We start from the raw sequence: 50,180 nt of genomic DNA, 5'->3' as shown, positions 1-50,180 counted from the left end.
CCCCCTGGGGCGGGGGGGGGGGGGGCTCGCCGGGGGTGGCCGGCCGCGTCGCGCCGTCGGTGGGCGCACGTGCCTCGGTGGCGTCGACCGTGACCGGCCGCGTCGAACGCGTGCTGGTCGCACCGGGCACCGCAGTGAAGCAGAACCAGGCCCTGGCCATCGTGGTCAGTGGCGAAGCGGCGGTGTTCCGTGCCAATGCGCTGGCCGCCTCGGCCGAAGCCGAGGCCGCGCGCCTGGCCTATGGCCGCGACAAGGCGCTGGTCGACCAGGGCGTGGTCGCGCGCCAGGAGATGGAAGCCTCGCGCGCACGTTCGCTGGCGGCACAGGCCCAGGCCGCTGCCGCGCAGGCCCAGGCCGCCGCCAACGGCGCGCCCGATGCCAATGGCCGCGTGCGCATCACCAGTCCGGTGGCCGGCATCGTCGGTAACGTGCAGGTCACTCCGGGCGGTGTGGTCGCCGCCGGCAGCGCCGTGGCCGACGTCGCCGATCCGGCGATGAACGAGCTGGTGTTCACCGCACCGCCGGCGCTGGCCGCGCAGGTCACGCCGGGCATGAAGCTGGAAGTGAGTGTGCCGGGTGGCAGCTTCACCGCCACCGTCACCGGCTCGGCCGCCGATGTGCGCCAGCAGGGCGGCGTCGCGGTGATCCGTGCCGCGCCGGTGAATGCCGCGTTGCCGCCGGCCGGTTCGCCGGTATCGGCAGTGGTGGTCACCGAAGGCCAGGACGGTTCGCTCAGCGTGCCCGCCGATGCGGTGCAGAACGTCGATGGCAGCAGCGCGGTGTTCATTGCCGTCGAAGGCGGCTTCAAGGCACAGCCGGTACTGGCCGGGCGTCGCGCCGGCGACCGCATCGAGATCCTCGGTGGCCTGACCGGCAACGAGCGCATCGTCGGTGCCAATGCCTTCCTGCTCAAGGCCGAACTGGCCAAGGGCGAAGCCGAGCACGGCCACTGAGGAGGCGACCATGTTCAAGCTGATCATTGAAACAGCGGTACGCCACCGCTGGCTGGTGGTGTTCATGGCCGCGTTGATCGCCGCCGTGGGCCTGTTCCAGCTGGGCAAGCTGCCAATCGACGCGGTGCCGGACATCACCAACCGCCAGGTGCAGATCAACACGGTGGCGCCAGCACTGACCCCGGAGCAGATCGAGCGGCAGGTGACCTATCCGCTGGAAACCGCGCTGGCCGGCATTCCCGGCCTGACCACCACCCGTTCGCTGTCGCGCAATGGCTTCTCGCAGGTCACCGCGATCTTCACCGATGCCACCGACATCTACTTCGCCCGCCAGCAGGTGGCCGAGCGCATGCGCGAAGCGTCGGAAGACCTGCCCGATGGTGCATCACCGATGCTATCGCCGGTCACCACCGGGCTCGGTGAAGTGCTGATGTGGACGGTGGACTTCACCACGTTCGATCCAGCCAAGCTGGCCAAGCCCGGTGAAGCCGGCTGGCAGGCCGGCGAGGTCTACCGCACGCCGGAAGGCAACCTGCTGCGTACACCCGAAGAGCGTGCGACCTACCTGCGCACCGTGCAGGACTGGATCATCGCGCCACAGATGCGTTCCAGCCCGGGGCTGGCCGGCGTCGATACGGTCGGCGGCTATGTGAAGGAATACGGCGTGCATCCGGACAGCGCGCGGCTGGCTGCGCATGGCCTCGGCCTGGCCGACCTGGTCACCGCGCTGCAGCGTTCCAACGTGCAGGCCGGCGCCGGTTTCGTGCAGCGCGCCGGCGAAGGCCTGGTGGTGCGTGCCGACGGCCTGGCGCTGACCACCGACGATCTTGCACAGGCACCGGTGGCCACCCGCAATGGCGTGGTGGTACGCGTGGCCGATGTGGCCGACGTCGACCTGAGCCGCGCGCCGCGCCTGGGTGCGGCCAGCCGCAACGGCCATGAAGCCGTGCTGGGCACCGCGCTGATGATTGCCGGTGGCAACAGCCGCACCGTGGCCCAGGCTGCTGCGGCGCGCCTGGAACAGGTGAACAAATCGCTGCCGGCCGACATCGTGGCGACGCCGGTGCTGGACCGCAGCGTGCTGGTCAATTCCACCATCAAGACCGTTGCCAAGAACCTCACCGAGGGCGCGCTACTGGTGGTGGTGGTGCTGTTCCTGCTGCTGGGCAACCTGCGAGCGGCGACGATCACCGCGCTGGTGATTCCGCTGTCGTTCCTGTTCGCAGTGATCGGCATGAACCGGTTCGGCATCAGCGGCAACCTGATGAGCCTGGGCGCGCTGGACTTCGGCATCCTGGTGGACGGTGCGGTGATCGTGGTCGAGTCGACGCTGCTGATGCTGGGCCAGCGCCGCGCCGAACTGGGCCGTGCGCTGACCGCGATGGAACGCCTGCGCGTGGCCGCCGATTCGGCCATGAAGATGGCGCGTCCGGCGGCGTTCGGACAGCTGATCATCCTGCTGGTGTTCGCGCCGATCCTCACCCTCGAAGGCGTGGAGGGCAAGACGTTCCACCCGATGGCGGCCACCTTCATGCTGGCCCTGGTCGGTGCTTTCATCTTCTCCTTCACCTTCGTGCCGGCGATGGCCGCGCTGCTGGTGCGCGAGCCCAAGGTGAAAGACGGTGATGCCCATGCGGACGATGGCGAGCACGAAACCAAGCTGATCCGCGTGCTGCGCGCGCGCATCGAGCCGGTGGTACGGAAGGCCGTGGCGCATCCGCGCACGGTGCTGGCCGGCGCGGTGATGATGGTGGTGGTGGGCATCGGTTCGTTCTCGCTGCTGGGCCGCGAATTCATGCCGACGCTGGACGAAGGCAACGTGGCGATGCAGGCGTTGCGCGTGCCCTCGACCTCGCTGGAGCAGTCGCTGGCGATGCAGTTGGCACTGGAAAAAGCGATCGCCAAGCAGCCGGAAGTAGAGACCGTGTTCTCGCGTACCGGTACTGCCGAGGCGGCGATCGACCCGATGCCGACCAACATCTCCGACAGCGTCATCGTGCTGAAGCCGCGCAAGGATTGGCCCGATCCGAAGCTGGCCAAGGACGAACTGGTGGCGCGCTTCGAAAAGCTGGCCGGGCAGCAGCTGGGCAACAGCTTCGAGTTCAGCCAGCCGATCGAACTGCGCTTCAACGAGCTGATTTCCGGCGTGCGTACCGACCTGGCGGTGATGATCTTCGGCGATGACTTCAGCCAGCTGCAGAAGGTGGCCGACCAGGTGGCGCTGAAGCTGCGTGCAGTGAACGGTGCAGCCGACGTGCGGGTGGAACAGATCTCCGGCCTGCCCACGCTCAACGTGGCGATCGACCACGTGGCAGCGGCGCAGTATGGGCTGACCGCTGCGGACGTAAGCGATGCGCTGTCCACCGGCATTGGTGGCACTGCCGCTGGCAAGATCTTCGAAGGTGATCGCCGCTTCAACGTGGTGGTGCGCCTGGACGATGCCTCGCGCAACGATCCGGACCAGCTCGCATCACTGCCGATCGCTACGCCGTCGGGGCTGGTGATTCCGCTGTCGTCGGTGGCCCGCATCACAGTCAGCGAAGGGCCGAACCAGATCAGCCGCAACAACGGCAGCCGCCGCGTGGTGGTGCAGGCCAATGTGCGTGGTCGTGACCTGGGTGGCTTCGTCGGCGAGGCGCAGGCCGCAGTAGCGGACGTAGCGCTGCCGCCAGGCGCCTACCTGACCTGGGGTGGCCAGTTCGAGAATCTGCAGCGCGCGGAGAAGCGGCTGGCAACGGTGGTGCCGGTAGTGTTCCTGCTGATCGGCAGCCTGCTGTTCATGGCCCTGCGCAGCGGCAAGGAAGCCATTCTGGTGTTCAGCTGCGTACCGCTGGCGCTGGTCGGCGGCATCCTCGCACTGCTGCTGCGTGGCATGCCGTTCTCGGTGTCGGCGGCGGTCGGCTTCATCGCCGTCTCCGGCGTGGCCACGTTGAATGGCCTGGTGCTGATGCAGGCGATCCGCGAGCGCCTGGATGCCGGTGACGTGCCGCTGCAGGCGGCGATCAACGGTGCCTCCAGCCGCATCCGCGCGGTGCTGACCACGGCGCTGGTAGCGATCGTCGGCTTCATTCCGATGGCGATTGCCAGCGGTTCCGGCGCGGAGGTGCAGAAGCCGCTGGCGACGGTGGTGATCGGTGGCCTGATCACCGCCACCGTGCTGACCCTGCTGGTGCTGCCGACGTTTGCCGCGCGCGTGGCCAAGCCGCGGGCGGTCGGCTGAGGTTGGGGGTCGGAGCCCTTTCCACAGGAAAGGGATCCGACCCCGTGACAGGGTCGGATCCCCGCCCTTCGGGCGGGGCTCTGACCCGATCACACGACGGTCAGGCCTTCTTGCGTTCGGCGATGTAGGCCTGGATCTGCTGTTCCAGCACCGGCAGCGGTACCGAGCCCTGCTTGAGCAGGGTGTCGTGGAAGCCCTTGATGTCGAACTTGTCGCCCAGTTCTTTCTCGGCCTGCGCACGCAGGCGCACGATGGCGATCTCGCCCAGCTTGTAGCTCAGCGCCTGGCCCGGCCAGGAAATGTAGCGGTCCACTTCGGTGGTCACTTCATGCTCGCTCAGCGCGGTGTGGTCACGCAGGTAGGCCAGCGCCTGCTCGCGGGTCCAACCCTTGCTGTGCACGCCGGTGTCGATCACCAGGCGCGTGGCGCGCCACATCTCGTAGGTCAGGCGGCCGAAGTCCTCGTACGGGGTTTCATAGATGCCCATTTCCACGCCCAGCTTCTCGCAGTACAGCGCCCAGCCTTCGCCATAGGCGGAGATGTAGGCGTTGCGGCGGAACTCGGGCAGGTTCTTCTGCTCGGCGGCGATGGCGCCCTGCAGCGCGTGGCCCGGATCGGATTCATGCAGGGTCAACGCCGGCAGGTTGTACAGCGGGCGCGACGGCAGGTTGTAGGTGTTGAGCCAGTAGGTGCCCATGCCACCGCGGCCGGCGGTCCAGAACGGGGCGATGTCCGGCGGCACCGGCACGATGGTGAAGCGCGCGCGCGGCAACGTCATGTACTTGCCAAGCTGGCCGTCTGCGCGCTTGGAGATCCACGCGGCACGCGACAGCAGCTCTTCCGGCGTCTTCGCATAGAACTGCGGGTCGGTGCGCAGGAAGGTCAGGAACTCGGCGAAGCTGCCCTTGAACTTCACCTGCTTGATGATGTCGTTCATTTCCTTCTGGATGCGTGCCACTTCATCCAGGCCGATGCGGTGGATCTCGTCCGGCGACAGGTCCAGCGTGGTGTATTCGTGGATCTGCTGCTTGTAGTACGCCTTGCCGTCCGGCATCGCTTCGGCGGCCAGGGTGGTACGCGCCTGAGGCACGTATTCGTTGACGAAGAAGGTGCGCAGCTGCTGGAACGCGGGCACCACCTTGCCACTGATCGCTTCACGCGCCTGCGCCTGCAGCCTGGCCTGTTCTGCCGCCGGAACGGTGTTGGGCAGCTTCTTGAACGGCGCGTACAGCGGCGATTCGGTCGGGTCCTTCAACTCGGCGACGGTGGCGATGGACACTTCGCGGCCATCGAGCACCGCGCGCGGCACGCTGAAGCCGCGCTTCAGGCCGGCGCGCATGTTTTCGGTCTGCTGGCCGAAGTAACGCGGCACATCGTTCAGCCGTGCGATGTAGTTCTGGTAGTCCTGCACGGTCTTCATCTCGCGCCGCGCCATGAAGGACAGGTTGGACCAGAACGAGGAGTCGGCATTGAACGGCATCTCGTAGCCGCGCAGGCGCGTCTCTTCGGCCAGGTTGAATACCTGATCGCGGTAGATCGCGTAGTTGACCTGGTTGTCGGGCGACAGGGTCTTCGGATCGATCTTCTTCAGCGCGGCGAGGGTCTCGTCCCACACCTTCAGGCGCGCCTGCTGCGCGGCCGGGCCGACGTCGGGCATGCGGGTGGCATTGGCCGGGGCGTCTTCGTCCTCGCTGGCCTCGCCGCCGCCATCCTGGCGCCACTTCCATTCCTTCTCGTACAGCGCGCGGAAGGCGGCATCGGCGGGCGATTCGGTGGCCACGCTGGCCGGTGCGACGGTGGCGGGCGGCGCGGCCAGGGCCACAGCAGGGGCGGACAGGACGATCAGCAGGGCAACGGCAAGACGGGTTTTCACGAGCACAGGTTCCCGGGAAGGCAGACCCCGATGATGGCACCGCCCACGGCCCATGGCATGGGACGAAGGTCCTGCCTGCGCATTGGCTCCCCAGACCCAGCGCCGACCAAGGTCGGCATCTACTGGAGACCTAGTGGCTGGCCCTGTCCCGCTTCCAGCCCCGGTGCTTGATGTCCAGCTGCAGGCTGTACAGCGCGGTGAACGCCGGGAACAGGTTCTGCAGCACGCCCACCGAGTCCTGCTTGGCCGAGAACAGGAAGTAGCTCAGTGTCATCAGGCTGCCGACCACGCTCATGTACCAGAACAGCCGCGGGATCACCGGCTTGCCCGCACGCTTGGACGCGATGAACTGGACCAGCCAGCGGCCACCGAACATCAGCGCGCCGGTATAGCCGATCAGCTTCCAGCCGGTCACATGGAGGCCGGTCCAGTACAGCCAGGTCAGCGGGTGGTCGAGCCAGTGCAGTTCCAGGCCCATCACCGCTCTTCCACCGCGGTGCGCTTGCTGCGGGTGATCAGCCAGGCCACGCCGCGCAGGTCGCGGATGCCGACCAGCGCGCGACCGAGGTTGTTGTACTTGGAGACGCCGGCGGTGCGGTGGCGGTGGTTGACCGGCACGCTGGTGGTCTTCCAGCCGGCGCGCTGCATCAGCGCCGGCAGGTAGCGGTGCATGTGGTCGAAGTACGGCAGGTCGAGGAACGCGCTGCGCTCGAACAGCTTGATGCCGCAGCCGGTATCGGGCGTATCGTCGCGCAGCATGCGTGCACGGATGGCGTTGGCCCACTTGCTGGCCCAGCGCTTGCTGCCGCTGTCCTGGCGGTTGACCCGCCAGCCGGCGAACAGCTTCACCTGTGCCTCAGCTGCATCGCGCGCGGCCAGCAGCTTGGGAATGTCGGCCGGATCATTCTGCCCGTCGCCATCCAGGGTCGCGATCCACGGCGCACGTGCGTGCTTGACGCCGGTGCGCACGGCGGTGCTCTGCCCGCTCTGGTCCACGTGGTGCAGCACCCGCAGTTCCGGCGTAGTCGCCTTCAGGCCCTGCAGCACCGCCAGGGTGTCATCGCGCGAGTGGTCGTCGATGTAGACGATCTCGAACGGCAGCCGCCCACGCAGTGCAGCGGTGATTTCGGCAACCAGCGGGGCGACATTGTCGCGTTCGTTGAACACCGGGACGACAACGGAAAGCTCGGGTTGGCTCATAAGGCACTCGGCCAAAGGGGGACAAAGACCGCGCATTCTCCGAAGCCGAGGTTATCCGAAGATGAATCCGGCCGTGTGAGGATCCCTCCTCAGGCGCGATCGCCAAAATACTCGCGGCACCACTGCACGACGGGGGGCAACCCTTCTTCGATCGGAGTCACCGCATCGAAGCCGAATGCGTCATGGGCGCGCCGGGTATCGGCCATCGTGCGCACCATGTCGCCCGGCTGCATCGGCTTGTAGACCTTCTGCGCGGGGCGACCGGCGGCCTGCTCGATCACGCTGATGAAGCGCTCCAGCTCGACCGGCGTATGGTTGCCGAGGTTGAACACCCGGTGCGGTACCGGACCTTCGGCCGGATGCGCGAGCGCGCCGAGAATACCCGATACGATGTCGGAAACATGTGTGAAATCGCGCTGCATGCGGCCTTCGTTGAACACGTCGATCGGACGCCCGGCCAGCACCGCGCGCGAGAACAGCAGCGGCGCCATGTCCGGCCGGCCCCACGGGCCATACACGGTGAAGAAGCGCAGGCCGGTGGCATGCAGGCCGTACAGCTGCGCATAGGTGTAGGCCATCAGCTCGTTGGCCGCCTTGGTCGCCGCGTACAGCGAACGCGGCTGGTCCACGCGCTGGTCCTCGGAGAACGGCGGTGTGGCCGAGTCTCCGTAGACCGAGCTGCTGGACGCGTACACCAGGTGCTGCACGCCGCGGTGGCGGCACAGCTCGAGCATGTTGACGAAGCCGACCAGGTTGCTGTCGACGTAGGCGTGCGGGTTTTCCAGCGAATAGCGCACGCCGGCCTGCGCGGCCAGATGGATCACCGCGGTCGGCTTCACTTCGTCGAACAGTGCCGCCAAGCCCTGCTGGTCGGTCAGGTCCAGGGTGCGCAGGTCCAGCGCCGGGCACAGCGCTGCCACGCGATCGCGCTTGATCTGCGGGTCGTAGTAGTCGTTGAAGTTATCCAGGCCGACCACCGGCTGGCCGGCCTCCAGCAGCGCGCGGGCGGTGTAGGCACCGATGAAGCCGGCAGCGCCGGTGAGCAGGATGGTCATGGCAGTTGCCTGGGAATCAATGAATACAGGTGCAGAGGATACGCCGCAGACTCAGAACAGCCCGAAACGCTTCCTGGCCACGTTGGTGCGGCCGGGTTCGATCACATCCTGGATCTTCTTCGCATCGAAGCGGTCGAGCAGCGCCTCGGCGCCCTTCTTCAGCTTCAGGTCCATCTCTTCCGGATACAGCGGGACCAGGGTCATGAAGCTGATGGTCTTGCCGTCGTCCAGTTCCAGCGTGGCGAAGTCCTCCGGGGTCGTCACCGGCGGCAGCACGATGGCACCGTCGAAGCCCACGCCCGGCGCGTAGGGCTCGCTGGGATGGCCGTTGGGAATGGTGTGGCCGAAGCCCAGCCAGGTGTCGTACTCGTGCGGCAGCCGTGCCATGCCCTTCAGCAGTCGCACCGGCCAGTAGTTGCGCTCGTCCTCGAAGGCGTCCTGCGAGATCGGCCAGTCCGCCGGCAGGGTCACCATCAGTTCCATGTAACGCGGCACGTCTGCATCCACCTCGGCCGGTACGGTCATCGGCAGGTCGCTCATGCCGGAGGTGACCAGGCGCAGGTACGGACACTGGTCAGTGGCCGGTACCACGTGCACGTCGATGTGCACCAGGTCGGAGATGATCTCGTGGAAGACACCGGACACCGGACCCAGATGGCGCTCGATGTGGGCGCTGATCGCCTCGATGTGTGCTTCGCCCTGCGCGGGGCTGAAGTCTTTCTGGCGGCTGTGCACCATGATCGGGCTGCCGCCCGGGCTGACGTCGTCGAATGTGTTGCTCATGTCCTGCTCCCTGGATGAGTCCACGGACCGGAGAGCAGTGCATCCCCCGGCGCGCACGGCGGTGCGTTCCCTGTCACCTACAGGACGCGGCAGGAACAGGCCGCATCCCCTGGCGCTGCGCCGGGCTCAGCCCTGGCGCGTACGCAGTTTTTCCAGCACGCCGTCCAGGGTATCCAGGTCGGTGTAGTGGATGATCAGCTTGCCCTTGCCGCCCCGGCCGTGGCTGATCGCCACTTTGGCACCCAGCGCTTCGGACAGTTCGGTTTCCAGCGAGGCGATGTCGGCCTGCTGCACCTTCGGCGTGGCGACCGGGCGGTTGCTCGGCACCTTGCCGGCGGCGAAGGCCTGCGCACGGCGCTCGACCTCGCGCACCGACCAGCCTTCATCGGCCGCTTCCTGTGCCAGCTTGCCGGCCAGCTCGGGGGCCAGGGTCAGCAGCGCGCGGGCATGGCCCATTTCCAGGCGGCGGGTTTCCAGCAGCAGGCGGATCGCCACCGGCAGCTCCAGCAGGCGCAGCAGGTTGGACACCGCCGCGCGCGAGCGGCCGACGGCCTCGGCGGCCTCGGCATGGGTCAGGGTGAATTCGCTGATCAGGCGCTGCAGCGCCTCGGCTTCTTCCAGCGGGTTGAGGTCTTCGCGCTGGATGTTCTCGATCAGCGCCATCGCGATGACGGTGCGGTCTTCCAGCTCGCGCACCACCACCGGCACTTCGTCCAGCCCGGCCAGCTGCGAGGCGCGCCAGCGGCGCTCACCGGCAACGATTTCGTAGTTGCCCGCCGGCAGCTGGCGCACCAGGATCGGCTGGATCACGCCCTGCGACTTGATCGAGTCGGCCAGCTCGGACAGCTTGCCCTCGTCCATTTCGCGGCGCGGCTGGTACTTGCCCGGCTGCAGCTGGCCCACGGCCAGCTTGCGCAGCACTTCACCCGGCAGCGGCTCGATCACCGCGGTGGTGGCCTGCACCTGGCTTACCGCCCCCTTCGGGCCCAGCAGCGCATCCAGGCCACGGCCGAGGCCTCGCTTCTTGGCTGCCGGCTTGCTGCTGGTCATCAGACGGTCTCCACGGCCTTGGCGGCCTTGTTGCGTTCGTTGTTGCGGCGGATGATCTCGCCGGCCAGGCCCAGGTAGGCCACGCCACCGCGCGAGGCGCGGTCGTAGCCGACGATGCTCTGGCCATGGCTCGGCGCCTCGGCCAGGCGCACGTTGCGCGGCACGATGGTGCGGAACACGCGGTCGCCGAAGTGCTCGGTGAGCTCGGCCGAGACCGCGTTGGCCAGGTTGTTGCGCACATCGAACATGGTGCGCAGCACGCCTTCGATCTCCAGCGCCGGATTGAGGTTGGCGCGTAGCGCTTCGATGGTTTCCACCAGCGCGCTCAGGCCTTCCAGCGCGTAGTACTCGCACTGCATCGGCACGATCACCGAATCGGCGGCGGCCAGCGCATTGAGCGTCAGCAGCGACAGCGCCGGCGGGCAGTCGATCAGGATGTAGTCGTACTCGTCGCGGATCGGTGCCAGCGCGCGCTTCAGCCGCTGCTCGCGCTCGCTCTGCGCCATCAGCTGGATCTCGGCGGCGGTCAGGTCGATGTTGCCGGGCAGCAGGTCGTAGCCTTCGGCGGTCTGCACGCGCACTTCGGCGGCGCTGGACTCGCCCAGCAGCAGATCGTAGGTGGAAGCGGCCAGCTCACGCTTGTCCACGCCACTGCCCATGGTCGCGTTGCCCTGCGAATCCAGGTCGACCAACAGCACGCGCTTGGGTGCGTTGGCCAGGGAAGCGGCCAGGTTGACGGCGGTCGTGGTCTTGCCGACGCCACCCTTCTGGTTGGCGATGGCGATGATGCGGGCCATGCGGGTGTGCCTCGTCGACGTGTGCTGGGACCGGTCATTATGCGTACAACCGGCCCCTTGCGGAAATCGTGAATCGCCAACCCGTTGTTCCACAAAGGGCTGGCGGCGGGAATCAGGGGCCTGTAACGGTGACCAGATGGCGTTCGCCGGCCAGGCCGGGCACGCTCAGCGGGGTCACCTCACGCACCTGCCAGCCAGCCGGCAGGTCCGCGATCTCCTCATGCGGGTAGACGCCCTTCATGGCCAGCAGCACGCCGCCGGGGCGCAGCAGGTGGCCACCGACGCGGACGATGCCGGCCAGGGTGTCCATCGCGCGCGCGGTCAGCTGGTCGTAGCGGCCGGCCTCGTCCAGCGCCTCGGCGCGCGATTCGGCCACGCGGGCATTGTCCAGGCCGAGCTGGCGCACGGCCTCGCGCATGAAGCGCGCCTTCTTGCCGTTGCTTTCCACCAGGGTGACCTGCAGGCCCGGGCAGGCGATCGCCAGCGGGATGCCGGGCAGCCCGGGGCCGGTACCGAGGTCGGCCAGGCTGCCATCGGCCACGAACGGCTGCATCGCCAGCGAGTCGAGCAGGTGGCGGGTGACCATCTCCTGCGGGTCGCGGATGGCGGTGAGGTTGTAGGTGCCGTTCCAGCGGTGCAGCAGGGCCAGGTAGCGCAGCAGCGGCGGCGCCAGCGCGGCGTCCAGGCCCATGCTGGCCAGGCCCTGTTCCAGCGTGGCAGCCACGCTGGCGGGAAGTGGGTGTTCGCTCATGCAGGCATTATCGCCGGTTTTGCGTGCTGATTCCCCGCTTCAGTGCGGATACCAGGCCAATGCCGCACGGAACTGGCCGGTGGCCTGCCATTCGTGCAGGTGCCAGCGCGCGGCCTCGCCCAGTTCCGGGTCGCACCAGCGCAGGTGCAGGGCGCCATCGGCCCCCGGCGCCAGCTGCAGGCGGTGCAGGCCGAACGAGATGCCCTGTCCATGCGCCTTCAGGATGGCCTCCTTGATGCACCACACGCGGAAGAACCAGTGCTTGCGCCCGGCCTCGTCCAGGCTTTCCAGCCAGGCTACCTCCTCGGGGTGGAAGAAGCGCTGCACGATCTCCAGCAGGCGGGCCCGCGGCCGCAGCAGCTCCAGGTCCACGCCCAGCCGCACACCTTCGCCCAGCGCCACCAGCAGCACCTCGCCGCTGTGGCTCCAGCCGGTGCCGTAGTGGGCCAGTGCGCCGCTCAGTTCCGGCCGGCCCTTGTCATCGCGGACCAGCGGCAGCCTCTCCGGGTCGGCACCCAATGCCTGCGCCAGCACCTGCCGCGCCTGCGGTTCACCGCGGTGGCCCGGCACGTGCGGGCGGCGCCAGACCGTCACCGGGCCGAAGCGCCACGGGCCATCGAGGGTGGCTGGCAGGCTCATCCGCACGCGCCCATCACGCAATTCCACGACGGGTTCACAGCCCTGCGCGTCAACTGGTCACAGTTCCCCACCGGAGGTTCGATCATGGGCATCATCATCTGGCTGATCGTCGGCGGCATCGTAGGCTGGCTGGCCAGCATCATCATGAAGCGCGATGCCCAGCAGGGCATCATCCTCAACATCGTGGTCGGCATTGTCGGCGCGCTGATTTCCGGCTGGCTGTTCGGCGGCGGCATCAACGAAGCGATCACCATCCGCACCTTCCTGTTCTCGCTGATCGGTGCGGTGATCCTGCTGGCGATCGTCAACCTGTTCACCCGCAAGAGCATACGGTGATCTGAGGGTAGTGTCGGCCACCGGCCGGCAGACCTTCCAGAACGGGCCCGGCAATCGTCGGGCCCCGTTCGTTCAACCCAACTGCACCCACGCCGGCGCATGGTCGCTCGGGCGTTCCCAGGTACGCGGTTCGCGGTCGATGCCCGAGGCCACCGCACTGCCCTTCAGCGCGTCGGAGACCAGGGTCAGGTCGATGCGCAGGCCCAGGTTGCGGCGGAAACCGGCGGCGCGGTAATCCCACCAGCTGAAGGTGCCCGCCTCGTCATTGTGCAGGCGGAAGCCATCGTGCAGGCCCAGCTGCAGCAGCTTGTTCAATGCGCCGCGCTCGGCGGTGGAGGTCAGGATGTGGTTTTCGTTCCACACCTCCGGGTCGTGCACATCGCGCGCGTCCGGGGCGATGTTGAAGTCGCCCATCACGATCAGCTTCGGGTGCCGCTGCAGTTCTTCTGCGATCCAGGCATGCACCGCGTCCAGCCAGCGCAGCTTGTAGTCGTACTTGTCGGTGCCGATGTCCTGGCCGTTGACCACGTACAGGTTGATCACCCGCAGGTCGCCGAAGGTGCCGGCGATGACGCGCTTCTGCTCGTCCTCGAAGCCGGGAATGCCGATCTGCACGTCCTGCGCCGGCTCACGCGACAGCAGCGCCACGCCGTTGTAGGTCTTCTGGCCGGCGAACACGCTGCGGTAACCCGCGGCGATCAGCGCCGAATCGGGGAACTTGTGGTCCTCCAGCTTGGTTTCCTGGATACCGACGATGTCCGGGCCGAAATCCTTGAGCCACTGCTCCAGGTGCGGCAGGCGGACATTGAGCGAATTGACGTTCCACGAGGCGATCTTCATGGGCGCATTCTACCCGGGTGGGCGGGATGGGGGTCGGCCCGGATTCCCGTGTAGAGCCGAGCCCACGCTCGGCTGCTTCTGCCTGGACCAGCCAAGAGCAGCCGAGCATGGGCTCGGCTCTACGGGAATGCGTCACCGGAATGGCTTCACCGCAACAGCAACCTCAACAACCCGGCAATCTTCGAATACGGTGGCCGCAGCCTATCACTGGCCGACCAGCGCGACTGCCACAACACCGGCAGCAGCTTGCTCATGGCATCGAACCCGGCCTGCCCGTGGTACGCGCCCATGCCGCTGGCCCCCACCCCGCCAAACGGCAGGCCATCGGCGGCGAAGTGCAGCAGCGTGTCATTCACTGTCACCCCGCCGGCCACCACCTGACCGAGGATGCGCTCCACCGTCGCCGTGTCGTGGCTGAAGGGATACAGCGCCAGGGGCCGGTCACGCGACAGCACGTCGGCCAGCGCAGCATCCAGATCCGGGTAGGCCCGCACCGGCAGGATCGGCCCGAAGATCTCCTCGCGCATCAGATCCAGGTCGTCCGGCGGGTCCAGCACCACGGTCGGCACCAGCAGGCGCTCGCGGTCGGCGCGTGCCTCATCCACCTGCGCCAACGGAATCACTGGCACACCGCGTTCGCGCGCCTGCGCCAGATAGCCCTGCAGGCGCCGGTACTGGCCTTCGTTGATGATGCGCGTGTAGTCGTCGGCGTGGTTGAAATCACCATAACGTTCGCGCACCTGCTGCTGCAGCGCCTGTACGAACTCGCGCTGGCGAACGGTATCGATCAGCACATAATCCGGCGCGATGCAGGTCTGGCCCGCGTTGAACCACTTGCCGGTGGCCAGCCGCGCGGCGGCTTTGTCCAGCGGGAAATCGCGGCAGACGATGGCCGGCGACTTGCCGCCCAGTTCCAGCGTGACCGGCACCAGATGCTCGGCGGCGGCGGCCATCACCTTGCGGCCCACGGCCGTCGAGCCGGTGAACAGCAGATGGTCCAGCGGCAGCGACGACACCGCTGCGGCCACGTCCGCGCCACCCTGCACCACCGCCACCCGATCGGGCGGGAACACGCTGGCCAGCAGGTCGGCCAGGAACGCGCTGGTGCGCGGCGTGTGTTCGGAGGGCTTCAGCAGCACGTGGTTGCCCGCCGCGATGGCCGTGGCCAGCGGCACCAGTGCCAGCGTCACCGGGTAGTTCCACGGCGAGATCACCCCGACCACGCCCAGCGGCGTCGGCCGCAGCTGTGCGCGGGCCGGCCACAGTCGCCAGCCCGCACCCACCCGCTGCGGTTTCGACCAGCGCCGCAGGTTGCGGCGCAGGTGGTCGATGGCCGACAGCACGCTCATACCATCGGCCAGCTTCGATTCGACGTGGGCGCGATGGCCGAAGTCCTCGGCGATGGCCTGGGCCATCTCGTCCAGACGCGGCTTCAGCGCCTCGCGCAGGCGGCGCAGGTCGGCTTCGCGCTGGTCCAGCGACGGGCGCTGCGACTGCCAGGCGCTGCGCAGGGTGTGCAGGATGGCGGGGAGCCCGGCCGGCGGAATGGTGGTCATGCCGCGACTATACGGCGTGCGGCACGTCTCGATGGGGTCAGAACCATTTCGCGTGCGAAAGGGTTCTGACCCCGGGCGCGAGATGGCGTGTGGCTTCGGATGCTTGTCAACCGCGATGACGGCATTGAACGCTTTCTGTTCGCGTCTGCGGAATTTTGTGCCGCGCGTTACGCGGTCGCCGAGCATGGCTCGGCGCTACGGGGAAACGAAAAGGCCGTGGTCTGCACCACGGCCCCTGAAACCCGGTGGGGGGCGCCCCCGGGGGGGGGCCCCGGGGAATTTGTGGGTGTTAACAACAATGGCGGTGTCCCGCACCCCGCCCCCTGACCCCGGGGGGTGCCCGAGGGTGGGACGCCACGCCGGTTATTTGGTGATGTCCACGTCCTTGGTCTCGCGCAGGAACAGGCCACCAATCACCACCGACATCAGCGCGATGATGATCGGGTACCACAGGCCGTAGTACAGGTTGCCGGTACCGGCCACCAGCGCGAAGGAGATCGCCGGCAGGAAGCCACCGAACCAGCCGTTGCCGATGTGGTAGGGCAGCGACATCGAGGTGTAGCGGATGCGGGTCGGGAACAGCTCGACCAGGTAGGCGGCGATCGGGCCGTAGACCATGGTCACGTACAGCACCAGCAGCCACAGCATGAAGATGGTGCCGGCGATGTTGATGCGGGCGCCATCGGCCTTGGCCGGGTAGCCGGCGGTGGTCAGGGCGGTCTTCAGTTCCGCACCGAACGCATCGGCCTTGGCCTTGCCGTCTTCCTTGGTCAGGCCGGCGGCCTCATACGAGGTGACGCTGGCGCTGCCCACGTTCACCATCGCCAGCGAACCGGCGGCGGCGGGCTGCACGTCGTACGGCACACCTGCCTTGGTCAGCGCGGCGGTGGCCACGTCGCAGGAGCTGGTGAACTTGCGCAGGCCGACCGGATCGAACTGGAACGAGCAGGTGTTCGGATCGGCCACGACCAGGGCCGGCGAGCTGCTGCGGGCTTCTTCGATGGCCGGGTTGGCGAAGTGGGTCAGGCCCTTGAAGATCGGGATGTAGGTAACAGCCGCCAGCAGGCAGCCGGCCAGGATGATCTTCTTGCGGCCGATGCGGTCGGACAGCCAGCCGAAGAAGATGAAGAACGGCACACCAAGCGCCAGCGCGGCCGCGATCAGCAGGTAGGAGGTGGTGGCATCGACCTTCAGCATGCTGCTGAGGAAGAACAGCGCGTAGAACTGGCCGCCATACCAGACCACCGCCTGGCCCGCCGCCGCACCGAGCAGGACCAGCAGCATCAGCTTCAGGTTGCCGCCCTTCAGGCTGTCACGGAACGGGGTCTTGGAACCCTTGCCCTCGGACTTCATCTGCTGGAACAGCGGCGATTCGCTCAGCTGCAGGCGGATCCACACGGACACGCCCAGCAGCAGGATCGAGACCAGGAACGGAATGCGCCAGCCCCAGGCTTCGAAGGCTTCGTTGCCCAAGAAGTAGCGGCAGGCCAGGATGATCAGCAGCGACATGAACAGGCCGAGCGTGGCGGTGCACTGGATGAAGCTGGTGTACAGGCCGCGCTTGTCGTCCGGCGCGTGCTCGGCCACGTAGGTGGCGGCACCGCCGTACTCGCCGCCCATCGCCAGGCCTTGGGCCAGGCGCAGGATGATCAGGATCACCGGCGCGGCGAAACCGATCGAAGCGTAGTTGGGCAGCACGCCGACCAGGAAGGTCGAGATGCCCATGATCAGGATGGTGACCAGGAAGGTGTACTTGCGGCCGATGCGGTCGCCGAGGCTGCCGAAGAAGGCCGCGCCGAACGGACGCACGAAGAAGCCGGCGGCAAACGCCAGCAGGGCGAAGATCATGCCCGTGGTTTCATTGACGCCACTGAAGAACTGCTTGGCGATGATGGCTGCGAGCGAGCCGTACAGGAAGAAGTCATACCACTCGAAGACCGTACCGAGGCTCGAGGCGAAGATGACCTTCTTGTGGCCCTGGGTCAGGGTGCCCGCTTTGTGTGCGGTGCTGGGTGTGCTGGACATGGGACGCTTTCCCTCTGTGGATGCCGACCTGGGTCGGTGGGTGCCGACCGTTGGTCGGCACTCAATTCGGTAGGTGCCGGCCGTTGGCCGGCACGCTCTTAGAAGCTGTACTTCGTGGTGAACTGCAACCGGGTGATGTCACCCTTGTTGCCGTTCTCCACCTCGCGACGGCCGTACATCAACTCCGCGCCGATATCGACCTTGGGCAGCGGCGAATAGAAGATGTTGCCGCGGATGCTCTGCACGCTCTTGGTCACCAGCGGGCCGAGGATGCTGTCGTTGTCGTAGTCGCTGCGCGCGTAGATCAGGTTGGTGCGCAACTTCGGCGAGAACGCATGCCGCCAGCCCACGTAGCCGGCAAGCACGCCGGTCGGGTTGAGCTCGTCGCGGGCCACGTCATAGGCACTGTCGGCGGTGATGCCCAGGCCGATGTAGCGGGCGATGCCTTCGCCGCCGGTCAGCTGGTAGTGCAGCGAATCACTGTCACCCATCACCCACTTGCCGCCCAGGGTCAGGCCACCGGCCACCTTGTCGGCCTTGGCGCCGGTGGCCTGGTTGTCGACCTTCAGCTGACGGACGATGCCGCCGACACCGAAGGTGCCCCAATCACCCTTCCAGCCATAGCGCAGGGTCAGATCGGGCAGGCTGCCACGGTCGGAGTTGGCGCTGGCGTTGGTCCATGCCCCGGTGACCGGGTTGCGGGTACCGGTGAGGGTGGTGGTTTCCGGGTTTTCCAGCGCGACGCTGAAGCCGCCTTGGGTGTAGCGCACCTGGGCCTGGCGCACGAAGATCACGCCGTCGGTGGGGCCGACGAAGTCGACCGCTTCCGGCAGTGCGGCCGCGTCCATGAAGTTGGACCAGGTCTGGCCGGCCATCCAGTTGTTCCAGTACATGTAGGCGTGACGCAGGGTCACACCGTAGGTATTGGTGGCGGTCTGGTTGCCCAGTGAATTGCCGAAGAAGTCCATCTCGAAGAACGCACCGGCCTTGTTGCCCGATTCGCTCACGTTGTCGATGCCCAGGTTGAAGCGCGAGAACTTGGCGTGGGCATTGAAGTCGGTGCCCGAACGCTTGCCGCTGCCGCCAGCGCCTTCCACCGGGGTCTGGCCCGGCAGGTACAGCGAGCGGCCGGTGGCGTCGTCGGCCAGCTGGCCATCGCTGGTCTGGGTGGCCAGGAAGTCGGCCTTGATGAAGCCGCCGATCTTGACCGTGGTGCCCGGCGCCGCGCCCGGGGTGATGGTGGTGACCTGGATCGGCTGCTTGCCGGCCGGCACCTGTGCGACCGGCTTCTGCTCGGCCTGCACCGTGCGGACTTCGGTTACGGCCTGCTGGGTCTGGCTGATCTGGGTCTGTTGTTGTTGCTGCGAAGACAGCAGCAGCTGGACCTGGCGTTCCAGTTCGGCAACGCGTGCTTCCAGCGCCTTCTCTTTGGCGGTCTCTGCGAACGCCATGCCCGGTGCGACCAGGGCGACCAACAGGCAGGCCGCCAAAGGTGTGCGCACGGCTTTCAACGTACGGTGGCTCATGTTGCCCTCTCTCCCAAGTGGCAAGGTGATGCCGCGCGTGGGGCACGGTCGAGCCGAGACTGCGGGGCGATTATGTATAGCGGCTATTCGCCATTGGTCGAACCCGGCCCTGCTGGGCGCTCACTTTCGACCATGGTCTAACCAGAGTGGTGACGCGACCGGGGGTGGATGGGGCAAACTGAGGGGGATCGGTCGCTGCGATGCTGCGACCGCACACACAAAGTCAACGTGCAAGTGAGGGTGCCATGGCTGATATCTACCCCGTCGATCCGCAGTTCGCCGCCAAGGCACGCATCGACAAGACGTCGTACCAACAGCAGTACCAGGCTTCGGTGACCGACCCGGATGGTTTCTGGGGCAAGGCGGCAGAGCGCCTGCAGTGGATGCGCAAGCCGACGAAGATCAGGAACGTCAGCTACGACCTGTCCGACTTCCACATCAAGTGGTTCGAAGATGGCGAACTCAATGCCAGCGTGAACTGCCTGGATCGCCAGCTGGAAACGCGCGGCGACAAGACCGCCCTGCTGTTCGAGCCGGACGGCCCGGATGCATCGGCCCAGCACGTGACCTATCGCGAGCTGTACGAGCGCACCTGCCGCCTCGGCAACGCGCTGCGCAACCTGGGCGTCAAGAAGGGCGACCGGGTCACCATCTACCTGCCGATGATCGTCGACGCCGCGGTGGCCATGCTGGCCTGCGCGCGCATCGGTGCGATCCACTCGGTGGTGTTCGGTGGCTTCGCGCCGAACTCGATTGCCGACCGCGTCAGCGACTGCCAGAGCAAGCTGATCATCACCGCCGACGAGGGCCTGCGCGGTGGCCGCAGGATTCCGCTGAAGGCCAACGTCGATGCCGCGCTGAAGCTGCCCGGCACCAATACCGTGGAAACAGTGCTGGTGGTGCGCCACACCGGCGGCGCGGTGGACATGCAGGCGCCGCGCGACCGCTGGTTCCACGATGTGGTGGACAGCCAGCCGGCCAGCTGCGAGCCGGAACGCATGAACGCCGAAGACCCGCTGTTCATCCTCTACACCTCCGGTTCCACCGGCAAGCCGAAGGGCGTGCTGCACACCACCGGCGGTTACCTGCTGTACGCGGCCTACACCCATGAAGCGGTGTTCGACCTGCGCGAGGACGACATCTACTGGTGCACCGCCGACGTCGGCTGGGTCACCGGCCACAGCTACATCGTGTACGGTCCGCTGGCCAACGGCGCGACCTCGCTGATGTTCGAAGGCGTGCCCAACTACCCGGATACCTCGCGCTTCTGGAACGTCATCGACAAGCACAAGGTGAGCATCTTCTACACCGCCCCGACCGCCATCCGTGCGCTGATGCGCGAGGGCGAGGAGCCGGTGAAGAAGACCTCCCGCGCGTCGCTGCGCCTGCTCGGTAGCGTGGGCGAACCCATCAATCCGGAAGCCTGGCGCTGGTACTACGAGGTGGTCGGCGACAGCCGCTGCCCGATCGTCGATACCTGGTGGCAGACCGAAACCGGCGGCATCCTGATCTCGCCGCTGGCCGGTGCGATGGACCTCAAGCCGGGTTCGGCCACCCTGCCCTTCTTCGGCGTGCAGCCGGCGCTGGTCAATGCCGATGGCGAGATCCAGGACGGCCCGACCGAGGGCAACCTGATCATCCGTGATTCCTGGCCAGGCCAGATGCGTACGGTGTACGGCGACCACCAGCGTTTCATCGATACGTATTTCCGCACCTACCCGGGCAGCTACTTCACCGGTGACGGTTGCCGCCGCGACGAAGACGGCTATTACTGGATCACCGGCCGCGTTGACGACGTGATCAATGTGTCCGGCCACCGCATCGGCACCGCCGAAGTGGAAAGCGCGCTGGTCTCGCATCCGAAGGTGGCCGAAGCCGCCGTGGTCGGCTTCCCGCACGACGTGAAGGGCCAGGGCATCTATGCCTACGTCACCCTGGTGGCCGAGGAAGCGCCCAGCGACGAGCTGCAGAAGGAACTGGTCGCCTGGGTGCGCAAGGAAATCGGCCCGATCGCTACGCCGGACCACCTGCAGTGGGCACCGGGCCTGCCGAAGACCCGCTCGGGCAAGATCATGCGCCGCATCCTGCGCAAGATCGCCGAGAACGCGCCGGACCAGCTCGGCGACACCTCGACCCTGGCCGATCCGTCGGTGGTGGCGTCGCTGGTGGACGAGCGCAAGGTGCGCTGATGGCGTGACTGCAGGCGCAGGACGCGCCAGGGACGTGGCCGGGAGGAGGGACCCGGCCGTGTCCGACCCGTCCTGCACCTGCCATCACGTCGCTCTTTTTCCTGATCGATAAGCTCGACCCATGACCACCCTCCTGATTGCCGATGACCACCCGCTGTTCCGCGAAGCCCTGCGTGGGGCGGTGCAGCGGGTCATCCCGGGCGTACAACTGTTCGAGGCCGACAGCGTGGAAGCACTGTACGCGCTGGCCGATCAGCACAACGACGCCGACCTGGTCCTGATGGACCTCAACATGCCGGGTGCGCAGGGCTTCAACGCACTCGTGCACATGCGCTCACTGCACCCCCAGCTGCCGGTGGTGGTGGTGTCCGCGCGCGAAGAGGCCACGGTGATGCGCCGCGCGCTCGACCACGGTGCGCTCGGCTTCATTCCCAAATCGGCCGACTCGGACACCATCGGCCATGCACTCGCCACCATCCTCGATGGCGAGACCTGGGCACCGCCGGAAGCGCACAACGTGCCGCCCACCGGCAGCGAAGAACGCGAAGTCGGCCAGCGCCTGCGCGAGCTGACCCCGCAGCAGTTCCGCGTCCTGCAGATGCTCGGCGCCGGTCGCTTGAACAAGCAGATCGCCTACGACCTCAACGTCTCCGAAGCAACGATCAAGGCCCACGTCACCGCCATCCTGCGCAAGCTCGGCGTGACCAACCGCACCCAGGCCGTGCTGATGGCCGGCAAGCTGGCCATCGACGACGACGCCATCGTGCTGCCGCCGGAAGAAGACTGATTGTGACCGACTATGGAGCCGAGCTTGGGCTCGGCTCTACAGACGTCATGATGCCCCTGTAGAGCCGAGCCCACGCTCGGCTGCTCTTTGCCTCAATACCAATCACTCCTCAAGCGGCCATCGGCTCCACGCATAGGGATACTCCCCGATGCACGAGGCCAGCCCAGCACGCACGGGATTGGCCGCGATGTACATCGCCTGCGTGCGCAGGCATTCATCGCTGCGCAGCGCGTGGTCGTAGTATCCCGGCTGCCAGATCGGCGCGTTGGCATCAATGCACTTGCCGATGGATCTTCCACTCCTGGACTTCAGGATCTGCATGCAGCCGGCCAGCGTGCCGGTACGTAGTTCGAACAGCCAATGCAGGTGGTCCGGCATGACCACCCAAGCGAGGGATAAGGTCCGACCGGTCCGCTCAACGGTGCGCAATGCCTCTATCAACAGCTCAACGTTGGCCTTGTCACTGAACCAGGGGCGACGCGCATGCGTCACCGTGGTAAGCGCATAGACATTGCCGGTATGCGACCAGCGACCATAACGGAGTGCGGGACTGGCCATACGGAAAGACTACGGCGTAGCAGAGGATCTCTACATCAGCAAAATGCCGCGCTGCATGTCGGCCATTGCCCCAACGTAGAGCCGAGCCCATGCTCGGCTGCTTCAGGCACAAGCCGAGCATGGGCTCGGCTCTACAGGTACACCTGCTTACCCCACGCCGTGCAGGTGTTCGTACAGGATCGTCGCGCCGATGATCACCAGGATCACGCCACCGATGATCTCGGCGCGCTTGCCGACCATGCTGCCCAGCACGCGGCCGAGCATGATGCCGACGGTAACCATGGTCAGCGTGCACAGGCCGATGACCGCAGCCATCACGCCGATATGCACGTCCATGAAGGCCAGGCCGATACCCACCGCCATCGCGTCGATGCTGGTGGCGAAACCGGTCAACGCCAGCTTCCAGAAGCCGTGATGCTGCGAAGGATCTTCGTATTCCTCGGCGCTGTCCGGACGCAGGCCGTTGTAGATCATGTGGATGCCCAGCGCACCGAGCAGGCCGAAGGCGATCCAGTGGTCGAACGCTTCCACGTACTGCAGGGCGGCACGGCCGAGCAACCAGCCGATGATCGGTGTAATCGCCTCGATGACGCCGAAGATGATGCCGGCGCGCAGCGCATCGCGGAACACCGGCTTGCGCATGGCCGCACCCTTGCCGATCGCCGCGGCGAAGGCATCGGTGGACATGGCAAAGCCGATCAGGAGGATCGAAATGGGGGACATTGGCGGCTGCTGAGGTCGGGCAAGGACGGACGCACGGCTCGCGCTCGCGCCCAACCTGACGTTGCGCGCGCGGGCCGCTGGTCTCGCCAACCATCATGGTTGTCCACGCCACGGCGCACTGGCCGAGTATGTTGACGTGGACGATTCCTGCGAAGGAATCCGGCTACTCCCCAAGGGGACGCGCAGCTTAGCACCGCGATTCGCGCATGGCGCATTTGCAGCGAAACGCGCAGGCAGGGCTGGTTTGTATAGCGATGGCTATATCAGCCCCGCACTGCGTGCGGGAGCCGAGCGTGGGCTCGGCTCTACAGTTGCCCGTCAGGCGTCGCTGTTGCCGGCATCGCGCAGCGCGCCCAGGAAGGCGCGCAGCGAGGCCGGCTTGATCGGCTTGGTCAGCACGCGGTAGCCGCGTTCGCGCGCCATCCGCTTCAACTCGTCGCGACCATCGGCGGTCAGCAGCGCTCCGGGCAACGGGTAGCCCGCAGCCTCGCGAAGTGCCACCAGCGCATCCAGGCCATCCATGCGGTCGTGCAGGTGGTAGTCCACCAGCATCACCTGCGGGCGCTCGGCAATCTTCTCCAGCGCCTGGTCGACGGTGGCAGCGGTGATCACCTGCACCTGCCAACGGCCAAGCAATGCGCGCATGCCGTCCAGGATCTCTTCGTCGTTGTCCACGCACAGTACGCGCAGGCCGGCCAGCGAATCGCTGCGCACCGGTGCGGCCACCGCCTGTACCGGCGTGGCCAGCTCGGTGTAACCCGGCAACGGCGCCACACGCGGCAGGATGATCGAGAACATCGAGCCGCTGCCGACGCGGCTGCGCGCATTGAGGCGATGGTCAAGCAGGCGCGAGATGCGCTGGCAGATCGACAAGCCCAGCCCCAGACCCTGCTCGCCCCAGTCGAACGGCTGCTGGTAGCGGTGGAACTCGTCGAAGATCTGCCGCATATGGTGCTCGGGAATGCCGGGTCCGGTATCCCATACCTGCAGCTCCACCTCATCGCCACGATGGCGCACCGCCAGCACGATGCGCCCCTGACGGGTGTAGCGCAACGCGTTGGCCAGGAAATTCTGCAGCACGCGGCGCAGCAGGCGGCGGTCACTGCGTACCCACGCCGGGCGCGCGAACAGGTCCAGGCGCAGGCCACGACCTGCAGCCACCGGCGTGTACTGCGCCGCCAGTTCGCGCATCAACGCACTCACGTCGAACTCGCCGATGACCGGGTGCAGGCCACCGGCATCCAGCCGCGACACGTCCAGCAGGCCATCCAGCAGTTCTTCGGCCGCGCGCAGCGACGCATCCACGCGTTCGGCCAGGTGCTTCTGTTCGTCGCTCACGTGGTCGCTGTCGCGCAGCGCCGAAGCGAACAGGCGCGCGGCGTTCAACGGCTGCAGCACGTCGTGGCTGATCGCCGCCAGGAACCGCGTCTTCGACTGCTGCGCGACCTCGGCCTCGTGCGAGCGCTCGGCCACGCGCTGTTCCAGCGTCTCGTTGGCTTCCAGCAGTGCTTTTTCCGCGTGCTTGTAGTCGGTGATGTCGTTGTAGCTGGTCACGTAACCGCCGCCGGGCAGCGCCTGCCCACGCATCTCGATCACCTTGCCGTCGCTGCGGGTGCGCTCGAACACGTGCGGTGAACCGGCACGCATGTAGCCGATGCGGCGATTGATCTGCACCTCGATATCGCCCTCGCCCAATTCGCCGCGCTCGGCGTTGTAGCGGATCAGGTCGGCCACCGGGCGGCCCACATAGAGCATGCCGTCGGGGTAGCCGAACATGTCCTGGTAGCGACGGTTCCATGCGGTCAGGCGCATGTCTGGATCGACCACGCTGACACCGGCGCTGATGTTCTCCAGCGTGGTCGACAGGATCTCGCGGTTGAAGCGCAGCTCCTGCCCCGCTTCGTCCAGCACTGCCACCACTTCACCCAGGTCCATGCCCGAGCCACGCAGCAGGCTGGTCAGCAGCAGGCGCGCCGATGCCGCGCCAATCGACGCGGCCAGCAGGCGTTCGGTGAACTGCACCCACGGCCGGTCGGCGGGCGCCGAGGATTGCAGTTCACGGCCCAGTGACTGCGCCTGCTCGAAGAACGAGCGCCGCGCATGGCGCTCGCCGACCACGCGCGAGGCCAGCGCCAGCAGATCGCCCACATGCACGTGACCCGGCCAACCGCCGGCCACCGACGGGCGTTCGGCATACGGGTCGAGGAACGGTGCGGCGCGCAGGCGCTCGTCGACACCGGGTCGCCAGCGTGCGGACACCAGCATCATCGTCGCCGCGTTGACCAGCAGCGACCAGAACGTGCCATGGGTCAACGGGTCCCAGCCGGTCATGCCGAACAGCTGTTGCGGGCGCAGCCACTCGATGCCGAACGGGCCGTGCTGCACCCAGCCAGCATCAACCCAGCCGGCCATGGTCATCGCCGGCAGCAGCAGGGTGTACAGCCAGGTGGCGAAGCCCAGCAGCATGCCTACCTCGACGCCGCGACGGCTGGCACCGCGCCAGTACAGGCCGCCGATCAGGCCCGGTGCGAACTGCGCCACTGCAGCGAACGCCATCAGGCCGTACGACGCCAGCGTGCTGTCGTTGCTGCTGGTGCGGTAGTAGCTGTAGGCCATCAGCGCCAGCAGCAGGATCGCCAGGCGACGGATCCACAGCACGCGCGAGGCGACATCGGCCGCTTCCTGGTGGTCGCCACTGCGGCGCAGCAGCACCGGCATCACCAGGTCGTTGCTGACCATGGTCGCCAGTGCGATGGAGGACACGATGACCATGCCGGTGGCGGCCGAGAAGCCGCCCACATAGGCGATCAGCGCCAGCGCGTTGCGGCCTTCGGCCAGCGGCAGCGCCAGCACCATCGAATCGTCGGCAACGCTGCCGCCGGTGCCGAACAGGGTGACGCCGGCGGTGGCGATCGGCAGCACCATGCCCGAGATCAGCACCAGATAGCCACCGAACATCCAGCGCGCGCGGCGCACATCGCGCACGTCACCGCACTCGACCACCGCCACATGGAACTGGCGCGGCAAGCAGATGATGGCCAGGAAACTCAGCAGGGTCTGCGAAATGAATCCCACCGGCGGCAGGCCGGTGAACAGCGTATGCACCGACTCGACCACCGCGTCGGTGCGGTTGCTCAGCCACAGGTAGGCGAACAAGCCCACTGCCACCATCGCCAGCAGCTTGATCACCGATTCGAAGGCGATCGCCAGCATCATGCCGTGGTGGTGCTCGGTGGCATCGACCTGGCGGGTGCCGAACAGGGTGGCGAACAGCGCCATCAGCAGCGCCACGTACAGCGCCGGATCGGTGAAGAAGCCGGTCGGGCCGGTGTTGCCGGTCAGCACCTGCAGGCTCATCGCCACGGCTTTGTACTGCAGCGCCAGGTACGGAATGATGCCGATCAGCGCGATGATCGCTACCAGCGCCGCCAGCCGCCGCGAGCGGCCAAAGCGCGAGGAGATGAAATCGGCGATGGAGACCACGTTCTGGCTGCGCGCGATCAGCGCCAGGCGCTCGATGATGCGCCAGCCGAACAGCAGCAGCAGCAACGGGCCGATGTAGATCGGCAGGTAGCCGATGCCGTTGCGCACGGCGGTGCCGACCGCGCCGTAGAAGGTCCACGACGAGCAGTACACCGCCAACGCCAGGCTGTAGACCACCGGCCGCAGCCACGGCCGGTCGGGATACATCGGCCGGCGGTCACCCCACCACGCCACGCCGAACAGCAGTGCGGCATAGGCAACCGAGACCAGCAGCAGGATCCAGCTGGAGACCACGCGTGCGTTTCCCTCAGGGCAGGGGCCAGTAGATCACGACCGTTGGTCGTGAGGGTAGGTCATGGCGGTGGGGCACGACCGTTGGTCGTGACGGAGGCATCCATGCCCACCAACGGTGGGCACCCACCAGGAAGCGGTGGGCACCTGCCAGGCACCGGCGTTATTGGGCCGGTACGCCCATTTCCTTCAGCAGCTCGGGGGCCGGGTAGACCTTGGCCAGCAGCCAGCGCAGGTAGCGCATGTCCACGTGCACGGCGCGCTTGTAGCGCGGGTCGAACCACCAGCTGGCGCTGACCGATTCCCAGTTGCTGTCGAAGTTCAGGCCGATCAGTTCGCCCTTGGCGTTGAGCACCGGCGAGCCGGAGTTGCCGCCGGTGGTGTCCAGGTTGGTCAGGAAGTTGACCGTCTGGGTCTTCAGCGCCGGGTCGGCGGTGCTACCGAAATCACCCTTGGCGATCGCCGCCAGCAGCGGCTTGGGTGCATCGAACGGGTAGGCGTTGGTGTTCTTCTCGACGATGCCGGCCACGGTGGTCACCGGCGAATAGGTCACGCCATCACGCGGGTGCAGCGCCTCGACCTTGCCATAGCTGATGCGCAGCGTGCGGTTGGCATCCGGGTACACCGCGCGGCCCTGCTTGGCACGCCAGGCGAACAGCGCCTGCATGTAGGCCGGGCGCAGGCGCAGCTGCTCGCCTTCACGGGTCTTGCTCTCGTTCTCGATGCGCAGCTGCGCGGCCACCAGCGGGCCGGCCACGGCGATCAGCGGATCGGCGGCAAGTGCCTTGCCTTCGCGGGCGGCGGCGAAACGGGACAGGCGCTGCGCCTCGTCACCCAGCTGGGTGCCGGCGTAGAGGGTGTCCAGCGCCTTGGACAGCTGGGCCGGGGTACGGCCGAAGGCGGCGTCGAACTCGGCCACGCGCTGCGCGTCCGGCAGCTGCTGGTAACGGGTCAGCAGGGTGGTCAGCAGCGCCTTCTCGACCTCCGGCGCGTAACGGCGCTGGACCTGCTTGAGCACGCCTTCGATCATCGCCTGGTCGCGCTGCTGGAAACCGCTCTCGCGCTGCGCGTCCGGCTTGGCCGATTCAATGCGCAGGCGCTCAAGCAGCAGTGCCGAGCGCAGCAGCTGGCTCTGCGCGGCCATCTGGTCCAGCAGCAGGTCACGCTCGCCCACCGCCGCACCCTGCGACAGGTTGGTCAGCAGCGCCTTGATGTCGCCCTGGTACTTGCGGTCGGTGGCAGCCAGCATCGCCGTCTCATCGGCGGCACGCTGGGCCTTGGCATCGCTGCGCAGCAGGCCTTCCAGCTCGCCGGCGGCGCGCTTGCGGTTGTTCTTCAGCGACTGCAGCTGCGAGGCGTAGCGGGTGCGCGCCTGCGCGTCCTTGGCACTGGCGGCCTCGATGGTGTCGATCATCTGCTGGAACACCGACACGCGGCGCGGCAGCACGGTATCGATCTGGCCGGCGAATTCAGCGGCGGTGCGATGGCGGTAGGTGATGCCCGGGTAACCGGCCAGCATCGCGTAGTCGCCTTCCTTCGGGCCTTCCACCGACATCTGCAGGTGTGCCGGTGCCTGGTAGGGCACGTTGTCCTTGCTGTAGGCGGCCGGCTTGCCGTCCTTGCCCACGTAGGCGCGCAGCAGGGTGAAGTCGCCGGTGTGGCGCGGCCACATGAAGTTGTCGATCTCATCGCCGTAGTTGCCGATCGCACGCGGCGGCGCATACACCAGGCGCACGTCGCTCAGTTCCAGCTGGGCGATGCGGTAGAAGTCGGTGCCGTAGTACATGTTGGCCACCGAGCAGCGCACGCTGCCGTCCTTCTCGCACTCGGCCACGATCTGCTTGCTGGCCGCATCGACGGCATCGAAGTAGGCGCGACCAGTCTTGCCACGGGCCTGCGCCAGTACCTGGTCGGTCACCTTGTCGAAGCCGACGGTGACCAGCACGCGGAAGTCCGGGTTGGCCGGGCGCTCGTCGGCACGGTCCTTGGCGATGAAGCCACCGTTGATCAGGTCGTGCTGGGGCGAGCTGTTGTACTGGATCACGCCCATCGCCACGTGGTGGTTGGTCAGCAGCAGGCCGTCGGCGGACACGAACGAACCGGTGCCGCCACCGGCACGCACCACCGCGCTCAGCGGCGGCGCAGTGACGTTGGCCAGATCGGCCGGATTGCCCTTGAAGCCTGCGGCCTGCAGCGGCTTGGCCAGTTCCGGCAGCTGGGTCGGCATCCACATGCCTTCGTCGGCGTGGGCACCGGCGGCGAGGGTCAGGCCCAGGGCCAGGGCGGTGGGAAGGGCTTTGCGTGGTGACATGAGGCAATCCGGTACGACAGAACAGCCCGGGACCATAGCCGCTGGGGCCGGATGGGGCAACGGCCGATGGTTGGGGGCCTGTCAGGTAGAGCCGAGCCAATGCTCGGCTGCTCTTCCGTCAGTCCGCGCTGCGCGCGTGAGCCGAGCATGGCTCGGCTCTACAGAAATCCCGCGTGGCTCTACTTCTCCCGCCGCCAGTTGATCGACCCACGGTTTTCCACCGTGCTCGATTCCACTTCCACGTCGAACCCGCGACGCAGCAGGTACTTCAGCGTGATCACCGAACCGGCACCGACCAGCGACACGCCGTAGCCGACGTACAGCTTGGGCGAGATGTACTTGCCGACACCGATCACCGAGCCGCCCAGCGCGCGCGACTGGCTCACACCGGCGTCGTCCAGGCCCAGCTTGGCGCCCAGCTGCGAAGCCAGCAGGCCGCTGCCGGCCGAGAGCGCCGCGGAAGCCGCGTTGACCTGCTGGGTCTGGTCGCTGCTGGCACCGGTCAGGCTGCGGCCCAGCACCAGGTAGGCCAGTGCTTCGGACTGCGACATCGCCGGATCGGACCACACGTCCGCACGCGGTTGCTGCGCACGCCCGGTCACGTCGATGCCGGCGGTGACATCACCGATCCGGCGCTCGGCACGGATGTTGATGCGCGGGTCGGACACCGCGTTGTAGTTCCAGGTGAGGTTGCCACGGGTGATGGTCAGGTCCTGACCGTACGCCTTGTAGCGGCCACTGACTTCCAGCCCGCCATTGGCGGTCATTTCGCGGCCAGGCTTGGCCCAGACCTGCATCTTGCCGGTCAGCGCACCCTTCAGGCCGAAGCCGGTCATCTTCACCTTGTCGCCAAGGCTGACGGTCAGGTCCATGTCCAGCGGCGAGGTGCGCGACTCCTCCGGGTCGGCCGGGTCCAGCACCACCACGTCTTCGGACACCGAGGTGCCACGGTCCAGGCGTTCGAGATCGATGTCGGCCTCGGGCACGTGCACGGTGCCACGCAGCTCCATCGCCGCCTTGGCCAGGGTGAAGTCGAGGTTGGGATTGGCGACGATGCGCAGCTCGCTGGTGTTGGACAGCAGCACGTTTTCGCCGTGGATCTTCAACTGCAGCGGCTGTGCATCGCCAAACCAGGACAGGCCACCATCCACGTACAGCGTGCCCTGACCAGAGTTGGCCTGCGCGGTGATCTTGGCCGAACCGTCGGGCTGCGCCACGAAGCTGCCCTTGCCCTGGTCGAAGGTCAGGCCCAACGCGGGGAATTCACCCTTGAAGTTGCTCAGCTGCGCGTCGCCACCCAGCGACGGCTGGCCACGCGTACCACGCAGGCTGACGTGGCCCTCGATCAGGCCGGTCGGTCGCACGATGTCCGGCGAGAACAGCTCCAGCCAGTACAGCCGCGACATGTTGAGATAGAGCTCGCCGTTCAACGGCGCGCTGGCTTCCCATCCGGTCTGCATCTTCGCATCGACGAAGCCGTTGCCCTGGAAGCCCATGCCCAGGTAGCCCTTGATGCTGGCCGGGGTCATGTCCAGCTTCAGCGAGAACTGGTCATAGCGCACCAGCTCGCCACGGGTGGTATCGCCCACGGTGTTGCGGTTCTCGCCCAGGCGCACGCCGCCTTCCTTCGAGCGTACTTCGACGTGGCCTTCCCAGGCCGTGCCGCGCGGGCGGATCTGCGCGTCCAGGCTGACATCGCCACGCAGGTAGATGCGACGGCCGGACTGCGGTGGCAACCACGGCTGCACCAGCGCCAGCGGCAGCGCGTCACTGCGCACCACCAGGCCCTCGCGCGGCCAGTTGGCCTGTGCGCACAGTGTGCCGCTGCTGGTCGCGCCCAGGCAGGCCTCGCCCAAGGTGTAGGTGCTGCCGTTGATCGCGAACGCCGCCGGTGCACGCAGCGACCAGGCATCGCCCTTCACCGGTGCGATGCGCAGCGCGGCCAGCTCGCCACGCCACTGCGCGCCCTGCTGGCGGACGCTGCCCTGCAGCTCGATCGCGCCCATCTCGTTGCGGGTCTGCGCCGCCAGGCGCAGGTTGGAGACACTGCCCTGCGCATCCACGTTCAAGCGTTCCAGCAGCATGCCGACATTGACCTGCTGGCCCTGGATCGCCAGCGTGCCGCTGTCGCCGCGCCAAGGCAGATGGCCCTTGATGCTCACGCTCTCGGCACCGTAGCCGTCCCAGTTGAGGTTGTTGCCGACCAGATCGGCGGTGATGTCCGGCGCATCGCGCTGGCCCTTCACCTGTACCTGGCCACGCAGGCCGCCGTCGGCGCCCGGCAGCAGATCGCTCAGCTGCAGTGGCTCGAAGCGTGCATCGATGTCGAGGCGATCACCGACCTTGCCCGACGCGGTCACCCGGCTGCTGCCCAGCGACAGCTTCAGGTCACCCTGGCCCTGCGCGCCCTGCAGCGCGAACTTGCCCTGCGCGTCGAGGTTGCGCTGGCGCAGCACGCCCTTCAACGACGGCAGATCGACCGTGGCTTCCAGCGTGCCGGCGGTACCCGGCGGTGCGTTTGCCGGCGGCGGCAGCTGGCGGCCCTTGGAGGCCAGGTTGCCGGACAGGCGGCCATTCCAGCCCGGCACGAAATAGCCGGGGTCGAAATCCTTCAGCGTGGCCTTGGCATCCCAGTCCAGCTGCGGTGCCCACGCCACCTGGCCTTCCACCTGCAGCTGGCCACCCGGGGTCTGTGCCTGCAGTTGATGGATCGACGCGGCCTGATCGTTGCCGCGCACATCGAAGTGCAGCTGCGCCTTCTGCGCATCGCGCTCGACCTCGGCGCGGCCGATCGCGGCCCAGGCCTTCAGGGTTCCGGCCAGGCCGAAGCGTGCTTCCTTCAAGGTGACCGGCACCGGTGCGCTGCCGGCGGTGTTCGGGTCCGCCGCTGGCACGTAGGTCAGATCATGGGCGACCACCGAGAAGTTGAGCTTCTGCTGGTCTTCCTGGCTGAAATCGGCGGTACCTTCCAGTCGCACCTCACCGCCAAGCCCCTTCACCAGCAGTGGTGAAACCTTCAGCACCTGGTCCTGCAGCGACACCACCGACGGTGCCAGCTCCAGTTCCTGATCGCCCTGCTTCACCTTGCCATGCAGGTTGGCGTTGCCGCCCTTGCCGGCCGCGGTGAAATCCAGTGCCAGCGGTGCGATCGCCGAGCTGGCCAGTGCCGGCGACAGCAGCGCCAGATCCAGCTCGTCGCTGCGGATGCTGGCGCTCCAGCTCGGATCGGTGCGGCCATCGAACACCAGCATCGCGTGCAGCGGCTTCGGCGCGCGCCCGGCTACGGCCACTTCCATGTGCGACAGGTCGCCACGGGCGACCAGGCCGACGGTGGCGGCCGTGCGGCCACGCGGCGCCGGCAGCACGGCAGTGACGGTCACGTCGGTGTCGTAGTCCTTGGCCGGGATATAGCGGCCCTGGGCAGTGAAGTTGCCCATGTCGCTGTCCACCACCAGTTTGTGCGCCTGGAACTCGCCGTTGGCGATCTCGATGCCGCCACGCACGCGGCTGATGTCGATCACCGGCTCGTTGGCCTGGCTGATGCGGAAGTCATCGATGGCGATGGCATCGGCCTGGATCGCCAACGGCATCTCGATCTGCGGCAGCGAATCCGGCCACGACGGCAGCTTGAACGGCTCGTCACTCTTGGCCAGGTTCAGCGTCGCGTTGGTCAGCTCCAGCTTGTCCAGCAGCAGCTTGCGGCCCAGCAGCGGGCGCAGGTCCGGCTCCAGGTGCGCGCGCTCGGCGTGGAAATGGATGTCGTCGTAGCGGAAGTCGACGTTGTACAGGGTCAGCGGGCCGGCCACCGGGCCGTCCACCTTGTCCCAGGTGAAGCTGGCGCCCACCGGCAGCCGCGCCACCACCTGTGCCAGCAGCACGTCACGGCCGGCCACGGTCTGCAGCAGCCAGTAGACCGCCAGCAGGGCCAGCAGCACCAGGCCCAGCACGCCCACACCCGACCAGGCCCAGAAGCGGCGGCGGCGGTAGAAGCGCACGCGCGGCGGCGTGGTCGGGTTCGGAGTGGGTGCGGGCGTACTCACAGGTCCGCTCCGATGTTGAGGTACAGCTGGAACTGCGAATCGGGGTTGTTCAGGCCATGCGCCACGTCGATGCGCACCGGGCCCACCGGCGATTTCCAGCGCACGCCGAAGCCGACGCCGGTGTGCAGATCAATGGTGTTGTCGAAGGCGCTGCCGGTATCGACGAACACCGCCGCACCCCAGGGACCACCATTGAAGTAGTGCTCGTACTCGGCCGAGCCGATCACCAGGTTCTTGGCACCCAGCGCGTATTTGTCCGGTGCAGGGGTCCGCGGGCCCACCTCGCGGTAGGCATAGCCGCGGATGCTGCGGTCACCACCGGCGAAGTAGCGCAGGCTCGGCGGCATCGCCACCAGATCGCTGGTCCAGGTGGTGCCACCCTCGCCGCGCAGGATCAGGCGGTTGCTTTCGCCCACCGGGATGTACCAGCGCAGCACGGCGTTGGCCTGCACGAAGCTGGTGTCCGAGCCGGCACCTTCAACGCCGGCACGCATGGTCGCGGTACCGCTGATGCCCTTGCGCGGGAACAGTTCGTCATCGACGTTGACGTAGTCAGCGACCAGCTGCGGGTAGACCAACGTCGAGGTGTTGTAGACCGCGTCGGTGAATTCGGTGCCGGAGGCATAGCGCCAGCGCTCGCGCAGCGCGTTGATCGAGGCGATCGCGGTCCAGTGTTCGTTGATCTCGCCGCTGCGGCTGGCAATCAGCTTGAAGTTGCGCAGGTCGATGTAGTCGGTCTGCTCGTCATAAGCACTGGCAGCGAAGGTGTACCAGCCATCAAGCCAGTTGAAGGCCGGAATGCGGTAGCTGGTGACCAGGCTCTTGCGCTTCTGCGCATAGTCCAGCTGCGTGTTCATCTTGTGGCCGCGGTTGTTCAGGAACCGCCGCTCGATGCCGCCGCGCACACCCGGACCACTCTCGCTGCCGTAGCTCAGACCCGCGGTATAGATGGTGCGCTTGGCACGGGTCAGCTTCACATCCACCGGCACTTCGCCGTTCGCATCGGCCTGGTCGGGCCGCGGCTGGATGTCGATCACGCTGAAATAATCCAGCTTGGTCAGCGACTCGCGCAGCCGGTCCAGCTTGCCCTCGTGGAAGTAGCTGCCCTGTTCCCAGTACACCAGCGGGTCGAACAGCTTGTCGACGAAGTAGTCCTGCTCGAAACGCACCGGGCCCATGTTGTAGCGCCGGCCGCTGTCCCAGGTCAGGTCGATGTCGGCGGCGTTGTCGGCACGGGTGATCTGCACCTGGCGCTGGGTGTAGTCGGCATCGAAATAACCACGCTCGGCCAGGCGACGGGTGATGGTGATCTTGCTGGCTTCGTACTGCGTGTGCTCGAAACGCTGGCCCTTGCGCGGCTTGAACGCGGCCAGGTCGTCCTGCAGGTACTGGTCGTACATCGCCGGTCCGGTGATGTCGATGTGCTCGCGGCGGACGGTCACCGGGGTGCCCTTGTCGACATGGATCAGCACGCGCACGTGCTCGTCCTCGCGCGGCGCCTCGACCTTGATCACCGGGTTGTAGTACCCGAACGGTTCCAGTGCCTGGCGGGTCTGCCGCTCGGCCTGCGACAGCAGGTACTCCAGGCGCGATTCGCCCTGTTCCTTGCCGATCGTGTCGTACAGCGACAGCGATTCCTGGATGTTCTCGATGATTGCGGCGTCGTCGCCCTTGTCCAATCCCTTGATGTCCACCTTGTCGATGGTGCCGCGCGCGTGGACCACAGAGGTGGCGGCCAGCGACAGGACCATCAGCGGCAGGGCGTATTTCTTTGGCTGCATGCGGCACAGCATACCGACCGAAGGTGACGATGCGAAATGCATCACGTCATTGGGGATCGGTTGTTAAGTGGCGGTCAAAATACGCGCCTTTGTGGCGATCGTCGTGATCGCAGCCGAGGATGCCGGCATCGTGCGCGATGCCGGCAATGACCCCGATGGACATCCACCGGCACTACCGGTGGGTGCCAAGCTTGCTTGGCACCGCATCTCAGCTCGACAGATGCTCGATCGCTGCCACCTTGCCCAGGCGCTCGCCCAGCATCGTCAGCAGCGCCAGGCGGTTGCCACGCAGCGCCGGATCCTCGGCATTGACCATCACGCCATCGAAGAAGGCATCGACCTGCGGGCGCAGGCGCGCCAAGCGCGCCAGCACGGCCACGTAATCCTTCTGGTGCAGGCTGGCGCCGGTGTCATCAATGGCCGCAGTGACCGCTTCAGCCAGTGCGCGCTCGGCGTCTTCCTGCAGCAGCGCCGGGTCGATCTGGGCCGGGATGTCGCCCTCGGCCTTGCGCAGGATGTTGCGGATGCGCTTGTTGGCCGCAGCCAGCGCCTCGGCTTCCGGCAACGCGGCGAAGGTGCCGATCGCATCCAGGCGGCGGTCAAAGTCATACAGCGAGGCGGGCTTCAGCTCGGCCACGGCGTTGAAGTGCGTGGCCGGCACGCCCTTATCAGTGTAGTAGCCCTTCAGGCGGTCGAGGATGAAGTCGTACAGCTCCCGTCCAACGCCTTCTACATCAACGTTCAGAAACTCAACTTTGGCAGATTTCGTATCGATTCCCGATGCATCCAGCCGCTTCATCTTCTGGACCGTGCTTTCAACAGCGCGCGCCTCGCCCTGACGATGGACGGATTCGAGAGCTTCTGCAAGCAGGGCCTTGAGGTCCAGCTCGAAGCCGCTTTCGATGATCGTGCGGGCCAGGCCCAGCGCGTTGCGGCGCAGGGCGAACGGGTCCTTGTTACCGGTCGGCTTCAGGCCTGCGGCGAAACCACCGGCCAGGGTGTCCACGCGTTCAGCAATCGCCAGCACCTTGCCCAGCGGCGACAGCGCGATGTCGTCACCGCCGAAGCGCGGCTGGTAGGCCTCGTCGATGGCCAGCGCCACCTCGGCCGATTCACCGCCGGCCACGGCGTAGTGGCGGCCGGCGATGCCCTGCAGTTCCGGGAATTCGTTGACCATGCGCGACTGCAGGTCGTTCTTGGCCAGCTGCGCGGCGCGCTTGGCCTGCGCGGCGTCGGCACCGACCTGCGGCGCGATCACTTCGGCCAGAGCGGCCACGCGCGCCACCTTGTCGGCCACGCTGCCCAGCTTGGCCTGGTAGGTCACCGTCTTCAGGCCGTCGCCCATCGATACCAGGCCCTGCTTCAGGTCCTCGTCGAAGAAGAACTTGGCATCGGCGAAACGCGGACGGATCACGCGCTCGTAGCCCTTGGCCACTTCGGCCACGTCCTTCGATTCGATGTTGGCGATGCCGATGAACTTCTCGGTCAGCGTGCCGCTGTCATCCAGCACCGGGAAGAACTTCTGGTTGATCTCCATCGTCTCGATCAGCGCTTCCTGCGGCACCGCCAGGAACGCGCGCTCGAAGCTGCACAGCACCGCCGACGGCCACTCGACCAGGTTCACCACCTGCTCCAGGTTGTCGTCGGTGATGCGGGCGCTGCCACCGGCCTTGGCCGCAGCGGCCTCGCCCTCGGCGACGATGCGCGCACGGCGCTCGCTCGGATCGACCAGCACGAACGCAGCGCGCAGGGCTTCAACGTAGTCCTGCGGCTGCGCCAGCGACACGGTCTGGTCGTGGTGGAAGCGGTGGCCACGGCTGACGCGGCCGGCCTGCAGGCCGAACAGTTCGGCCTCGACCACGTTGGCGCCGTGCAGCAGTACCAGCCAGTGCGCCGGGCGCGCGAAGCCCCAGGCGTGGTCGCCCCAGCGCATCGGCTTGGGAATCGGCATTGCCGCGATTGCCTCGCGCAGAATCTCCGGCAGCAGGCTGGCAGTGCTCGCGCCCGGGGTCACAGCGCGGTGCACGAAGCGCTCACCCTTGTTGTCGGTGGTCTTCTCCAGCGCGGTCCAGTCGATCCCGGCCTTGGCGGCGAAGCCCTGCAGGGCCTTGGTCGGCTGGCCTTCGGCGTCCAGCGCGATGTTCAGGTATGGGCCCAGCACTTCGCTGTGCTGCTCCGGCTGTTCCAGGCCGACGCCCGGCAGCAGCACGGCCAGTCGGCGCGGGGTCGACAGCGGGCGTGCATCGCCCAGTTCCAGCGCGACGCCGCGCTTGCGCAGGCCTTCGACAACACCGTCGAAGAACGCCTGGGCCAGGCCCGGCAGCGCCTTGACCGGCAACTCCTCGGTGCCCAGTTCGATCAGCAGGGGGGACAATTGGCTCATCGGTTCGATCCTGTGGTGGGGGCGCAGCGCGCAACGCGTCCGGCGCCCCGGAAGTTGAGAGAGGGAGGGAGCGGCCGTCAGGCCTTCTTCGCGCCCGGGAAGCCCAGCTTCTCGCGCTGCTCGTAGTACGCCTTGGCCACCGCCTGGGCCAGCGCGCGCACGCGCAGGATGTAGCGCTGGCGCTCGGTCACGCTGATCGCACGGCGTGCATCGAGCAGGTTGAAGGTATGGCTGGCCTTCATCACCTGCTCATAGGCCGGCAGCGGCAGGTTCACTTCCACCAGCTTCTGCGCTTCGCGCTCGCAGGCGTCGAAGCGGTGGAACAGTTCTTCCACGTCGGCGTATTCGAAGTTGTAGGTGCTCTGCTCCACCTCGTTCTGGTGGTAGACGTCGCCGTAGGTCACCGGCTGGCCGTCCGGGCCGTAGGTCCAGACCAGGTCGTAGACGTTGTCGCAGTTCTGCAGGTACATGCACAGGCGCTCGAGACCGTAGGTGATCTCGCCCAGCACCGGGCGGCACTCCAGGCCACCGGCCTGCTGGAAGTAGGTGAACTGGGTCACCTCCATGCCGTTGAGCCAGACTTCCCAGCCCAAGCCCCAGGCACCCAGCGTCGGCGATTCCCAGTTGTCCTCGACGAAGCGCAGGTCGTGCACCAGCGGATCGATGCCCAGTGCCTTCAGCGAATCCAGGTACAGCTGCTGGATGTTGTCCGGCGCCGGCTTCATCGCCACCTGGTACTGGTAGTAGCGCTGCAGGCGGTTCGGGTTCTCGCCGTAGCGGCCATCGGTCGGGCGGCGCGACGGCTGCACGTAAGCCGCGTTCCAGCTTTCCGGCCCGATCGCACGCAGGAAGGTGGCCGGGTGGAAGGTACCGGCACCCACCTCCAGGTCGAGCGGCTGGATGAGCACGCAGCCCTGCTGGGCCCAGAACTGGTTCAGGGTCTGGATCAGGCCCTGGAAGGTGATCGGAACGGTCGGGGTCGCGGACATGCGTACGAGTCTTGGCCGGCAAGGGGGTGCGCTAGTATAACGGCCGACCTGCGGGGCATTCCGTACCCGGGAGGAGCAGGCAGATGGAACATCGGCTGCCGGCAGGCACGCCCGGCGAGGCGGGCGGCGTCACGCTGCCCTGGGGGCGGCTGCATTTCGAGCAGATTGCCGCAGCCCTAATTGCCGATGACCTGGTGGCCGAGCAGGACCGCGAGCGCATGCGGTTTTCCGCACAGGGCGCGCGCAACGCCAGCGAAGTGCACCCGCTGGTACTGCTGTCCAACCTCAAGCTGGCCGCCACCGGCGGCGGCGAACTGACCCTGGAACGCCTCACCGAGTGGCTGGCGCAGCGCACCGGCAGCCGCTACCTGCGCATCGATCCAACCCGGGTCGACGTCGCTGCGGTGACCGCGCTGGTGTCGCACGCCTACGCGCGCCGCCACCGTTTCCTGCCGTTGGCGGTGGATGCCGAGCGCGTGCTGGTGGCCACCAGCGAGCCGCTGGTGCAGGAATGGCGCCGCGACCTGCAGCACCTGACCCGCCGCCGCATCGAACTGGCGGTGGTCAATCCGCTGGACCTGCACCGCTACACCATGGAGTTCTACGGGGTGACCCGCTCGGTGCGCGGCGCCCGTGGCGACGTGCGCGGCGAGGCCAACACCACCCTGCCCAGCTTCGAGCAGCTGGTGGAGCTGGGCCGCACCGGCGACGTCAATGCCGACGACCAGCACATCGTGCACATCGTCGACTGGCTGCTGCAGTACGCCTACGAACAGCGCGCCTCGGACATCCACCTGGAGCCACGCCGCGAGATGGGGCGCATGCGCTTCCGCATCGACGGCGTGCTGCACAAGGTGTTCGAGGTACCGCCGGCAGTGATGACCGCCGTGGTCAGCCGCATCAAGGTGCTCGGCCGCATGGACCTGGCCGAGCGCCGGCGCCCGCAGGACGGCCGCATCAAGACCCGCTCGCCGGGCGGCCGCGAGGTCGAGATGCGCCTGTCGACCATGCCCACCGCCTTCGGCGAGAAGTGCGTGATGCGCATCTTCGACCCCGATGCCGCCTTCAAGAGCATCGACCAGCTCGGTTTCAGCCCGCAGGAGGCCGCCGGCTGGAATGCGCTGGTCGAGCGCCCGCACGGCATCGTGCTGGTGACCGGCCCGACCGGCTCGGGCAAGACCACCACCCTGTATTCCACGCTGAAGCGGCTGGCGACGCCGGACGTGAACGTCTGCACAGTAGAGGACCCGATCGAGATGATCGCGCCCGAATTCAACCAGATGCAGGTGCAGACCAACATCGATCTGGACTTCGCCAGCGGCGTGCGCACCCTCCTGCGGCAGGACCCGGACATCATCATGATCGGCGAGATCCGCGACCTGGAAACGGCGCAGATGGCGGTGCAGGCCTCGCTGACCGGCCATCTGGTGCTGTCCACCCTGCATACCAACGACGCGCCCTCGGCGGTCACCCGCCTGCTCGACCTGGGCGTGCCGCACTACCTGCTGGCCAGCACCCTCAACGGCATCCTCGCCCAGCGCCTGGTGCGCACGCTGTGCCCGCACTGCAAGCAGCCGCACAGCCTCGGCGCCGCCGACTGGGCGGTGCTGGCTGATAGCCATGCTGCATATCCAGATGCCGCCACGCCCTGTCGGCCGGTCGGTTGCCTGGAGTGCCGGCGCACCGGATTCCTTGGCCGCATCGGGCTGTATGAGTTGCTGCCATTGGGCTCGCGGCTGCGCGGGCAGATCCGTGCCGACATGGATCTGGCCGGTTTCAGCCGTGCCGCACGCGCTGAAGGGCTGCGAACCCTGCGCCAGGCCGGGCTTGAAAAGGTGGCGCAGGGGCTGACTACAATCGAGGAAGTCCTGTCAGTCCTGCCGCCCCCGGATGAACCCAGCCCCGTTCCTGATCCTTGAAACCGGCCGCCCGGTACCGTCGCTGCGCCGCTACGGGCGCTTTCCGCACTGGATCCGGGTCGCCGCCGGGCTGGAAGAACACGAAACGGTGGTGGTCGATGTCGAACACGGTGGCGCCCTGCCCGACCCACATGCGTTCGCCGGCGTGCTGGTGACCGGCTCGGCCGCCTTCGTCACCGACCACGCCGAATGGAGTGAGCGCAGCGCCGCATGGCTGCGCCAGACCGCCCACGACGACCTGCCGGTGTTCGGCATCTGCTACGGCCACCAGTTGCTGGCGCACGCGCTGGGTGGCGAGGTCGCCTACAACCCGGCTGGCCGTGAGTCCGGCACGATCGAGCTGGAGCTGCAGCCGCAGGCCGCGCAGGACCCGCTGTTCCAGGGCCTGCCGCAGCATTTCGCCGCTCATGCCACCCACCTGCAGACCGTGCTGCGCGCGCCCGACGGCGCCGAAGTGCTGGCAGTTTCACCGCTGGACGGCTGCCATGCCTTCCGCTGGGGCCGCCAGGCCTGGGGCGTGCAGTTCCATCCGGAATTCGCCACCCACCACATGCGCGGCTACGTGCGCGCCCGCGCCGACTGCATCGGTCGCCACGGCGGCTGCGCCCGCAGCATCGAACGTGCGGTCAGCGCCGCGCCGCTGGCGCGCCAGCTGTTGCGCCGCTTCGTCCGCCAGGCGCGGCTGTCTTCAGCCCAGCCGGCGGCAAAACAGGGATAATCGGCGGCACGGGCAGCCGCCCGGCCCCCTCCTGTCCTTCCCGGATGTCCATGAAAGAGATTCGCAAGCTGCCGGCTTCGGCGGGCGCCCAGTGGTTGCTGGATACGTTCTCGCTGTACCGGCGCGCGCCGCTGCAGCTGGCCCGGATCGGCCTGACCTGGCTGCTGGTGAGCTGGGTGGTGACCTTGCTGTCGACGCTGATTCCCGGCGCCGCCGGCATGGCCGTACAGCTGATGACCCTGGCCATCTCGCCGATCATGTTCGGCGGCATGCTGTATGCCGTGGGCGAGATCGACGAAGGCCGCCCGGGCCTGGCCTCGCACCTGCTGCAGCCGATCCGCGACCACCGCGTCAGCCACCTGCTGGTGCCGCTGGCGATCCAGGTGCTGGCGGTACTGCTGCTGGGCGCGCTGCTGTTCCTGATGATCGGTCGCGAGGGCTTCACCGCCTTCAGCGAGGTCATGACCAAGATGGAAGAGATCAGCCGCAGTGGCCAGCAGATCAAGCCGGACGATGCAGCGGCGCTGGTCGCCAACCTGCCGGCCAAGCGCATCGCGCTGTGGATGCTGCTGGTGTTCCTGAGCGCGGTGGCGCTGTCGCTGGCGATGTTCACCCAGCCGGCGCTGGTGGTGTTTGACAAGCAGAGCGGCATGCATGCGCTGCGCCTGAGCCTGCAGGGCTGCATCGAGAACATCGGCGCGATGTTCGTGTTCGCCGCACTCGGCCTGATCGCCGCGTTCTGTATGTACATCCTGTTCGTGATCGTGATCCAGATCGCGATGCTGATCGGTGGCCCGCTGGCCGCGGCCTTCATCGCCCAGCTGGTGCTGACCACGGTGCTGATGCCGCTGTATGTCGGCGCGGTCTACGCCGCGTGGAAGCAGATGTTCGTGCACCGCGGCAGCCGCGCGGCGCCGCCGATTCCGACCACGCCGACCTCGAGCGACGTGTTCCACGCCTGACGAAAAAGGGGACGGAGGGGATTAAGTCGTTAGCCGCACAGTGGCACAAACGACTTAATCCCCTCCGTCCCCTTTTTTCAGGCAGCGGGTTTCTTCACTACCGACGACGGCACCAGCCAGCGTGCGGCGTGGATGCCCAGTTCGTACAGCAGGCACATCGGGATCGCCAGCATCAGCTGCGAGACCACGTCCGGCGGGGTCAGCACCGCCGCCACCACGAAGATGCCGACGATCGCGTAACCGCGGCCTTCCTTGAACTGCTGCGGCGTCACCCAGCCCAGCAGCACCAGGATCACCATCGCCACCGGCAGTTCGAAGCTGCCGCCGAAAGCGAAGAAGATCGCCAGCACGAAGTCCAGGTAGGCGTTCGCATCCGGGGTGATCGCGATCACGTCCGGGCTGAAGGTGGTGAGGAAGTGGAATACCGCCGGCAGCACCAGGAAGTAGGCGAAGGCACAGCCGGCGTAGAACAGCAGCACCGACGACACCAGCAGCGGCACCGCCAGGCGCTTCTCACGCGCATACAGGCCCGGGGCAACGAACGCCCACAGCTGGTACAGCAGCCAAGGCACCGCCACGAACAGGGCCACGAAGAAGGTCAGCTTCAACGGTGCGAAGAAGGCACCGGCCGGGTTGGTGGCAATCATCGTCTGCCCGTTGGGCAGCTGCGAGACCAGCGGTTCGGCCAGTGCGTTGTACAGCTTCTGGGTAAACGGCAGCAGCGCCAGCAGCACCACGCCCAGGCCCAGCAATGCGCGCACCAGGCGGCCGCGCAGTTCCACCAGATGCTCGACCAGCGAGCTTTCGCCGAAATCGTGTTCACTCATGGCTGGCGCTCCGGGCTGCTCTGCGGCGGCGGCGCACCGGCTTCAGGGCGTGTCGCCGGCGTCGGCTCGGGAGCACCGCTCTCCTGTGCCGGCGCATCGGCATCGGGCGCAGCGCTCATATGCGGCGGCAGATCCGCAGGCGCCGGTGCGCGAACCTCCTGCGCCAGCGTATCGCCCTGCTGCTGGGCCTCCTGCGCTTCGCGACGGATCGCTTCACCGCTGGCGCGCAGCTGGTTCTCGGTGTCCTGCATGCCCTGGCGCACGTCCTGCATCTGCCGCTTGATGTCCTCGGCCTGCAGCTCGCGTTCCAGTTCCTGTTTCACCGAATCCCACTGATTGCGGGCGCGACGCACCCACAGGCCGGCGAAGCGGGCCGCCTTGGGCAGGCGCTCGGGACCGAGCACCACCAGGGCGACCACTGCAATCACCAGCAGTTCGCTGAAGCCGATATCGAACACCGCAACCGCTCCGGATCAGCGAGCGTTACGGTCGTGCTCGTCCTGCGCAGTGCGCGAGGCGTCCTGGCTGCGCGACTCATCGCCCAGCTGCGCGTTCGGCTTGTCTTCGTCGCGCATGCCCTTCTTGAATTCCTTGACCGCCGAACCGAGATCCTTGGCGCCGCTGGTCAGGCGCTTGGTGCCGAACACCAGCAGGACGATGGCCAGCACGACCAACCAATGCCAGATGCTGAAACTGCCCATAAAGACGCTCGTTACGTTAGTGATCAGGCTGTCGAGCATAGCGCACCGGGTGTTAGCCGGCGCGCGTGACGAAAGTCAGTTTCCGCCCAGCGTTTCCGTGCGGATTTCGCCGTCGTTGACCGGCTGGAAGCCCTGCTGCTGCGGCGGCGGGTTCTGCGGCACGTTCTGCAGCGGCGCGGTGGTGGCTTCGGCTGGGGCGGCCGGCGCTGCCTGAACAGGCGCCGGAGCAACCGCCGGGGCCGCTGCCGGACGCGGGGCGCTGCCGCCGTTGCCGCTGCGGTTGTTGCGCGCAGCGTAGGTGGCCTCTTCCAGGCGATCGCGGAAAGCGACCACATCCATCGACGGCGAACCGGCGGCGCGGCCTTCGAAGATCATGCGCGGCGTGGTGTTGCTGCCGTATGCATCCAAGTTGGCGGCATCATCGATCTGCAGCACCGCACCATCCAGGGCGACACCGGCGAACAGGCCGCGGGCGCGCGACCAGGACCAGATCTCGGCCTTCAGCTGGCCATCGGTGGCAGCGGCGGCATTGCGGCCGACCGGGCCGGCGGCGACACCGGCATCGGCGCCCAGCGTGAACTTGCCGTTGACCAGGTTGTCCAGGCTGCGGTCGTTGCGGAACACCAGCACCACATCGGAGGACTGCACACCGGCCTGGAAGCCGATGCTGCCGCCAGTGAGCTTCACGAACACCGGATTGGACCAGGCGCCATTGGGCATGCGCACCGACATCAGGCCGTGGCCACGACGACCGCCAATGACCAGACCGGCCTTGATCGTGTCGGGAATGACGATGACCGCGCGGCCTTCGTCGAGCAATTTGTCCGGAATGCCCTGTTCAGGGATTTCCTGGATTTCAGCCAGCACGCGCACGGCATTGCGCGCACGCTGGTCTTCCTGCGGTCCGGCCATGGCCTGGCTGGACAGCAGGCTGGCGGCGATCAGCAGGGCTTGGATCGGGCGACGCATGGCAGGCTCCAGAAGTCAGTCCATAGGAAGATATAGCAAGTGACTGAAATTAGTAGTGTTGTCATGAATCGCCAATGAGCGCTTCCCGCTCACATAGATGCCCGCTATGCCTGCAATCCGAACCCTGCATCCCGGCGCGACACCGGATCGGCGACAATGCACCCCATGCTCGACGCACCCGATACCGCCGTGCTGGCGGTCAACCTAGGCACGCCCGAGACGCCGACGGCCCCCGCCGTACGCCGTTACCTGGCTGAATTCCTGTCCGACCGCCGCGTGGTCGCGATCCCGCCACTGCTGTGGCAGCCGCTGCTGCGCGGACTGATCCTGCCGCTGCGCAGCAGCCGTTCAGCGGCCAAGTACGCCCAGGTCTGGCTACCGGAAGGGTCTCCGCTGATGGTGCATACGCGCCAGCTGGCGCAGGCCATGCAGGCCCTGCTGCCGACCCTGAAGGTTCGCCATGCGATGCGCTATGGCGAACCCGCCCTGGCCAGCGAGCTCGACCGCCTCGCCGCCGAAGGCGCGCGTCGCATCGTAGTGCTGCCGTTGTACCCGCAGTACTCCACCACCACCACCGCCTCGGTCGAAGACCGCGTCGATGCGTGGCAGCGCCGTAACCCGGGCGTAACCGTCAGCCTGGTGCGCGACTACTCGGTCGATCCGGGCTGGGTCGAGGCCGTGGCCGGCTCGATCCGCCGCTACTGGGAACAGCACGGTCGCGGCCAGAAGCTGATGTTCTCCTTCCATGGCATTCCGCAGCGCCTGGCCGATGCAGGCGATCCGTATCCGCAGCGCTGCGAGGCCAGTGCACAGGCCATCGCCAAGGCACTGGAACTGGGCAGGGACGAGTGGCAGATGGGTTACCAGTCGCGGTTTGGCCGCGAGCGCTGGCTGCAGCCCTATGCCGAACCCAGCCTGTGGGCGCTGGCCGAATCCGGCGTGAAGCAGATCGACGTGGTCTGCCCGGGCTTTGCCACCGATTGCCTGGAAACGCTGGAGGAAGTGGCGCTTGGCTTCACCGAGACGCTGGCCGAGCGCGGCGCGACGATGCGCTACATCCCGTGCCTCAACGCCGATCCGGAACACGCTCGCGCCCTGGCGCGGCTGGCCGTGGCCTCGCTGGCATGAGTCTGCAACCGTTTGAACTGGAGGTCGGTGGCGCGCGCGTCGCCGGCCTGCGCAACCACGGCGACGGCCCGCGCGTGCTCGCCCTGCATGGCTGGCTCGACAACGCGGCCAGCTTCGTGCCGCTGGCGTCGCACCTGTCCTCGCTGCAGCTGGTGGCCATCGACCTGCCCGGTCACGGCCACAGCGCGCATCTGCCGGCCGGTGCCAGCTACACCACAGCCGCCGCGATCTGCCACGTGCTCGATGTCGCTGATGCACTGGGCTGGGACCGCTTCAACCTGCTCGGCCATTCGATGGGCGCCGGCATCGCCAGCCTCACCGCCTCGGTCAGTGATCGGGTCGAACGGCTGGTGGCGATCGAAGCACTCGGCGGCCTGCGCGGCCCGGAAGAAGAAACCGCCAACCGCCTGCGCGAGCACGTAAATGCCACGCGTGGGCTGGCACGCAAGCAGTTGCGCGTGTTCCCCGACCTCGCCGCGCCGATCCGCGCGCGGATGATGACCAACCAGCTCAGCGAACGCTGTGCACGGCTGCTGGTCGAGCGCGGCGTGGAGCCGGTCGAAGGCGGCTACCGCTGGTGCAGCGACCCGCGCCTGATGCTGCCCACTGCGATCCGCCTCAGCGAAGGCCAGATCGACAACCTGCTGCAGGCCATTGCCTGCCCGACGCAGGTGATCTATGCCACGCCGGCACAGTCGTACTATCCCGAGCCAATGCGCAGCGATCGCCTGCAGCACCTGCGCGATGGCCGTCTGGCGGTGTTTCCCGGCAACCATCACCTGCACATGGAAGATCCGGAACAGATCGCAGATGTGATCCTGCACTTCTTCAACAACGACAACGGCGGCTGAGCGCAGGCACCGACGCGCTTCACTCTGCGCGTCTGCGGCCGATACATCAGTTGCGGGCCCCTGCGTCCGCAGCACGCAGGTCCGGTCGGGCCTGCGGCGTGTGTCTGGTTCTGCAAGGAAGTCCGCATGCCCGCTCCATTGCACCGCCACCCACAGGATGTGGTCACGGTGTCCCGTCTCCGCGTCGCTGATCGCGTCGCATTCCCCGAATTCCCGGCTCGCGCCCTGGTCACGCACTCCTGCGTGCGCCGCGGCGTGGCCGTTGTCGTTTGCTGATCCAGGAGTCGCCGATGTCCGTTGCATCCTCCCGTCCCCCCGATACCGGCCGCCTGCCGCATCTGCAGCAGCTCGCCCGCCGCGCTGACCGCCACCTGCTGATCGGCAGCGCGGTACTGGCCCTGGCTGGCCTGGTGCTGGCCCTGCGTGGCCCGCAGCTGCAGGCCGCCGCGTTGGCGTCCGTCGCCGTGCTGCCAGCCGCCTGGTTGGGCGGACTGCAGGCGGGCCGGGCCGTAGCCCGCAATGGCCTGGCGTTGCTGTTGTCGCTGCAGCTGGCCGTGGTGTGCGCGATCGTCAGCCTGTCACCGGCATTGCCGATTGCGCTGTTGCTGGGCGTGCTGCTGGGGCACCGCGATCGCCTTCCGGTGTGGCTGGCCGGTGGCGTCGGTACGCTCGCCCTGCTGGCACCGTTGCAGGGTGATGCCGCGCTATGGCCAACGTTGCTGCAGGCCGGCATGTTCGCGGCCCTGACCCTGTTCCTCGGCCAGGTCGCACTGCGCCTTCGGCAGCAGACCGAGGCCCTTGGTCACGGCCCGCGTCGGCTTGCTGCGCTGGCACGCGATATCGCCACCGGTGCCGATCTTGGCGCGCATGCCGATACCGGCGCCTATGCGCCGGGTTCACTGGCCCACGCCCTGGCCGACACTGCGCGCCACGTGCAGGCCCAGCGTGGACGCGAGGCCGCGTCGCATGCCGAGAACGCGCAGATCCGCCAGGCGCTGGATGCCTCGCGCACCGCGATGATGATCGCCGACAACGACCATGTGATCCGCTACGTGAACCGCTCGGTGGTGGCACTGCTGCGCAACCAGCAGGCGACGTTGCGGCAGGCCTTCCCCGATTTCGACGCCGAGCGCCTGGTCGGCAGCAGCATCCATCGTTTCCACGCCAACCCGGACCGCATCCGCGCGATCCTCAACGGTCTGCAGGTCACGCACAACGGCAAGGTGCAGATCGGCCCGGTGCACTTCGCGCAGGTGGTCACCCCGGTGTTCGACGCGCAGGGCGTGCGCCTGGGCTTCGCCGTGGAGTGGCATGACCGCACCCATGAGCTCGCGCTGGAGAACGCCGTGGCCGGCATCGTTGCAGCGGCAGCAGCCGGTGACCTCGACCAGCGCCTGCAGGCCACTGAAGGTGCCAGCTTCCTCGATGGCCTGACCGGTGGCATCAACCAGCTGCTCGATACGCTCGGCAGCACCGTCAACGACGTGCGGCGGATGCTCTCGGCACTGGCCAACGGCGATCTGGACCGGCGCATGCGCGGGGAGTATCACGGCGCGTTCGCTGCCATCCAGCGCGATGCCAATGCCACGGCCGGGCAGTTGGCACGCATGGTCGGTCGCATCCAGGAATGTGCGGCGTCGATCAGTACCGCCGCCAGCGAGATTGCCGCCGGCAACGGCGCATTGTCCGAGCGCAGTGAGCGCCAGGCCGCGCACCTGCAGGAGACTGCAGCATCGATGGAGGAACTCACCGCCACCGTTCGCCAGAACGCCGCCCATGCGCGTGAGGCCAGTGCGTTGGCCGCCTCCACGCAGAGCGCTGCCAGTGACGGCAACACGGCCATGCAGCGGGTGGTCGATACCATGCAAGCCATCGAAGGTGCCTCGAAGCGGATCGGCGACATCACCGGCGTCATCGACGGCATTGCCTTCCAGACCAATATCCTGGCGTTGAACGCAGCGGTGGAGGCAGCACGCGCCGGCGAGCAGGGCCGAGGCTTTGCCGTGGTGGCCAGCGAGGTGCGCGTGCTGGCACAGCGTTCGGCGGCGGCCGCACAGGAGATCAAGAAGCTGATCGACGAAGCGGGCCGGCAGGTGGGCGAAGGTGCCCAGCTGGTGGCCGACGCCGGCCAACGCATGCAGGGCATTGTTGGCGGCGTGGAGGATGTCAGCCACCTGATGCGCGAGATTTCCGCAGCGTCGCAGGAGCAGTCGATCGGTATCGAGCAGATCAACCAGACCGTGGTGCAGATGGATCAGGCCACGCAGCAGAACGCGGCGCTGGTGGAAGAAGCCACCGCTGCCGCACGTGAGCTGCAGTCGCAGGCGGGGACGCTGACTGAGGCGGTCTCGGTGTTCCGCCAGCAGGAAGCACATGAGGAGGCTCTGGTCGCCTGATCCCGTTTTTCAGGTGATCCCGATGAAGACGGCGCCCGCGGGGCGCCGTTTTTTTGCGTGTTGCGCGTGATGGGTCACGCCGGTAGCGGCCCGCCCTGGTTGGCGCCGTGGTTTCTCGCGGAGAGCATCCACGCGCGGCGTGGATCTATTCGGCAAACGATTGCGGCGCGGGCCTGCTGTGGGTAGTTGCCAACCTTGGTTGGCGCCTTGGTTCCTCGCGGAGAGCATCCACGCATGCGTGGATCTACCGCTGATCCCTCTGCCATCGGTAGTCGCCAACCTTGGTTGGCGCCGCCGCTCGCAGCGGTTTCATCAACGCGTCTGCCGGCCAGTGGCCGGCATTACCCGGTATTTCCTGCGCACAAAGAAAAACCCCGCTGCGTGAGCAGCGGGGTTTTGGGTGTAAACCCTGGCGATGACCTACTCTCGCATGGCTTGAGCCACACTACCATCGGCGCAGCTGCGTTTCACTTCCGAGTTCGGGATGGGATCGGGTGGTTCCACAGCGCTAATTTCACCAGGGAGGCGGTTGGAGCGTCGCCATCCGATACAGCCGGATAAGGCGCCTGCCTCTCGTAGTTCTTGTGACGTAGCGTGCACTTGGATGCTCTTACGACGTTGTCGTAAAGCCAAGGCAACTTGAGGTTATATGGTCAAGCCTCTCGGATCATTAGTATCAGTTAGCTCAATACATTGCTGTACTTACACACCTGACCTATCAACCACGTAGTCTACATGGTTCCTTCAGGGGGCTTGTGCCCCGGGAGATCTCATCTTGAGGCGCGCTTCCCGCTTAGATGCTTTCAGCGGTTATCGCTTCCGAACATAGCTACCCGGCAATGCCACTGGCGTGACAACCGGAACACCAGAGGTTCGTCCACTCCGGTCCTCTCGTACTAGGAGCAGCCCCTCTCAAATCTCCAACGCCCATGGCAGATAGGGACCGAACTGTCTCACGACGTTCTGAACCCAGCTCGCGTACCACTTTAAATGGCGAACAGCCATACCCTTGGGACCGACTACAGCCCCAGGATGTGATGAGCCGACATCGAGGTGCCAAACACCGCCGTCGATATGAACTCTTGGGCGGTATCAGCCTGTTATCCCCGGAGTACCTTTTATCCGTTGAGCGATGGCCCTTCCATACAGAACCACCGGATCACTAAGTCCTAGTTTCCTACCTGCTTGATCCGTCGATCTTGCAGTCAAGCACGCTTATGCCTTTGCACACAGTGCGCGATGTCCGACCGCGCTGAGCGTACCTTCGAGCTCCTCCGTTACTCTTTAGGAGGAGACCGCCCCAGTCAAACTACCCACCATACACGGTCCCCGACCCAGATAATGGGCCCAGGTTAGAACGTCAAGCACGACAGGGTGGTATTTCAAGGATGGCTCCGCCACAGCTAGCGCCATGGTTTCATAGCCTCCCACCTATCCTACACAGACGAACTCAACGTTCAGTGTAAAGCTATAGTAAAGGTTCACGGGGTCTTTCCGTCTTGCCACGGGAACGCTGCATCTTCACAGCGATTTCAATTTCACTGAGTCTCGGGTGGAGACAGCGCCGCTG

36 protein-coding genes, 2 rRNA genes and 1 riboswitch (1 of these 39 cut by a window edge) are annotated in these 50,180 nt (G+C 66.9%); of the genes, 11 read left to right on the top strand and 27 right to left on the bottom strand.

What is annotated here, in order from left to right; translation table 11 throughout:
• Together AC13FN_RS03680 and AC13FN_RS03675 are read left to right on the top strand one after the other, a co-directional pair.
• Positions 1-953 (top strand): efflux RND transporter periplasmic adaptor subunit (locus tag AC13FN_RS03680; RefSeq protein ID WP_482995099.1); only part of this gene is annotated, 953 nt, incomplete at its 5' end.
• Positions 954-963: 10 nt separating this feature from the next.
• Positions 964-4,173 (top strand): efflux RND transporter permease subunit, encoded by a 3,210-nt coding sequence (locus AC13FN_RS03675; protein WP_482984534.1) that lies wholly within the window; start codon positions 964-966, stop codon positions 4,171-4,173.
• A gap of 100 nt (positions 4,174-4,273) precedes the next feature.
• Here AC13FN_RS03675 and AC13FN_RS03670 read toward each other — a convergent pair whose 3' ends face one another.
• The 9 genes from AC13FN_RS03670 to AC13FN_RS03630 all read right to left on the bottom strand — a co-directional run bounded on the left by AC13FN_RS03670 (position 4,274) and on the right by AC13FN_RS03630 (position 12,321).
• Entirely contained in the window at positions 4,274-6,046 is a 1,773-nt protein-coding gene (locus AC13FN_RS03670; protein ID WP_049436019.1) for a DUF885 domain-containing protein, read from the bottom strand.
• A 130-nt stretch (positions 6,047-6,176) separates the two neighbouring features.
• On the bottom strand, positions 6,177-6,524 hold the full coding sequence (locus AC13FN_RS03665; protein ID WP_482984533.1) for a lipid-A-disaccharide synthase N-terminal domain-containing protein: 348 nt from the start codon (positions 6,522-6,524) through the stop codon (positions 6,177-6,179).
• The gene (locus tag AC13FN_RS03660) at positions 6,524-7,246 is read right to left on the bottom strand and encodes a glycosyltransferase family 2 protein (RefSeq protein ID WP_010482377.1); all 723 of its coding nucleotides are present in this window, start codon (positions 7,244-7,246) and stop codon (positions 6,524-6,526) included. Before AC13FN_RS03660 ends, AC13FN_RS03665 begins: the two co-directional genes overlap by 1 nt.
• Positions 7,247-7,335: 89 nt before the next feature.
• Complete coding sequence (locus AC13FN_RS03655) at positions 7,336-8,301, bottom strand: NAD-dependent epimerase/dehydratase family protein (RefSeq protein ID WP_401740528.1); 966 nt, start codon at positions 8,299-8,301, stop codon at positions 7,336-7,338.
• A gap of 51 nt (positions 8,302-8,352) precedes the next feature.
• Positions 8,353-9,084 carry a suppressor of fused domain protein gene (locus tag AC13FN_RS03650; RefSeq protein ID WP_482984532.1) on the bottom strand — a complete coding sequence of 244 codons (732 nt, stop codon included), beginning with the start codon at positions 9,082-9,084 and terminating at the stop codon, positions 8,353-8,355.
• Positions 9,085-9,210: 126 nt separating this feature from the next.
• On the bottom strand, positions 9,211-10,134 hold the full coding sequence (locus AC13FN_RS03645) for a ParB/RepB/Spo0J family partition protein (RefSeq protein WP_019338308.1): 924 nt from the start codon (positions 10,132-10,134) through the stop codon (positions 9,211-9,213).
• A complete protein-coding gene (locus AC13FN_RS03640) occupies positions 10,134-10,931 on the bottom strand; it encodes a ParA family protein (RefSeq protein WP_197646812.1) in 798 nt (265 codons plus the stop codon). The genes AC13FN_RS03645 and AC13FN_RS03640 overlap by 1 nt, the downstream gene beginning before the upstream one ends.
• A gap of 112 nt (positions 10,932-11,043) precedes the next feature.
• Positions 11,044-11,682, bottom strand: coding sequence for a 16S rRNA (guanine(527)-N(7))-methyltransferase RsmG (gene rsmG, locus AC13FN_RS03635; protein ID WP_049436024.1), 639 nt, complete (start codon positions 11,680-11,682; stop codon positions 11,044-11,046).
• Positions 11,683-11,721: 39 nt separating this feature from the next.
• Positions 11,722-12,321, bottom strand: a complete 600-nt coding sequence (locus AC13FN_RS03630; RefSeq protein ID WP_482984531.1) for a 4'-phosphopantetheinyl transferase family protein — start codon at positions 12,319-12,321, stop codon at positions 11,722-11,724.
• An 84-nt stretch (positions 12,322-12,405) separates the two neighbouring features.
• Here AC13FN_RS03630 and AC13FN_RS03625 point away from each other — a divergent pair, with 84 nt between their 5' ends.
• On the top strand, positions 12,406-12,657 hold the full coding sequence (locus AC13FN_RS03625) for a GlsB/YeaQ/YmgE family stress response membrane protein (protein ID WP_005411656.1): 252 nt from the start codon (positions 12,406-12,408) through the stop codon (positions 12,655-12,657).
• 72 nt (positions 12,658-12,729) lie between these two features.
• On the opposite strand, the gene xth is transcribed toward AC13FN_RS03625, so the two are convergent.
• The 4 genes from xth to AC13FN_RS03605 form a co-directional block, all read right to left on the bottom strand.
• Complete coding sequence (xth, locus tag AC13FN_RS03620; RefSeq protein ID WP_180836322.1) at positions 12,730-13,497, bottom strand: exodeoxyribonuclease III; 768 nt, start codon at positions 13,495-13,497, stop codon at positions 12,730-12,732.
• Positions 13,498-13,643: 146 nt separating this feature from the next.
• Positions 13,644-15,053: a coniferyl aldehyde dehydrogenase gene (locus AC13FN_RS03615; protein WP_482984530.1), complete on the bottom strand. Its 1,410-nt coding sequence runs from the start codon at positions 15,051-15,053 to the stop codon at positions 13,644-13,646.
• A gap of 363 nt (positions 15,054-15,416) precedes the next feature.
• Positions 15,417-17,078, bottom strand: a complete 1,662-nt coding sequence (locus tag AC13FN_RS03610) for an MFS transporter (protein WP_049436031.1) — start codon at positions 17,076-17,078, stop codon at positions 15,417-15,419.
• Positions 17,079-17,176: 98 nt separating this feature from the next.
• Complete coding sequence (locus tag AC13FN_RS03605) at positions 17,177-18,604, bottom strand: DcaP family trimeric outer membrane transporter (protein WP_049480337.1); 1,428 nt, start codon at positions 18,602-18,604, stop codon at positions 17,177-17,179.
• A 245-nt stretch (positions 18,605-18,849) separates the two neighbouring features.
• On the opposite strand from AC13FN_RS03605, the gene acs reads away from it, so the two are divergent.
• Together acs and AC13FN_RS03595 are read left to right on the top strand one after the other, a co-directional pair.
• Complete coding sequence (gene acs, locus AC13FN_RS03600; protein WP_482984529.1) at positions 18,850-20,793, top strand: acetate--CoA ligase; 1,944 nt, start codon at positions 18,850-18,852, stop codon at positions 20,791-20,793.
• 121 nt (positions 20,794-20,914) lie between these two features.
• Positions 20,915-21,580: a response regulator transcription factor gene (locus AC13FN_RS03595; RefSeq protein ID WP_482984528.1), complete on the top strand. Its 666-nt coding sequence runs from the start codon at positions 20,915-20,917 to the stop codon at positions 21,578-21,580.
• A 102-nt stretch (positions 21,581-21,682) separates the two neighbouring features.
• Here AC13FN_RS03595 and AC13FN_RS03590 read toward each other — a convergent pair whose 3' ends face one another.
• The 8 genes from AC13FN_RS03590 to glyQ all read right to left on the bottom strand — a co-directional run bounded on the left by AC13FN_RS03590 (position 21,683) and on the right by glyQ (position 38,139).
• The gene (locus AC13FN_RS03590) at positions 21,683-22,138 is read right to left on the bottom strand and encodes an REP-associated tyrosine transposase (protein WP_482984527.1); all 456 of its coding nucleotides are present in this window, start codon (positions 22,136-22,138) and stop codon (positions 21,683-21,685) included.
• Between the two features lie 147 nt (positions 22,139-22,285).
• A complete protein-coding gene (locus tag AC13FN_RS03585; RefSeq protein WP_482984526.1) occupies positions 22,286-22,861 on the bottom strand; it encodes a manganese efflux pump MntP in 576 nt (191 codons plus the stop codon).
• An 88-nt stretch (positions 22,862-22,949) separates the two neighbouring features.
• A riboswitch (yybP-ykoY riboswitch) is annotated at positions 22,950-23,039 on the bottom strand.
• A gap of 140 nt (positions 23,040-23,179) precedes the next feature.
• Positions 23,180-26,638 carry a hybrid sensor histidine kinase/response regulator gene (locus AC13FN_RS03580; RefSeq protein WP_482984525.1) on the bottom strand — a complete coding sequence of 1,153 codons (3,459 nt, stop codon included), beginning with the start codon at positions 26,636-26,638 and terminating at the stop codon, positions 23,180-23,182.
• Positions 26,639-26,798: 160 nt separating this feature from the next.
• The gene (locus tag AC13FN_RS03575) at positions 26,799-28,946 is read right to left on the bottom strand and encodes a S46 family peptidase (protein WP_482984524.1); all 2,148 of its coding nucleotides are present in this window, start codon (positions 28,944-28,946) and stop codon (positions 26,799-26,801) included.
• A gap of 179 nt (positions 28,947-29,125) precedes the next feature.
• Positions 29,126-32,986, bottom strand: coding sequence for a translocation/assembly module TamB domain-containing protein (locus tag AC13FN_RS03570; RefSeq protein WP_482984523.1), 3,861 nt, complete (start codon positions 32,984-32,986; stop codon positions 29,126-29,128).
• Positions 32,983-34,779, bottom strand: coding sequence for a BamA/TamA family outer membrane protein (locus tag AC13FN_RS03565; RefSeq protein WP_100051537.1), 1,797 nt, complete (start codon positions 34,777-34,779; stop codon positions 32,983-32,985). The genes AC13FN_RS03570 and AC13FN_RS03565 overlap by 4 nt, the downstream gene beginning before the upstream one ends.
• Before the next feature lie 196 nt (positions 34,780-34,975).
• Entirely contained in the window at positions 34,976-37,150 is a 2,175-nt protein-coding gene (gene glyS, locus AC13FN_RS03560) for a glycine--tRNA ligase subunit beta (RefSeq protein WP_049436046.1), read from the bottom strand.
• Positions 37,151-37,227: 77 nt separating this feature from the next.
• The gene (gene glyQ, locus AC13FN_RS03555) at positions 37,228-38,139 is read right to left on the bottom strand and encodes a glycine--tRNA ligase subunit alpha (protein ID WP_019337946.1); all 912 of its coding nucleotides are present in this window, start codon (positions 38,137-38,139) and stop codon (positions 37,228-37,230) included.
• A gap of 83 nt (positions 38,140-38,222) precedes the next feature.
• On the opposite strand from glyQ, the gene AC13FN_RS03550 reads away from it, so the two are divergent.
• Genes AC13FN_RS03550 through AC13FN_RS03540 form a run of 3 tightly spaced genes read left to right on the top strand, consistent with a single transcriptional unit; the run spans position 38,223 to position 41,738 of the window.
• Positions 38,223-40,058: a GspE/PulE family protein gene (locus AC13FN_RS03550; RefSeq protein ID WP_197645998.1), complete on the top strand. Its 1,836-nt coding sequence runs from the start codon at positions 38,223-38,225 to the stop codon at positions 40,056-40,058.
• Complete coding sequence (locus AC13FN_RS03545; protein WP_049436050.1) at positions 40,030-40,776, top strand: glutamine amidotransferase; 747 nt, start codon at positions 40,030-40,032, stop codon at positions 40,774-40,776. Before AC13FN_RS03550 ends, AC13FN_RS03545 begins: the two co-directional genes overlap by 29 nt.
• Before the next feature lie 50 nt (positions 40,777-40,826).
• A complete protein-coding gene (locus AC13FN_RS03540; RefSeq protein ID WP_010482409.1) occupies positions 40,827-41,738 on the top strand; it encodes a BPSS1780 family membrane protein in 912 nt (303 codons plus the stop codon).
• Positions 41,739-41,815: 77 nt separating this feature from the next.
• Here AC13FN_RS03540 and tatC read toward each other — a convergent pair whose 3' ends face one another.
• The 4 genes from tatC to AC13FN_RS03520 form a co-directional block, all read right to left on the bottom strand.
• Positions 41,816-42,565, bottom strand: a complete 750-nt coding sequence (gene tatC / locus AC13FN_RS03535; protein WP_126928201.1) for a twin-arginine translocase subunit TatC — start codon at positions 42,563-42,565, stop codon at positions 41,816-41,818.
• A complete protein-coding gene (tatB, locus tag AC13FN_RS03530; RefSeq protein WP_049436055.1) occupies positions 42,562-43,023 on the bottom strand; it encodes a Sec-independent protein translocase protein TatB in 462 nt (153 codons plus the stop codon). The genes tatC and tatB overlap by 4 nt, the downstream gene beginning before the upstream one ends.
• Before the next feature lie 15 nt (positions 43,024-43,038).
• Entirely contained in the window at positions 43,039-43,266 is a 228-nt protein-coding gene (gene tatA / locus AC13FN_RS03525; RefSeq protein WP_005420453.1) for a Sec-independent protein translocase subunit TatA, read from the bottom strand.
• Between the two features lie 75 nt (positions 43,267-43,341).
• Positions 43,342-44,235, bottom strand: coding sequence for a lipid-binding SYLF domain-containing protein (locus AC13FN_RS03520; RefSeq protein ID WP_010482416.1), 894 nt, complete (start codon positions 44,233-44,235; stop codon positions 43,342-43,344).
• A 165-nt stretch (positions 44,236-44,400) separates the two neighbouring features.
• On the opposite strand from AC13FN_RS03520, the gene hemH reads away from it, so the two are divergent.
• The 3 genes from hemH (at position 44,401) to AC13FN_RS03505 (ending at position 48,610) form a co-directional block, all read left to right on the top strand.
• Complete coding sequence (gene hemH, locus AC13FN_RS03515) at positions 44,401-45,363, top strand: ferrochelatase (protein WP_482984601.1); 963 nt, start codon at positions 44,401-44,403, stop codon at positions 45,361-45,363.
• Positions 45,360-46,214, top strand: a complete 855-nt coding sequence (locus AC13FN_RS03510; protein ID WP_049436057.1) for an alpha/beta fold hydrolase — start codon at positions 45,360-45,362, stop codon at positions 46,212-46,214. Before hemH ends, AC13FN_RS03510 begins: the two co-directional genes overlap by 4 nt.
• A gap of 290 nt (positions 46,215-46,504) precedes the next feature.
• Positions 46,505-48,610, top strand: coding sequence for a methyl-accepting chemotaxis protein (locus AC13FN_RS03505; protein WP_281056244.1), 2,106 nt, complete (start codon positions 46,505-46,507; stop codon positions 48,608-48,610).
• Between the two features lie 407 nt (positions 48,611-49,017).
• On the opposite strand, the gene rrf is transcribed toward AC13FN_RS03505, so the two are convergent.
• Both rrf and AC13FN_RS03495 read right to left on the bottom strand, forming a co-directional pair.
• Positions 49,018-49,132 (bottom strand): 5S ribosomal RNA (gene rrf, locus AC13FN_RS03500).
• A 127-nt stretch (positions 49,133-49,259) separates the two neighbouring features.
• Positions 49,260-50,180: ribosomal RNA gene (locus AC13FN_RS03495) — 23S ribosomal RNA — on the bottom strand; it runs 1,958 nt beyond the window's last position.

This window comes from Stenotrophomonas sp. 115C5 (assembly GCF_056861055.1).
Note: the sequence above shows the minus strand (reverse complement) of the source record. Positions and strands in the feature narration are given on the sequence as shown.

Bases quoted from the DNA above. Each gene is read 5' to 3' on its own strand.
- AC13FN_RS03675 (WP_482984534.1), top strand. From the start codon at position 964: ATGTTCAAGCTGATCATTGAAACAGCGGTACGCCACCGCTGGCTGGTG.
- AC13FN_RS03665 (WP_482984533.1), bottom strand. From the start codon at position 6,524: ATGGGCCTGGAACTGCACTGGCTCGACCACCCGCTGACCTGGCTGTAC.
- AC13FN_RS03660 (WP_010482377.1), bottom strand. From the start codon at position 7,246: ATGAGCCAACCCGAGCTTTCCGTTGTCGTCCCGGTGTTCAACGAACGC.
- AC13FN_RS03655 (WP_401740528.1), bottom strand. From the start codon at position 8,301: ATGACCATCCTGCTCACCGGCGCTGCCGGCTTCATCGGTGCCTACACC.
- AC13FN_RS03650 (WP_482984532.1), bottom strand. From the start codon at position 9,084: ATGAGCAACACATTCGACGACGTCAGCCCGGGCGGCAGCCCGATCATG.
- AC13FN_RS03645 (WP_019338308.1), bottom strand. From the start codon at position 10,134: ATGACCAGCAGCAAGCCGGCAGCCAAGAAGCGAGGCCTCGGCCGTGGC.
- AC13FN_RS03640 (WP_197646812.1), bottom strand. From the start codon at position 10,931: ATGGCCCGCATCATCGCCATCGCCAACCAGAAGGGTGGCGTCGGCAAG.
- rsmG (WP_049436024.1), bottom strand. From the start codon at position 11,682: ATGAGCGAACACCCACTTCCCGCCAGCGTGGCTGCCACGCTGGAACAG.
- AC13FN_RS03630 (WP_482984531.1), bottom strand. From the start codon at position 12,321: ATGAGCCTGCCAGCCACCCTCGATGGCCCGTGGCGCTTCGGCCCGGTG.
- AC13FN_RS03625 (WP_005411656.1), top strand. From the start codon at position 12,406: ATGGGCATCATCATCTGGCTGATCGTCGGCGGCATCGTAGGCTGGCTG.
- xth (WP_180836322.1), bottom strand. From the start codon at position 13,497: ATGAAGATCGCCTCGTGGAACGTCAATTCGCTCAATGTCCGCCTGCCG.
- AC13FN_RS03615 (WP_482984530.1), bottom strand. From the start codon at position 15,053: ATGACCACCATTCCGCCGGCCGGGCTCCCCGCCATCCTGCACACCCTG.
- AC13FN_RS03610 (WP_049436031.1), bottom strand. From the start codon at position 17,078: ATGTCCAGCACACCCAGCACCGCACACAAAGCGGGCACCCTGACCCAG.
- AC13FN_RS03605 (WP_049480337.1), bottom strand. From the start codon at position 18,604: ATGAGCCACCGTACGTTGAAAGCCGTGCGCACACCTTTGGCGGCCTGC.
- acs (WP_482984529.1), top strand. From the start codon at position 18,850: ATGGCTGATATCTACCCCGTCGATCCGCAGTTCGCCGCCAAGGCACGC.
- AC13FN_RS03595 (WP_482984528.1), top strand. From the start codon at position 20,915: ATGACCACCCTCCTGATTGCCGATGACCACCCGCTGTTCCGCGAAGCC.
- AC13FN_RS03590 (WP_482984527.1), bottom strand. From the start codon at position 22,138: ATGGCCAGTCCCGCACTCCGTTATGGTCGCTGGTCGCATACCGGCAAT.
- AC13FN_RS03585 (WP_482984526.1), bottom strand. From the start codon at position 22,861: ATGTCCCCCATTTCGATCCTCCTGATCGGCTTTGCCATGTCCACCGAT.
- AC13FN_RS03575 (WP_482984524.1), bottom strand. From the start codon at position 28,946: ATGTCACCACGCAAAGCCCTTCCCACCGCCCTGGCCCTGGGCCTGACC.
- AC13FN_RS03565 (WP_100051537.1), bottom strand. From the start codon at position 34,779: ATGCTGTGCCGCATGCAGCCAAAGAAATACGCCCTGCCGCTGATGGTC.
- glyS (WP_049436046.1), bottom strand. From the start codon at position 37,150: ATGAGCCAATTGTCCCCCCTGCTGATCGAACTGGGCACCGAGGAGTTG.
- glyQ (WP_019337946.1), bottom strand. From the start codon at position 38,139: ATGTCCGCGACCCCGACCGTTCCGATCACCTTCCAGGGCCTGATCCAG.
- AC13FN_RS03550 (WP_197645998.1), top strand. From the start codon at position 38,223: ATGGAACATCGGCTGCCGGCAGGCACGCCCGGCGAGGCGGGCGGCGTC.
- AC13FN_RS03545 (WP_049436050.1), top strand. From the start codon at position 40,030: ATGAACCCAGCCCCGTTCCTGATCCTTGAAACCGGCCGCCCGGTACCG.
- AC13FN_RS03540 (WP_010482409.1), top strand. From the start codon at position 40,827: ATGAAAGAGATTCGCAAGCTGCCGGCTTCGGCGGGCGCCCAGTGGTTG.
- tatC (WP_126928201.1), bottom strand. From the start codon at position 42,565: ATGAGTGAACACGATTTCGGCGAAAGCTCGCTGGTCGAGCATCTGGTG.
- tatA (WP_005420453.1), bottom strand. From the start codon at position 43,266: ATGGGCAGTTTCAGCATCTGGCATTGGTTGGTCGTGCTGGCCATCGTC.
- AC13FN_RS03520 (WP_010482416.1), bottom strand. From the start codon at position 44,235: ATGCGTCGCCCGATCCAAGCCCTGCTGATCGCCGCCAGCCTGCTGTCC.
- hemH (WP_482984601.1), top strand. From the start codon at position 44,401: ATGCTCGACGCACCCGATACCGCCGTGCTGGCGGTCAACCTAGGCACG.
- AC13FN_RS03510 (WP_049436057.1), top strand. From the start codon at position 45,360: ATGAGTCTGCAACCGTTTGAACTGGAGGTCGGTGGCGCGCGCGTCGCC.
- AC13FN_RS03505 (WP_281056244.1), top strand. From the start codon at position 46,505: ATGTCCGTTGCATCCTCCCGTCCCCCCGATACCGGCCGCCTGCCGCAT.